Here is a 57,671-nt window from a genome sequence, read left to right as displayed (position 1 = left end):
AATAAATTTATGGCTGAAATTAATTACGAAGGCATTGAGCAAATGCCACTGCAAAACTTCACGGAAAGTGCTTATTTAAACTATTCGATGTACGTCATTATGGATCGGGCGTTGCCCTTTATTGGCGACGGGCTGAAACCCGTGCAACGCCGTATTGTGTATGCGATGTCTGAGCTGGGCTTAAACGCCACGGCGAAATATAAAAAATCTGCACGTACTGTGGGGGACGTGCTGGGGAAATTCCATCCGCACGGCAACACCGCTTGCTATGAAGCGATGGTTTTAATGGCTCAGCCCTTTTCTTACCGCTATCCGCTCATTGATGGACAAGGAAACTGGGGTGCACCTGATGATCCGAAATCCTTTGCCGCAATGCGTTACACCGAATCCCGTTTGGCTAAAATTTCTGAAATTTTGCTCAGCGAATTAGGGCAAGGCACGGTAGAATTTCAGCCGAATTTTGACGGCACATTAGAAGAACCCGAATACCTCCCCGCACGCCTCCCGCATATTTTGCTCAACGGCACAACGGGGATCGCCGTAGGTATGGCAACAGATATTCCTCCGCACAATCTCAATGAAGTGGCGGACGCTGCGGTGATGTTGCTGGATAATCCGAAAGCCAATTTAGACGACTTAATGGGCGTGCTACAAGGGCCTGATTATCCAACGGAAGCAGAAATTATTTCGAGCAAAGAGGATATTCGTAAAATTTACGAGCAAGGACGCGGCTCAATTAAAATGCGTGCGGTGTGGAAAAAAGAGGACGGTGAAATTATCATCAGTGCGTTGCCTCATCAAGCCTCGCCGTCAAAAATCATCAGCCAAATTGCCGATCAAATGACCGCGAAAAAACTGCCAATGGTGGAAGACATTCGTGATGAGGCGGATCACAATAACCCAATCCGTATCGTGATTGTGCCACGTTCCAACCGTGTGGACACGGACGCATTAATGGCTCATTTATTCGCCACCACAGATTTGGAAAAAAGCTATCGTGTCAATATGAATATGATTGGCTTGGATAATAAACCTGCGGTGAAAAATCTGTTGCAAATTCTCACCGAATGGCTTAGCTTCCGCCGTACCACTGTAACCAGACGGCTACAACATCGTTTAGATAAGGTGCTAAATCGCCTGCATATTTTGCAAGGGTTGATGATCGCATTCCTGAATATTGATGAAGTCATCGCCATTATTCGTAACGAAGACAAGCCAAAACAAGAACTTATGGCACGCTTTCATTTAAGCGATGAACAAGCCGAAGCCATTTTAAACTTGCGTTTACGCCAATTAGCCAAATTGGAAGAACACGAACTGCAAGCGGAACAAGATAAATTAGAAGAAGAGCGGTCAAATTTAGAGCAGATTTTAGGCTCTGAACGCCGTTTAAATTCGTTAATTAAAAAAGAAATTCAGCAAGATGCGAAAACCTTTGCTAATCCTCGCCTTTCCCCGATTGTGGAACGTGCGGAAGCAAAAGCGATGTCTGAAAATGAAATGACCCCAGCCGAACCCGTAACCGTGATTTTATCGCAAATGGGTTGGGTGCGTTGTGCCAAAGGCCACGATATTGATGCACAGGGATTAAGCTATAAAGCGGGCGATGGCTATCTCTCCCACGCCTGCGGAAAAAGCAATCAACCTGCCGTATTCCTTGATAGCACAGGGCGGAGCTATGCTGTTGAACCGCTTTCCTTGCCATCAGCTCGATCACAAGGCGAACCACTCACGGGCAAACTTTCCTTGCCAGCAGGCGCAACGGTTTCTCAAGTGTTAATGGACAGCGATGAACAAAAATTACTAATGGCATCAGACGCGGGCTATGGCTTTATTTGCCAATTTAGCGATTTAGTAGCACGCAATAAAGCAGGTAAGGCTTTGATTTCCTTACCAGAAAATGCACAAGTCTTGCCACCATTGAAATTACAAGACAACAAAACATTACTCGTTGCTCTCACTTCTGCGGGTAGAATGCTGATTTTCCCAGTGCAAGATTTGCCTGAATTATCCAAAGGAAAAGGCAACAAGATTATTTCCATTCCAGCAGCCAACGCCAAAGATCGCAGTGAATTACTGGTTCGTTTGTTGCTGATTTCCGAACAAGCCAGCCTCGTATTCCACTCGGGTAAACGTAAAATCACCTTAAAAACGGAAGATTTGCAAAAATTCCGTGCAGAACGAGGGCGTAAAGGCAGTGCATTGCCTAGAGGTTTACACAGTGGTGCTGAAATTGAAGTGATTGAACCAAATCAATAAGTGATATTAGAGCTGAACAGATTTTTTGTTCAGCTCTTTATTTTATCACGCCCTGTTATTCCTTTAGTCTGTGATCTAAATCACGGTAATTCTTTCTTTCCTTAGGTAAAATCCCTTTCCATTCAGCGTGATTTTATATAAGGAGCAAACAATGCAAGCCTCACTACAAGATATTCTCGATGTGGTTAAAGCGAAAAATCTAACCTATCATCAAAAATTAATGAGCTTAGGCAATATTGCTGAGCGGTTATTTAACCCCATTGATTTATTAGGCTACACCGAAGAAGAATGGGAATATCTGCAAAATCAGATGATTTGTGATTTATGTGAAGGCTATGCTATTTATCGTCCACGCTATATCTTGCCTGATTATAGTGTATATATTGAGAAAGGCTGCCAATTTCTTGAATTACCGCCGCCCAAAGATCTTGATGACGTGCTAGATGGTTTGCTCATTCTCTATTCCCACGTTCCATCTATTACTACTTATCCCGTTTATATTGGACGCTTAGACGAGCTACTCGATCCTTTCATTACTGACGAAAAGCAAGATTACATCAAGATTAAACGCTTCTTAAATCACATTGATAAAACTATTGCGGATTCTTTCTGCCACGCCAATATTGGTCCTTATGACACTAAGGCTGGGAGTTTAATTTTACAGGCAGTCATTGAGCTAGAAAACACCACGCCGAATATGAGTATTCGCTACGATAAACAAAAAACCTCGCGTGAATTTGCAGAACTTGCTGCTAAAGCTTGTTTATTGGTGTCAAAACCCTCTTTTGCCAATGATCCTTATTACATTAAAGATTTGGGGGAACAATATGGTATCGCCAGTTGTTACAATGCCCTGCCTGAATGTGGAGGTGCTTATACCCTTACCAGATTGCGATTAGGCACAATCGGACGTGCTTGCTCAAGCGTTGATGAAATGGTCAATCAATTACTCCCTAAAGTGGCAAAACTCGCCCTTTCCACTATGGATAAACGACATAAATTCTTGATTGAAGAAAGCCATTTTTTTGAAAGCAATTTCTTAGTGCAAGAAGGTTTTATTAAGCGTGAAAACTTCACCAGTATGATCGCTATTGTAGGATTAGCCGATGCGGTCAATCATCTTTTACAGCAAGAAGGCATTAATGAAACCTTCGGGCAAAGTCAACGTGGTGATGAGATCGCCACACTCATTATGGATAAATTGGAAGAAGTCAATAACGCGCATAAAGGGCTTTATGTGGAGCGTACCAATAACCGTTATTTACTACACGCGCAAGTGGGGGCGAGCAACCACGAAGAAGATAAAATGAATACGCCAGCACACCGTATTCGTGTAGGTGAAGAGCCAACATTATTAGCGCATCTAAAACAATCGGCCCCATTCCATAAATACTTCCCTTCTGGTACAGGAGATCTCTTTGCTTTCGATCAAACCTATACTGATCATTTAGATGCGCTGGTGGATATTATTGATGGCGCTTTCGCACAAGGCTATCGCTACATTACAACTTACCTGAAAAATACCGATCTCATTCGTGTAACAGGCTATTTAGTGAAGAAAAGCGAAGTGGAACGCTATCGTAAAGGTGAAGCCGTATTACGGGATACCACTTGGTATGGCTCAGGTACAGACGATTGTGCCAAGGTTTTCGATCGCCAATTACGCGATAAAGAAGATGTAACCGCTCATTCATAATGAAAAGCTCAGCTTCCCTCTCAGAGATCTATGTTCCTCTACATCGGATAATCCCCTTTTCCAATGTAGAGGGACAAGGCAATCGTACCAGCATTTTCTTGCAAGGTTGCAAGCTAAACTGTCTTTATTGCCATAATCCTGAAACCATTGCACGGCATAATCCCGAAGCCAAACTTGTTAGCCTACAATATTTATATGATCAGGTAATGAATGCCGTGCCTTTCATTCGAGGCGTCACCATTTCTGGTGGTGAACCCACCATTCATCATAAAAAATTAGTCCCACTTTTTCACGCCTTACGCCAACAAGGCTTAACTTGCTATCTCGATAGTAGTGGCTTTTTTGATTATGACAGCACACAAGAACTTATTTCTGTAACAGATAAATTTCTCTTTGATCTCAAAGGCGATGGCTTAGGCTTACAAACGCTCTGTTTTGAACGCCGAAATCAGCAAGGCAAAGTGCCAAATCAAATTATTCCAACCAAACAACATATCAAAACAGAAAACCTTACCCGAAATTGGCAAAACCTCGCCAAATTATTACCGCACTCTAAAATTGAAGAAGTGCGGTTGGTTTTTATCAAAGATTTTTTTGATGCCTACCACTTAGTAGAAAAAGTCGCACAACTACTACGAGATTATCCCGATGTGTTATTCAAAATTATTCGCGTACATCGCAAAGGGGCAAGAGATGAAACGGGTTTAACCCCATTTATTCCCACAGTGGAAGAAACTCAGGCACTGGCAGAATTTGCTAAACAATGCGGTATGCAAAAAGTGATTACGATTATCTAATTTTATGGAGCGATATTAGATTAATAAATATGTTAGTCTAATACAGTCCATCAACTTGAGCTATAAAATAGCTTCTATTACAATATATAGGTATCACTCATTCATATTTTTAAACGATATCACTTACTTAGGAGAATCCATATGATTAATTCAAAAATTATAGTTATCAGTACAATTAGCCTCGCTCTTCTTTCTGGCTGTGCAGTAGAATCATCTCGAAGCTTAGATGTTGCTAAAGTGAATTCCTATAACACACAATATCATGGCATAAGAACGCCTATTTCCGTTGGAGCGTTTGAAAACCGCTCTGACTTTCAAAGAGGTATATTCTCTGATTCTGAAGATCGTTTAGGAAGTCAAGCCCAAACAATTCTTGTTACACACTTACAACAAACAAATCGATTTAATGTATTAAATAGAACCAATCTAAGCCAGTTAAAACAAGAAGCAAATATTTCACGTAAAGCCCAAAATCTAAAAGGAGCTAAATATGTTATTACTGGTGATGTAACTGAATTTGGCCGGAAAGATGTAGGCGATCATCAATTATTTGGCATATTAGGGAGAGGAAAATCACAGGTTGCCTATGCAAAAGTAGCATTAAATGTCGTTGATGTCTCAACATCTGAGGTCGTTTATTCCGTACAAGGAGCTGGTGAGTACTCTCTCTCTAATAGAGAAATTATTGGATTTGGTGGAACTTCAGGTTATGACTCCACATTAAATGGCAAAGTGTTAGATTTAGCTATTCGTGAAGCTGTCAATAATTTGACTCAGTCTATTGATAGCGGAGCTTGGAAACCGAATTGATATAAGGGAAGAATAAAATGATTAAAGATTTGTTTAAACTACCGTTATTGTTGATTTTTTCTATATTCCTATCTGCATGCGGAACTTCTACAAATAATATGTATTATTGGAAAGGGTATAATAATACAGTATATGATTATCTCAAAAATGACAGCACGTCTATTAGTAATCAAATCGAAGCAATGGAAAAGTACTTTAGTGATGCTAAAGATAAACAACTAGCTGTTGCTCCGGGGGCTCATGCTCATATGGGATTGTTATTGGTTCAATCTGGTCAGTTAGATGCTGCACGTCAACAATTCTTAGAAGAGAAAAAACTCTTCCCAGAATCTTCTTCATATATTAATTTTTTAATGAAAAATAAAGTCAATGGAGAACAAAAATGAGACTAATAAAGTTTTTATTTCCCTTTTTGACTGTATTCGTTTTAGCAGGATGCCAAACTTATACAGAAAAACCTATAGATTATACTGAATTTAAAAAAAGCCGCCCTAGCTCTATTTTGGTTCTTCCACCATTGAATGAATCACCAGAAGTGAATGCTAGTTGGGGAATGTTGACAGCAACAACCTATCCATTATCAGAAGCAGGTTATTATGTATTTCCTGTTGCTGTTGTTAATGAAACATTTAGACAGAACGGATTAACTAATGCTGCCGATATCCATAATCTTAAACTTGATAAATTACGTGCAATCTTTAATAATGATGCCGTTCTATATATTACAGTGAAAGATTATGGAACCCGATATCAATTAATTCAAAGCATAACTATTGTTCAAGCTGAGGCAAAATTAGTTGATGCTAAAACAGGTAAAGCATTATGGCAAGGCTCTGTTACGGCTAGTGATTCTGCAGAAAAAAGCAATAATAGTACAATATTAGGAGCATTGATTGGTGCGATTATTGACCAAATTTCTGGGACATTACTTGATAAAGGATTCGATGTAGCCCAAATAGCGGGAAGTCAATTGCTTTCACCTCAAAGAACAAATGGGATTTTATATGGTCCTCGTTCGTCTGAATATAAGATAGAAAAAAACAAATAAGTTCATAATTTATTCTACTTAGCTGACTAATAAACCTACGATTTTCGTCGTAGGTTTCTTTTTTACTCATAGTTTATTGAAATAAAATATCACTAATAAAGAAAACTATTTCCCATTCTCTACCCATTTTCCATCAATATAGTCCGCACGCCATTTGGTGGCTTTTCCTGCTTTTTCAGAAGTAATATATTGACGTTTTTCTTTACGGCTGAAGCGGATAATGGCTTCATTGCCTTCTGGATCTTTTTGTGGAGCATCGGCTAAATACTGCAATTTTTCAGGCAGACGTTCACGATATTGTGCTAGTTCTGCCACTTTTGCGGGACGTGTTTCACGCGATTTCGGAAAGTTGTGAGCCGACATAAACACGCCACCTGCCCCATCGCGTAACACAAAATACGCATCAGATTTTTCACATTTTAGCTCCGGGAAATGTACAGGTTCTTCTTTTGGTGGTGCAACCTCGCCATTTTTGAGGATTTTTCGCGTATTGTCGCATTGAGTGCAAGCCATATATTTGCCAAAACGCCCCAATTTTAAGTGCATATCCGCACCGCACTTATCGCATTCCACCACCGGCCCCTCATAGCCTTTGATCTTAAACTCGCCCTGTTCCACCATATAACCATCGCAATTCGGATTATTCCCACATACATAAAGTTTACGTTGTGGATCAATAATATAACTATCCATTGCCGTGCCACATTTTGGACAGCGTTTACGCTCCATCAGGGCTTTGGTTTCGGAAGATTCATCTAACACATTCAGCAATTCGGCTTCAGGAATCAAATTTATCGTGGTTTTACACCGCTCTTTTGGTGGCAACGCATAGCCTGAACAGCCTAAGAAAACGCCTGTGCTTGCGGTGCGAATCGCCATTGGACGCCCACAAGTTGGACATTTAATATCAGTCATCACAAGGCTATTTGGCTTCATTCCGCCCTCAAGCTCATCTAATTCAGCTTGGCTTAATTGTTGAGAAAAATCTTTAAAGAATTGATTTAACTCGGTTTTCCAATTTTTTTCACCATCAGCAATTTGGTCAAGCACATTTTCCATATTGGCAGTGAAATCATAATTCATTAAATCAATGAAAGATTGATTGAGCCGATCGGTAACAATTTCACCCATTTTCTCCGCATAGAAACGACGGTTTTCCACACGCACATAGCCGCGTTCTTGAATGGTCGAAATAATCGACGCATAAGTGGAAGGGCGACCGATCCCCCGTTTTTCTAACTCTTTCACTAACGCCGCTTCGGTAAAGCGAGCAGGCGGTTTGGTGAAATGTTGTTGCGGGATCACTTCATTTAGGGCTAATTGTTCATTAACTGCCACAGCGGGAAGAACCTGATCTTCGGCACTTTTCCCCATTGGCGGTAGCACTTTTGTCCAACCGTCAAAACGTAAAATCCGCCCTTTCGCTTTTAAGCCATAATCTCCCGCACTCACTGTCAGCGTTGTGCTGTCATATTGTGCTGCGGGCATTTGGCAAGCGACAAATTGTCGCCAGATGAGATCGTACAAACGCACGGCATCTTTTTCCATTCCTTGCAAATCCGCTGCCAATACGCGAACATCAGAAGGACGAATGGCTTCGTGTGCCTCTTGGGCGTTTTCTTTACTGGAATAAAAATTCGGCTTGCTCGGTAAATAACTGTCGCCATAATGCGAACCGATGTAATCACGCACCATTGCTAACGCGTCTTGGCTTAAATTCGTGCTATCGGTACGCATATAAGTGATGTAACCCGCTTCATAAAGACGCTGAGCGAGCATCATTGTTTTCTTCACGCCAAAATTTAAACGCGTACTGGCGGTCTGTTGCAAGGTTGAGGTAATAAAAGGTGCTTTCGGTTTTGAGCTGGTTGGCTTGGTTTCTAAATCGGAAACCACATAAGCAGATTCGCGTAAAAAATCCACCGCACTTTGTGCTTGCTGTGCGTTTTTCGGCTCAAATTTTTTGCCTTTAAAGGTCGCAACATTAAGATGAATCGCCATATTCTGTGCATTTTGCGTTAGCACAGACACTTCCCAGTATTCTTCAGGTTGGAAGGCTTTAATTTCACGCTCACGCTCAACCAGCAATTTCACTGCCACCGATTGCACACGCCCTGCAGACAGCCCGCGAGCCACTTTTTTCCATAATAAAGGGGAAACCATAAAGCCCACTACGCGATCTAAAAAACGCCGTGTTTGCTGAGCATTTACGCGATCAAGGTTAAGCTGTTCGGGGTGTTCAAAGGCTTGTTTGATGGCATTTTTGGTAATTTCATTGAACACCACGCGACTAAAACGCTCATCATCACCACCAATCACTTCTCGCAAATGCCACGCGATCGCCTCTCCCTCTCTATCCAAATCGGTCGCAAGATAAATGTGATCCGCTTTTTTCGCCAATGATTTCAGCTCAGCTACCACTTTTTCTTTACCGGGAAGAATTTGATAATTCGCTTTCCAGCCGTGATAAGGATCGATCCCCATACGCTTCACCAACGCATTTCGCTCTTTTTCCTGCTTCACTTTTTGCTTTTCTTCGGGGCTTAATCCTTTGGTGGAAATCGGCTTGGCCTTTTCACCGCTACTACTGCCAACCGTTGGCAAATCACGAATATGCCCAACGCTGGATTTCACAATATAATCATTACCTAAATACTTATTGATGGTCTTCGCCTTGGCTGGCGACTCCACAATCACTAAAGATTTACTCATCTTTTTATTTACCTAATTCTTGCTAACTTGTGTAAAATTGCCGATATATTGCGGACTATCGACGCATAGGTCAATCATTTTTTAAAAAAAGGAAGATAAATGGACAAACTCAATGCAATTTCAGTTTTTTGTAAAGTGGTGGAAACCAAAAGTTTCACCCAAACTGCGATGCAACAAAATATCTCTGTCGCAATGGCAAGCAAACTGGTTTCGCAACTTGAAGAACAGCTCAAAACCTGCCTTTTGCAACGCACTACCCGCACCATCGTACCAACAGAAGCGGGATTAATTTATTATCAACACTGTCAACCTATTTTATCAGAATTACAAGAAGCTGAAGCTAATATTAGTAATTTAGCTACAGCATTACAAGGAAAATTAAATATCTCTGTACCACGTGATTTTGGTTTACTTTATATCGCTCCTAACCTAGAGAAATTTCTAAAATCCAACCCTAATTTACAAGTTGAAGTAGAATTCAGTGATCGAACCGTTGATTTAATTTCTGAAGGATTTGATTTGGCATTACGAATAGGAAATTTACAAGATAGCTCTTTAATAGCACAAAAAATCGCCACCTTTTCAATGCATATAGTTGGGTCTCCTACTTATTTTGCTCAAAACGGTACCCCAAAAACTCTTGAAGACTTATATCAACACAAAGTTTTACTTTATAAATCAAATAGTAACCAAAACTTTGGGGAGTTTACTAATGGAAAACGAATTACTCGCTTAAAGCTTCAAACTAATATGATTTGTAACAGTGGTCTCGCCCTTACTGAATTCGCAAAATCTGGGTTAGGAATCATAAATTCACCAAAATTTTTAATAGAAAATGAACTAAAATCAGGAGAGTTAATAGAAATATTGACTGAATATCCACAAAAAAATATTGATTTAAATATTGTCTATCCATACAGACGACACTTATCCGCGAAAATAAAGGCATTTATTAATTTTATTCGTCAATTACACTTAGAATGATTTTTCAATAAAAAGCCTATTCACAAAAATCCCCTTAAAAATAAAGGGGATTTTTATATTAATTCAAAATGCCACAATTAATACAATACAAATACTGTCCTTTAGGATCATTCAATAGTGAAAGTTGATTTAATTTCTTCTTTATTTCAAAAAATGAATTCGGCACACCTATTCCTTGTAATAGTTGGTACTGAACATCTTTTTTAAACCCTTTAAAGAATCCTCCTAAAATGGAATCATCTTCTTCTACAATCCATTCAACCCCTAACTTTATCTGTTTTTCTTGAGGTGATTTTGCATATACTAATTCTCTTGCTTTATCAACTGCTCGGTCAAAATCACCTAGTTCATCCACAAGTTTATGCTCTAAAGCTTCTTTTCCTAGCCATACTTGCCCTTGTGCTATTTTATCTACATCATTCTTATCAAGATGACGCCCTTTACTCACTAAAGAAAGGAACTTATCATAGCCGTATTCAATTTCTAATTGATGAATATCTGAATTCACTTTTGACAACTCTGCAAAAATCGATTGATTTGCTAACTCAGAAGTCGAAATACCATCTGAATTTATCCCTATTTCGCCTATTGATTTCTCAAATGTTGGAAAAATTGAAAAAATACCAATTGAGCCTGTTATCGTATCCGCATCAGCGAAAATATAATCTGCTGTACTCGCAATCCAATATCCTCCAGAAGCTGCCATTGCCCCCATAGACACAATCACGGGTTTTCCAGCCTGTTGCAAATGTACGATTTCTTGGCGAATTATTTCAGAAGCAAATGCACTACCGCCTGGACTATTTATTCGCACAATTACCGCTTTTACTTTATCATTATCATAAGCTCGGCGTAATAATTTTGCGATACTATCTCCACCAACACCATTTTCATCACTATTCCCATCAATAATTGTCCCTTCAATATTAACAACTGCAATATTATTAAGCCCCCCTGCCATACGATCTGGAAGGGATGATAAATAATCATCAAATGGCAATAATTTAGGTTGTTCCTTATGATTTTGACCAAAAAGCTCTATTAATGCTTTATTCAGTGTGAAACGATCGGCTATTTGACTAACAAATTTTCTTTGTTTAGCGTATATAGCTTGATCTCCATCTAATGCTCTTAACTGCTCAAAATATTTATCTACACTTGGTAGAACATCCTGTCTTGGAATTTGACGATTTTCAGCAATCATCATTTCATAATCTGCCCACATTAGACTTAACCAACGTTGTAGATTCCTTTTCGCCTCAAGCGACATATCATTACGTAAAAAAGGTTCTACTGCTGACTTATAAGTTCCTACGCGAAAAATATGTGGTGTTACTTTCAACTTATCGAGTAGGTCTTTGTAGTATAGATTTTGTACAGATAACCCTTTAATGTCCACACGCCCAATAGGGTTAAGATAAATTTCATCCGCATAACTTGCTAAAAGATATTGCTTTTGTGTATAGCTATCTGCATAAGCGATTACAGGCTTTCCACTTGCCTTAAACTCTGAAATAGCAGAACCAACATATTTTATTGCTGGCAGATCTGCCCCATCAAAATGATTTAAATCAAAAACTAACCCTTGAATACGCTCATCATTAGCCGCTTTTCTTATGGCATATACAATATCAAATGTCGAAATCTGACGTGGTATATCATATTTAGCATCAATTTCTTTTAATATATCACGTAAAGAATACTCCCCTCTATCATCAGCAAGATAACCGTCTAATTTGAAGAACAATGCCCCCTGTTCACCAAAAAGTTGAACCTTACTATCTTTATTGGGGTTCATTATTAAACCAGCAATAACAAATACAGCCATAAGAAAGAGCAAAAAGATAGCATTCATCACTAAATTACGAAGAAAATTTAGTCCCGACCAAAAAAATTTAAGTAACTTAAACAAAAATTTCATAACGCCCCTAAAAATAAATCATAAAGCAATATAATAACAGATTACACATTAAATGCGAATGATTATTTAATCATTTACCGTTAATTTTACTCTAACTGCGCTATAATTCCATCTAATTACTATAGATGACAGGATACCTTATTTATGGATGCCTTAACACTTCTTACATCTCGACGTTCTAATAAAAAACTCTATGCACCAGCCCCTAATAAAGTACAGCTAAAACAAATATTTCAAGCTGCAATGCATGTCCCCGATCACGGGAAATTACAACCCTATCACTTTGTGGTTATTGAAAATGAGGGACTTACAACACTCAGCTCATTACTAAAATGTGCAGTAACAGAACTGAATTTAGGTGAAGATCGCTTGAAAAAAGCTGAAGAATTTGCCACACGAGCACCAATGATAATTGCCGTTGTCGCGAAAATCCAAAAAGATATTGCGAAAGTCCCAGTTTGGGAGCAAATGTTAACCGCAGGTGCAGCTTGTTATGCCATACAGTTAGCGGCAAACGCACAAGAGTTTGATAATATTTGGGTAACAGGCCCTTGGCTTGAAGGCAGTGCATTACGCGAAGCTTTAGGCTGTAAACAGGATGATAAAATTATCGCTTTTATTTTATTAGGAACAGCTAAAAATAAACTACTGAGAGAAACAAAAACTATCGATATAAATAAATTCATCAATTACTTAGAATAGAAAAATCAACAATTAACTAGGTTGTGCATACAAATATGGCTAGTTCTTTCGAACTAGCCATATTTCCTTTGACAGATTTGATAAACTTTTGAGCTTATAAAAAAAAGACCAATCGGCCATAGATTATAGCCATTTAAATTCAAAATAAATGAGGCTAGCTCTAAGATAAAAATGACTATAAATAAAACCGCTCTTTACTTTATCGCAATTAATGAATATCTCCAAACTCACCTTTATTAAACGCGTTGAATTTTTCGATTAATTCTTCGCGGGTGTTCATTACGAACGGGCCATAGGCTGCAATTGGCTCATCAATTGGCACACCACTGAGTAGCACCATTTTCACGTTTTCATCACCTGCGGTGATTTTAACTTCGCCGCTTTCGTGGTTGAAAATCACCAATTCTGTTGGGTTCGCACGGTCGCTGTCGTTGATCACGGCAGATCCGCGTAATGCTACCAACATTAAATGGTGGGTTTCTGGCACGTTAATGGTTACGCTATGGTTGGCTTTAATATCCATTTCCCACATATTTAACTCAGTAAAGGTGTGAGCTGGGCCTTTTACGCCGTCCAGTTCACCTGCAATAATGCGTGCTGTTCCTGCATTATCCGCAAAGTGATAAGTTGGAATATCTACCGCTTTAATGCTTTGATAACCCGCTGGGGCGTTTTTGTCTTTCGCAGGCAAATTTACCCAAAGTTGTAGCATTTCAAACATTCCGCCTGTGCGGCTGAAGTTTTCGCTATGGAACTCTTGGTGAACGATCCCATTTCCTGCGGTCATCCATTGTACATCGCCTGCACCGATTACGCCGCCGTTGCCATCGCTATCACGGTGTTCTACTTCACCTTGCAATGCAATTGTGACGGTTTCAAATCCTGCGTGTGGATGTGCCCCTACACCGCGTGGTGCACCGTTATGAGGTTTAAACTCCATTGGCATTGCGTAATCTAGCATTAAAAACGGGCTAGTTACTTTATCCTGTTGGCTATGTGAAAATAAAGGTGATACATAAAAGCCACCGCCCACCCAATGTTTTTGTGGTGCTTGATATACTCGATTTACTGTACGCATAATTTTTTCTCCTAAATTTGATCAATTCTGTTTTTTGTGATGCCCTGAATATTCAGGGCGGTTAGTTCATTAACAAGTGGCAACTTGCATTCCACTACGTTGTGCTTCACACAATTTCGTTGGGGTAACATCATTGCCATCTGGATCAACCACGCTTACGGTGGATAAATATTGGTTAATTGTCCATGGATTGCTGCTAAATAACGCTGACGTAACGCACTACGCTCATTTAATTCAGCTTCAGAAAGTGCGGTAACTTTTGCTTTACGTGCTAATTCGTTAATTCTATCTAATTCCAAAATACGCATTTTCTTTCTCCTAAACTGTTTGCTTATTTCTTGTGGCGTAGTTTATACTTGTTCCATATAGTGAACAATAGTCAAATTTGAAACAAAAGGTTCTATTTATGCAACAAATCGATCTCAATGATATGCGTTTTTTTGTTACCGTGATCCAATCTGGTAGCCTAACCCACGCGGCTGAACAGCTAAACGTGCCGAAATCTCGCTTAAGCCGCCGTTTGACAGAATTAGAAAACCAACTAGGCAGCAAACTGCTCGATCGCAATCGTAATGGGGTACGTTTAAATGATCTGGGTGAACATTTTTATCAACACGCTTTAATTGCGGTGGAAGCGGCAGAAAGTGCGGTGAATTCTGTGGCAGATTGCTTAGCCACGCCCCGAGGGTTACTGCGTATTTCCGTTTCCAGTGAAATTTTGCGTTATTGGCTCACGCCCCATTTATCGCACTATTTACAGCAACACCCTGACGTTGAGCTGAATATTACAATGGAAAACCGCCGCGCGAATTTATTGCAAGAAGGCGTGGATATTGCCTTACGCATTGGTGAGCTTGATCTTGATGATGTGGTTGCCAAACATTTATTAGATATTGATTCTGGGGTTTACGCTTCACCTCATTATTTAAAGGCAAATGGCACGCCACTCACCCCACAAGAACTGAAAAACCACCGCTTGCTGCATAAAAGTGATGGCAAAAATTGGCTTTTCAAGCAGGGCAATCAACGGGAATTAATTCAAGGGAAAAAAGCCTTACAAGCCAATGATGCTTCAGTGTTGGCGCAACTTGTTGAAGATAGCTACGGGATTGCCCTGTTGCCTGAGCTTTCAGGCTTAATTCAACCTCATTGGCAAAAATTATTACCCGATTGGCAAATGGAAAGCGTGCCTTTATATGCCATTTATTATAAAAATCGCGGGCTTGCGCCAACGGTGCGAACATTTGTTAATTTTTTGAGCGAAGTAGCAAAAAATTCGCCAAAATAACACCGCACTTTCTATTCAGGCGTTGAGCAAGGGAAACAGATAAAGTAAGATTAACGCCCTTTTGAAAACAACTTAACTTATAACAAATACAGGAAAACACAATGAAAGTATCCATTATCGGTGCAGGTGCTGTGGGCGTGGGCATTTGTAATTATCTTCTGACAATGGGCGAATGCCAAGAAGTAGTCTTGGTGGATCTCAACAAAGAACGCACTCGTGGCGAACAGTTAGATTTCAGCCATACTAGCGCATTAACCTTCGCCAAAAACACCAAAATTATTTCCGGTGAATATGAAGATACCCGTGATAGCGATGTGGTGGTGATCACCGCTGGCGCACAAATTAAAGTGGGACAAGATCGCTTAGAAATTGGTCATATCAATGCGAAAATCACCGTGGAGATTGCCCGTCAATTAGAACGTTATACACCCAATGCGATTATCATTGTGGTTACCAATCCTTGTGATATTCTCACCCACTTCATTATTCGTAATACGAACTTCCCAGCACACCGTGTAATTAGCGCAGGTTGTGTGGTGGATACGGCACGAATGATGAAAATTATTGCCGATAAAGTAAAAATCGATCCGAAAAACGTGTTCGGTTATGTGATGGGCGAACACGGCACCAATAGTTTTATTCCTTGGAGTATCGTAAATATCGCAGGGCAAAAAATCGATGATTTTTGCCAGCAAAACGATGTGCCGATGCTCGATCCACAAGAGCTACTCAAAGCCACCAAAGCCATTGGTTTGGAAGTATTCAGCTTAAAACTCAACACCAACCACGCCATTGCGGCGAGCGTGTTCCGCATTATTCGCGCCATTAGCATTAATGAATATTCTGTCTTGCCCGTTGGCACAATGCTCAACGGCGAATACGGCTTAAACGATGTGGTGGTGAACGTGCCAATGATCATCAGTAGCAAAGGCGTAGAACGCATTTTGAAATACAAACTACCCGCTGATGAGTTAGAGCAACTTCACCAATGTGCCAAAGCCTTACGCCAAGTAGTTGAGCAAGTGGCTGAAAGCACAGGGTTGAAGTGTTAATAATGGATCAATAATATTGATTAAAAAAGTGCGGAAAAACCACCGCACTTTATTTTTTACTGCTTTGCTACTCTATTCCTACAAACAATTTTTCTCGCCACGCGAAAGGCTGATTAAGCCTGAACGAACAATTTCAATCAGCGAACTTTCTTCTTTTAATGCTTTCACAAAAGCATCAAGTTTATCTTTCGTTCCCACTAATTGAATGGTGTAGGATTTGGTGGTAACGTCCACGATTTGTCCACGGAAAATTTCCGCCAAGCGTTTTAGCTCATCACGGGAGCTGCCTTGCGCACGCACTTTCACCAACATCACTTCACGCTCAACGTGTTCACAATCGCTTAGGCTGATCACTTTAAACACATCTACCAATTTATGCAGTTGCTTTTCAATTTGCTCTAGCACTTGCTCATCGCCGTAAGCTTCGATAGTCATACGCGAAAGCGTAGGATCATCAGTGGGAGCAACTGTTAGGCTTTCAATATTAAAGGCACGTTGAGAGAATAAGCCCACCACGCGGGATAATGCCCCCGATTCATTTTCTAATAACACTGATAAAATTCTACGCATTAGGCTTTCTCCGGTTTAGTTAAAATCATTTCATTCATCGCACCGCCACGCACTTGCATTGGATAAACGTGTTCGGTTTCATCCACTTTAATATCAACAAACACTAATTTATCTTTAATAGCAAAAGCCTGTGCCAGCTTTTTTTCCAATTCTTCAGGGTGATCAATTTGAATGCCGACGTGTCCATAAGATTCGGCTAATTTCACAAAATCAGGCAGTGAATCCATATACGAGTGCGAATGACGCCCTGAATAAATTAAATCCTGCCATTGTTTCACCATTCCTAAGAAACGGTTATTAAGGCTGATGATCACTACAGGAATGCCGTATTGTTGTGCAGTGGAAAGTTCTTGAATATTCATTTGAATACTGCCGTCCCCCGTTACACACACCACCGTTGCCTCTGGGTGAGCCAGTTTCACGCCTAACGCAGCCGGCAAGCCAAAGCCCATTGTGCCAAGCCCGCCTGAGTTAATCCAATGGCGAGGCTGATCAAAAGGATAATGCAACGCTGCAAACATTTGATGCTGTCCCACATCAGATGCCACATAAGCCTGACCTTTGGTTAAACGGTAAACTGTTTCGATTACTTGCTGGGGTTTAATCACACCACTATTGCGATCAAAATCCAAGCATTTCACCGCTTTCCATTCATCAATTTGTTTCCACCAATCACTCAGATCCGCTTGGGATTTAGCTAAGTTATCTTCTTCTAATAAAGCTAACATTTCGTTTAACACATTTTCTGCACTGCCCACAATCGGAATTGCCGCTGGTACATTTTTAGAAATGGACGTTGGGTCAATATCAATATGCACCACCTTGGCATTCGGGCAATATTTTTCCAAATTATTGGTAGTACGATCATCAAAACGCACACCAATGGCGAAAATTAAATCACTGTGGTGCATTGCGTTATTCGCTTCATATGTGCCGTGCATTCCTAACATTCCTAAGAACTGTTTATCCGTACTTGGAAATGCACCTAGTCCCATTAAGGAAGAGGTAACAGGTAGATTTAATTGTTTCGCAAATTGGTGAATTTGTTCACTACAATTTGCCGTGATCGCCCCACCACCAATGAAAAGCACGGGCTTTTTCGCCACCAATAAGGCTTTCAACGCTTTTTTGATCTGCCCTTTATGCCCTTGCACTGTCGGATTATAAGAACGCAAGCTGATTTCTTGCGGATAGGTATAAGTATATTTATTAGCTGGATTTACCACATCTTTCGGTAAATCAATCACCACAGGCCCCGGACGACCTGTTGAGGCAATATAAAAGGCTTTTTTGATAATTTCAGGCAAATCTTCCGCTCGCTTTACTAAAAAGCTGTGTTTCACCACAGGACGAGAGATCCCCACCATATCGCATTCTTGGAACGCATCGCTACCGATTAAACCAGACATTACCTGCCCTGAAATTACAACCAGAGGGACAGAATCCATATACGCAGTGGCAATACCAGTAATCGCATTGGTTGCCCCCGGCCCTGATGTGACTAACACGCAGCCTACTTCCCCAGTGGCACGAGCATAGCCGTCTGCCATATGCACTGCCGCTTGTTCGTGGCGTACCAAAATATGCTCAATGCCGCCTAATGTGTGGATAGCATCATAAATATCCAATACCGAGCCACCGGGGTAGCCAAAGACAAATTTTACGCCCTGATCACGCAAGGATTGCACAACCATTTCCGCACCTGATAATTTTTTCATTGTTACCTCGTAAAAATTTGCGGAATTTGCACCGCACTTTTGTTTTTTAATTAACGATGATTATTTGTAACGGATTCAGAATGGCTTGTCTAGCAAGATTTGAGTGAAAATAGCGGAAACTTTTAGGATAAGATTTTTTAAAATCCTAAAACTGCAATATTTTGTAAAATAAAATTCAGCCTAAAATAAAAAAATGCGACAATCTGCCGCATTTTATAAAATAGACGAAATAAAATTTTATTTCCAATTTTGTGATCTAGATCACACTCTAACGTCTTTTAAATAAGAAAATGAGTGCAACCAAGGTGATTGCTGTGGCAATAAAGCCAAACACGCCTGATGCGGTGTAACCAACCACAAGATAGCCCACAATGGTTGCTGTAGCTAAGGTTAACGCATAAGGTAACTGGGTGGTAACGTGATCCATATGATTACATTTCGTGCCAGTGGAAGACAAAATGGTGGTATCGGAAACGGGTGAACAGTGGTCGCCACACACCGCCCCTGCCATTACCGCTGAAAGACAAGGCAACATTAATTCTGGCGCGGCATTGGCGGCAATGGCTGCAGCAATTGGCAACATAATTCCGAATGTTCCCCAGCTTGTTCCTGTTGAGAACGCCATTACTGCACCTAATACGAACAATAACGCAGGCAACACAGCCACTGGTAAATTACCAGACACAAGGCTAGATAAATAAGTCCCTGTTTTCATATCGCCCACAACATTGTTGATTGTCCAAGCAAAGAATAAAATCAAAATCGCACCAAGCATTGATTTCACGCCAACGATCCAAGATTTGGCGTATTCTGCAAAACTCACTTGACGATCAATTAAAATACAAAGGGTTGCCACAACAATTGAAGCACAGCCGCCCACGACTAAAGAAATGCCTACTGTAGTGTTTTCAAATGCGCCTAATACAGAGAACGGTTTACCGTCTGCGGCAAGGGCTTCATTACCTGTGTGCAACATCATAAATACGGTTGCGGCAATTAAGGTAACGATAGGTAAAATCAAGTTGCGAACGTGGCCTTTTACGCCGTTTTGCTCATCTTGATCTTCTTCTGTTCTTTCAAGCGCGAGTTTTTCGTGTCTTGCCATTGAACCAATGTCAAAAGAGAAATAGGCCACGAAGAACACCATTAAAATAGAGAAAATCGCATAGAAATTCATCGCACTCATTGCCATAAATGCCCCGATTGGGGTGTAATCTGTAATGGCGTAAGTAGCAAGTAAGCCTGAAATTAAGGTGATAATGTACGCGCCCCAGCTTGAAACAGGCATAATCACACACATTGGCGCAGCGGTGGAATCCAAAATATAGGCTAATTTTGCACGAGAAACTTTAAATTTATCCGTAACAGGACGGGCAATCGCCCCCACTGCAAGGCTGTGGAAATAGTCATCAATAAAGGTAACAAAGACCAAAGAAGCCGCCATTAATTTCGCGCCACGGCGATTTTTAATACGCTTTTGCGCCCATTCCGCAAAGGCACGATTGCTGCCAGATACGGTTAAAAGTGCGGTCAAAATTCCTAATAACAATAAGAATAAAATGATGTTGATGGTATCAAAGTTCCAACCGTCATCACCATATACCAAAGATTGCACGGTATTCTTTAAATAAATCGCTGTGTTGGCAATGTTGAAATCTGCCAACATTAATGAGCCAATTAAAATACCAATGCTTAAGGATAAAATCACTTTACGCGTGAAAATCGCCAATAATAAGGCTAACAGGGGCGGGACAACCGACCAAATTGATGTGGAATAATCTAAGAGTTCCATTATTGTTCTACCTAAGAATAAGGGAGAACCACTGAGGTTTACTATTTTAAAGAAAAAATAATTTAAAATAAAAGCTAAGTATAATTATACCCAACCTAACCAGTAGCGCTCCATAGTTGTTAAAAAGACTATGACAGTAACGTTTCTTTCGAAAACGCTCCCAACCAATTAAAACGACTTTTAATTGATTTCGGCAACTATTCCTTTCCTTTTTCCTCATCGTTATCCACTCAGAAAAAATACTTATAATAGCCGCTCCTCTACATATGTAGGATACATAAAGGTTACAATAATATCCGAAAAATTCCAAGTACTATCTAAGAAGATAGCTTTTTAACCCATCTTATAGACTAGAAAAACAAATAAAAGTAGCTAGCTCTAACTATTAAAATTAAATATTTAATGGTTCTAGTATTTACCTTAAATAATATTTTCGCTATTATTAAATCAACTTATTTAGTACCATTCAATTTAGGAGATGAAAATGACTGATGCATTAAAAATCTTAAAAAATATTCGTAGCTTGCGTGCAATAGCTAAAGATGTGGAATTAGAACAATTAGAAGAAATCTTAGAAAAGATAAAAATTGTTATTGAAGAAAAACGAGAAACATTAGCTAAAATTGCTCAACAAAAGGCAGAAAAATTAAAAGCACTAGAAGAAGTGCATAATTTATTAAGAGAAAAAGGTATTTCTACCGAAGAACTCCTTTCTTCAAGTATAAATAATGTAGGAAAAACAAAACAGCCTGCTCGTCCAGCTAAATATCAGTATACAGATAATGGACGCGTAAGAACTTGGACGGGCAAAGGAAGAACTCCTTTAGCTATTCAACGTGAATTAGAAGCTGGTAAATCTCTATCTGATTTCGAGATTTAAACTATTTTACTATACAGCGATTCAGTGTAAATGATCTATAAGTTGTTACAGTTCATTTACACTTTTTTATCCATCTTTATCCTAAAAAATAAAAACGTGAAGCTAGTTTATACAGTATAAATTTAAAGATAAAACAAACATTAGCCCTAAAATAAATACATTCATTTTGAGTCTAATGTTGTTTTAAATTTAAAATCAAGTGAAACAATAATCCTATTTCAAAATGACTATTATTCAATAATATTGCCAATAATACTACGTGTCTCCTCCTTTATTTCCATCAATCCAACCTTTACCCTATCGCCAAGTTTATAAACTCTTTCGCCTTTGATATAAAGGGCGATTTCGTCAGGATTAACTTGCATTTCTTCTTTGTTATTGTGCAAGGTGGAAGCAGGAATAAACATTGAAGCACCGTTTTCCAATAATTGAACGCGTAATCCACCTCGCATTACATCTTGGATTTCGGCACTGAATTGGGGGCGGCTTTCCATTTTTTCTGCGAGATAGCGGCAATAAAGCCAGTCGGCAATGTCGCGTTCGATTAAGCGGTTTTGGCGGCGAGCTTCTTGCAAACGTTGTAACACCTCATCGGCGGGCTTTTGGTATTGCTGGGTGGTGAGGCTCGCTTTGATGAGGCGATGATTCACCATATCGGAATATTTCCGAATTGGTGATGTCCAAGTGGCATAACCCGCCAAGCCTAAACCAAAGTGCGGTGCTAATTCAGCCTTAAATTCGGCAAAGGTGAGATAGCGGCGTAGGCGTAGCTCCAAATAATCCCCCTCAATAGGTTCAATATCCTGTCGCATACGGCAATACCCCTCGAGCGTTGCCAAGTTTTCGCTCGAATAGCGTTCTTTTAGATCCGCTTCATTTTCTTCATTTGCTAATTGAGAAAGCAAAAATTGTTGGGCAGGGACGAGATTTTTTTGATCAAAACCACTGTGGGTGTTGAAGATCCCCCATTTTGCCGTTTCATTGAGATATTGCGCTGCACAAATATTGGCTAAAATCATTGCTTCTTCTACGATTTGATTGGCAATACGGCGGTATTCCGCCACAATGGCTTCTACTTTGCCATTTTCAGCTAGTTTAAAGCTGTAATCAGGCTTCTCGTTAAACAGTAGCGAGTGGGTTTTACGCCATTGAATGCGGGCAAGGGTGAATTGATGGAGCAAATCAATTTGGGTTTTGCTCGCAGCATTTTCAGGCTGCCACGCACCCTCTTTTTGTTCTAAATAGTCCGAAACCTTGTCATAAGCCAATTTGGCTTTTGACTTCACATAAGCCGAAACAAATGTCGGCTTGTTGCGAAGGCTGCCGTCTAAATTCACGTCAATAAAGCACACCAACGCAGGGCGAGTTTCATTTTCCATTAATGAACAAAGCTCATCAGAAAGCTTACGCGGCAACATTGGAATGTTGAAACCAGGTAGATAGTTAGTAAAGCAACGCTGTTTAGCTTCTTGCTCGATAATGGAGTTTTCATCAATGTAGGCTGTTGGATCGGCAATGGCGACCACTAATTTCCAGCCCGCGGGTTGCCCGTCTTCTTCAAGGGCTTCAATGTAAAGGGCATCGTCCATATCTTGCGTGCTTTCACTGTCAATAGTCACGAAATGAAGTGCGGTCAAATCTTCGCGAGTTTGTTGATCCAACATCTCGTAACTTTCTTGCCCTTGTACAGGATAACGGGATTGCTGATGACGTGCCAGCGTTACCCACCAAGGGGCAAATTCATCGTCTTTCTGACAAATAAATTGGGTGATTTGGGCGAAGAGAAAACGATCATCGCGTAAGGGGTGGGTTTTAAGCTCTGCCACCACCCAATCGCCCTCTTGCAAGTCTTCTGTTACCGTTTTGGCTTTATTCGCACCGATAGGCTGGTTAATTTGTGGGTGATCCACCAGCACTTGTAATTTCTTGTCTTTATTGTACCGCACTTTGGCGATGAAGCGGGTGAGCATTGGCTCAATCAATTCTTCTGGCTCAGCCTGCTCTTTATCACCAACGGTTTCAATGCGGGCTTTGATTTTATCGCCGTGCATTACTTTTTTCATCGCTTGCGGTGGAATGAAATAGCTTTTTTTATCGCATTCTAAAAAGCCAAAGGCCTTGTCAGAGCCACGCACCACGCCTTCCACGACGGGCTTGCTATCACGAATTTGTTGTTTTAATTGGGAAAGTAAAGGGTTGTTTTGAAACATAATGATCTTTTCTTAATAAACGACAAAAGGCAGACGCCATAGGTCTGCCTTATTTTGTGTTGGGTTAAACTTATTCTGCACCTAATTCGCTCATTGCGGTAATGCTAAAGCCTGCATCAACGTGCAATACTTCGCCTGTTACCCCTGAAGCAAGGTCAGAACATAAGAATGCCGCTGAATTACCTACATCTTCAATGGTAACGGTACGGCGTAATGGGGCGGTGTTTTCAAAAGTCGCAAGCATTTTCTTGAAGTTTTTAATGCCTGAAGCCGCGAGTGTGCGGATTGGGCCTGCAGAAATGGCATTAACACGAATGCCGTCTTTGCCTAAATCTGCAGCCATTACACGGGTGCTGGCTTCAAGAGAGGCTTTCGCTAAACACATTACGTTATAGTTTGGAATGGCACGCTCCGCACCTAAATAGGTGAGAGTAACAAGCCCTGAATTTGGATTTAACATTGGACGTGCCGCTTGTGCCATTGCTACGAAGCTGTATGCACTGATGTCGTGAGCAATGCGGAAGCCCTCACGCGTTGCGGCGTTTACATAGTCGCCATCTAACTGATCACCCGGTGCGAACGCAATGGCGTGTACGAAGCCATCAAATTTTTCCCAATGTTTGCTTAATTCCGCAAAACAGTGAGTGATATTTTCATCGCTCGCCACATCAAGAGGAAGAATGATATCTGAACCAAATTCTTTGGCAAATTCTTCTACGCGTGGTTTTAATTTATCGTTTAAATAAGTGAAAGCTAATTCTGCGCCCTCACGTTTCATTGCAGCCGCAATCCCATAAGCAATAGAACGATTGCTTGCTAAACCTGTGATTAAAATACGTTTACCAGTTAAGAAACCCATTTTTAATTCCTATTTGTGATGAAAAAATTGTGCATAGTATAAGGGAAAACTCACCGTTACACAAAGCTGACCTGAAAATGTGCCAAAAATCTGACCGCACTTTGCTAGCCTTATGTCTTACTATGCGGGATTATAAATCTCTTTAAATTCCACTTCAAAACCGTGTTGTTCCGCCAACCATTCGCCCAAGGCTTTCACCCCATACCGCTCCGTGCAGTGATGCCCTGCGGCAAAAAAGTTAATGCCTTGTTCGGTGGCAGAATGAATGGTTTGTTCGGACACCTCGCCCGTAATAAAGGCATCAAGTGCCTGCTGTGCGGCAAGATCAATATAACCCTGACCGCCGCCCGTGCAAATCCCCACTGTGCGGATAAAGTGCGGTGCATTTTCAGCACAAAAAAGCGGTTTACGTTGTAATTGTTGCTCAATACGCTGAGCAAATGCTTCCCCGCTGATAGGTGTGGCGAGCGTGCCATAAACAGGAATGCTGAATTTACCTTGCTCTAAGGGTTGCAGATTTTCAATACCCAATAACGCCGCAAGTTGGGCGTTGTTGCCTAGCTCTGGGTGAACATCAAGGGGCAGGTGGTAAGCGTATAAATTAATATTATTTTGCAATAAGGCTTTGATTCGTTTGCCTTTCATTCCTCGAATGCAAGGGTTTTCGCTTTTCCAAAAATAACCGTGATGAACTAAAATTGCATCGGCGTTTTGGCTGATGGCATAGTCAATCAACGCAAGGCTTGCAGTTACACCTGTGATGATTTTTTTCACCTGCTCTCTGCCTTCCACTTGCAAACCATTCGGCGCATAGTCAGAAATCGCCGCTGCGTTAAGTTTTTCGTTAAGAAGTTGTTCTAATACTATGTTGTTCATAATAAAAATGTAATAAAAGCCTTTTCTTATATTGTGTTGATTATATTTTCTTTCTACCAAGAATTATTTACTTACGTCTATAGATTTATTCTATCAAAATAGAAACTTTTTTAATACAAATAAAAATGCTTTGGTTATCCCTACATTGCTACCTGCCGTTAAAGATTTGTTTAAAATGCTCTATTTAAACAGTTACCATTCATAATAAATTCCTATTAATGAAAAAGAATTTCATTATTTAAGTTGGCTCATCAATAACTTGTGATTCAGTGACAAATTTTTCATTGATAGCCCTTAACAATTCCATTCTGATCTTTATAATATTGCCAAATTTTTTGGAGGAACTATGGCAACAATTAAAGATGTCGCGAAAATGGCGGGCGTTTCTACAACAACAGTATCCCATGTAATAAATAAAACACGTTTTGTTGCTGAAGAAACAGAAAAGCAAGTTAGAGAAGCCATTCGAGTACTAAATTACTCTCCGAGTGCAGTAGCACGAAGTTTAAAAGTAAATACTACAAGATCTATAGGAATGGTTGTCACAACAAGTGAAGCACCTTATTTTGCTGAAATTATTCATTCTGTAGAAGAACATTGTTATCGACAAGGTTACTCATTATTTTTATGCAATACACAAAACAATCCTGAAAAAATCAAAAATCATTTAGAAATGCTTGCTAAAAAGCGTGTTGATGGAATTTTAGTAATGTGTGCTGAATATATTCAGGATTCATTGGATCTACTCGAAAATTTTACTGATATACCTATGGTAGTAATGGATTGGGGGCCGCATAGTAAAAATACAGACCTTATCCAAGATAATAGCTTTATTGGTGGATACCTTGCCACCAAATACTTAATTGATAATGGTCATAAAAAAATTGGCATTATTTCTGGAGAGCTTATCAAAACAACAGCCAGAACACGCTATGAGGGGTTTGTTACAGCAATGAAAGAAGCAAACCTTGAAATAAATCCTCTCTGGGTTATGGAAGGTTTTTTTGAACCTGAAGATGGCTACGAATGTATGAATAGAATTTTGACACAAGATAATCTACCTACTGCTGTTTTCTGCTGTAATGATGTAATGGCACTAGGTGCGATTTCAGCTATTGGAGAGAAAGGATTAAAAGTCCCCGATGATATTTCTATTATTGGTTATGATAATATTCATTCATCACGTTTTTACTCCCCGCCTTTAACGACTATACATCAATCAAAATCACGTTTGGGAGCTCAAGCAGTTAACTTATTATTTCAACGAATTAGTGATAAATCCGGAAAATATGAAGTTATTGAAATTCATCCTGAATTAGTGATTAGAAAATCAGTGAAATCTTTAGATAAAAAATAAAAATCCTTGAACATACTAAGAAAATGTTCTCTAAAAATAACAATTTTATAACCTTATTAAAGGTTGTATAAAAGATGTTAAAAAAAATATAAAAAAGTACCGCACTTTTCATCTGTACTGTTTTTTATATTTGACCTTTTTCTTATTTTTGCTTATATCTAGCCAATAAATTTATTTAATTGAGGTCATTATGATTCAACACTATGCAACACTTCGCCACAATATCAATATGCTCGGCCACTTTCTTGGGGAAACGATCTGCGATGCCCAAGGAAAAGAGATTCTTGAACTGATTGAAAACATTCGTATTTTATCAAAAAAATCTCGAGCTGGAGATGACGAATCTAGACAACAGCTCTTAACAATACTTGCAACAATTTCTGATGAAAAAATTATTCCTGTAGCCAAAGCATTCAGCCATTTTCTTAACCTCACAAATATTGCAGAGCAATATCAAACTATTTCCCGCAACCATATTGATCAAGAATCATCCAACAGAAGTTTAGAGTCCCTGTTTAAACGATTAAAAGAACAAGGCGTTCCTCAAGACAAAGTTCTCGAGTCAATACACAAATTACTCATTGAGTTAGTCTTAACTGCTCATCCTACAGAAGTTACCCGACGCTCTTTAGGACAAAAATATATTGAAATTAATCGCTGTTTAAGTCTTCTTGAACACGATGATTTAACTAAAGCTGAAACAACAAAATTGAAGCGTCGGCTAATGCAATTAATCGCATTGGTTTGGCATACTAACGAAATTCGTACACAACGCCCTACGCCAGTTGATGAAGCTAAAGCAGGAATGGCAGTAATTGAGAATAGCTTATGGCAAGCCGTCCCAGATTTCTGCCGTATTGTTAATTTCCATCTAGAAAAATATTACAATATACAATTTCCTATTGATCTTACCCCTATACGTTTTTCTTCTTGGATGGGAGGAGATCGAGATGGAAATCCATTTGTTACAGCTCAAACTACACGCCAAGTTTTATTAATGAATCGCTGTAAAGCAGCTGAACTTTTTTTAGAGGATATCAAATTATTAGCTGATGAACTTTCAGTCATTGAATGTACATCTGAATTTCGTGAAAAATATGGCTCTCATTTAGAACCCTATCGTTTCGTCATAAAAGAATTACGCACAAAATTAATTAAAACTGTTTCTTATTACAATGACCTTTTAGAAAATAAAGTATCTATCATTGATCAAAATGATTTAATTTCTCGAGATGAGCAATTATGGGAACCTCTCTATGATTGTTATCAATCTTTGCTCCAATGTGGAATGCGTATTATTGCTAATGGTGCATTATTAGATTGCTTACGTAGAATTCGTTGCTTCGGGTTATCATTATCTAGACTAGATATTCGCCAAGAAAGTACTAAACATAGCGATGCCATTGCAGAAATTACACGTTATATTGGCTTAGGTGATTATTCACAATGGACAGAAGATGATAAACAAGCCTTTCTCATTCGTGAATTAAGTTCTCGTCGTCCTCTATTACCTCAAAATTGGACGCCTTCTAAAGAAACACAAGAAATATTAGATACTTGTAAAGTTATTTCAGAGCAAAAAGAAGGTATTATTTCTTGTTATATTATTTCAATGGCTCGCACCGCATCCGATGTACTTGCTGTACATTTATTATTGAAAGAATGTGGTCTGCCTTATCATTTGCCTGTCGTTCCATTATTCGAAACACTTGATGATCTAGAGGCCTCAGAAACAGTGATGCGTCAATTATTTAATATTGGGTGGTATCGTGGTGTTATTAATAATAAACAAATGGTAATGATAGGATACTCTGACAGTGCGAAAGATGCCGGTATGATGGCCGCTTCTTGGGCGCAATATCGTGCTCAAGAGCAATTAGTTAATTTATGTGATGAACTCGGCATTGAACTTACATTATTCCATGGTAGAGGAGGAACAATAGGTAGAGGTGGAGCACCAGCCCACGCGGCATTGCTTTCTCAGCCCCCTCGTTCTTTAAAAAATGGTCTTAGAGCAACAGAACAAGGGGAAATGATACGATTTAAATTAGGCTTGCCTGCTATAGCAGTAGGAAGTTTAGAACTTTATGCCAGTGCAATTTTAGAAGCTAACTTACTCCCACCACCCGAACCTAAATCAAGCTGGCGTGAGGTTATGGATGAATTAGCCGTTATTTCTTGCAAAATTTACCGTGGTATCGTTAGAGAAAATAAAGATTTTGTTCCTTATTTCCGCTCTGCGACACCAGAACAAGAACTCTCTAAATTACCTCTTGGTTCTCGCCCAGCCAAACGCAACCCAAATGGTGGTGTAGAAAGCCTACGTGCAATCCCTTGGATTTTCGCTTGGATGCAAAATCGACTAATGTTGCCTGCCTGGCTTGGAGCTGGTGCATCTATACGTCTTGTCATTGAGCAGAAAAAGGGACATATAATTGAAGAAATGTGTAAACAATGGCCATTTTTTTCTACTCGTATCGGAATGTTAGAAATGGTATTCAGTAAAACTGATAGTTGGCTATCTGAATACTACGATAGACACTTAGTAAAACCTGAATTTTGGGTCTTAGGAGAGGAACTACGAGAGCAATTAAAAGCAGATATAAAAACTGTTTTATCATTATCTCACGAAGATCAACTTATGTCTGATTTACCTTGGATAGCTGACTCTATTGCCTTACGTAATATTTACACTGATCCACTTAATTTACTACAAGTAGAATTACTACGTAGATTAAGAGAATTTCCACAACACCAAAATTTTGACGTAGAACAAGCCCTAATGATAACAATCACAGGCATTGCAGCTGGTATGCGAAATACAGGATAATTGATCTATTATTCAGCCACAATGACAACATTGTGGCTGATCTTTATATTAAATTCTAATTTATCCCTGATAATGCCCCACACCCAATTCATCTTCTTTACGGGTGCGGTTGATTACGGCTTGCGGGGATTGCACAACACGAAGTCCCATTTGATCTTCAGTGCGAACCACATCACCACGCAGGGAGTTGGTGAACACATCGGTGATTTTAATATCAACAAACTTGCCGATCATATCTGGCGTACCCACAAAGTTCACGATACGGTTGGTTTCCGTGCGTCCTGTGAGTTCCATTAAATCTTTTTTCGATGGGCCTTCCACCAACACGCGTTGCTCGGTGCCTAACATCGCTCGGCTATATTGTGCCGCTTGGTTGTTAATGCGTTGTTGTAGCACATAAAGGCGTTGTTTTTTCTCTTCTTCACTTACATCATCAGGAATGTCTGCCGCGGGTGTACCAGGGCGTGCAGAGTAGATAAAGCTGAAGCTCATATCAAAATTCACCTGAGCGATGAGGTTCATTGTGTCTTCAAAATCCTGTGCGGTTTCACCAGGGAAGCCGACAATAAAATCTGAGCTGATTTGAATTTCAGGACGCACTTTTCTGAGTTTGCGAATGATCGATTTATATTCCAACGCTGTATGGCCGCGCTTCATTAAATTCAAAATGCGATCTGAACCGCTTTGCACAGGGAGATGCAAAAAGCTGACTAGCTCAGGCGTATCTGCATACACCTCAATAATATCATCGGTAAATTCAATCGGGTGGCTGGTGGTAAAACGAACGCGGTCGATACCATCAATCGCTGCCACTAAACGCAGTAATTCGGCAAAAGAGCAAATCCCTCCGTCGTGGGTTGGTCCACGATAGGCATTCACGTTTTGCCCCAATAAATTCACTTCACGCACGCCTTGCTCGGCAAGTTGAGCAATTTCAAACAACACGTCATCAAGAGGACGGCTCACTTCTTCGCCACGGGTATAAGGCACAACGCAGAAGGTGCAATATTTGTTACAGCCTTCCATAATTGACACAAACGCCGTAGGGCCCTCTGCTCGCGGTTCTGGCAGGCGGTCGAATTTCTCAATCTCAGGGAAACTCACGTCCACCACTGAGCTTTTTCCGCCACGAATTTTGTTAATCATTTCTGGCAAGCGGTGTAAGGTTTGCGGCCCGAAAACAATATCCACATAAGGGGCTCGGCTACGAATATGCTCGCCCTCTTGCGAAGCCACGCAACCACCCACGCCGATCACAAGTGCGGGGTTATTTTTCTTTAATTCCTTCCAACGCCCCAACTGGTGGAACACTTTTTCTTGTGCTTTTTCACGAATGGAGCAAGTGTTGAGCAATAGCACATCGGCTTCTTCGGGAATGTCGGTGAGCTCTAAACCGTGCGTGCTGTTTAATAAATCTGCCATTTTCGAGCTGTCATACTCGTTCATTTGGCAGCCCCACGTTTTAATATGTAATTTTTGCGTCATAATTTATTTAAACTGTTTAACCTGTAAAAAATCAACTGGCTATTTTACCGACTTGTGCGGGTGGTGGCTAGTTAAAATAATCTTTTCTTTTGAATTTTAAACATTAGGGGTAAACTAGCGAAGCATAAATGCGATGGAAAAATTATCACAAAAAAGCACCGCACTTTTAATTTGGCTCAAATCGTACAAAGAGATAAAAGAGGGAAAAATGGAAAATCAGAAAGACATTATCATCGTTGGCGGCGGAATGGTGGGAGCGGCTTGTGCCGTAGGATTGGGGCAACTTGGGCTGAATGTTCATCTGATCGAAGCCTCACCGTTGCCGCAATTTCACGCCCATTCCCCTTATGATCTACGAATTTCTGCCATTAGCCTTGCTTCAGTACAATTATTGCAACAGCTACAAAGCTGGCAATTCATCGAACAAATGCGAGTCTGCCCTTATCGCGGTTTAGAAACTTGGGAAATTGAGGGCTTTGCAACGCGTTTTCGTTGCGAAGAGTTGGGTTACGATAAATTAGGCTATATGGTGGAAAATAATGTGATTCAGCTTGGCTTGTGGCAAGCACTATCCCAGTTAGACAAGGTGCAAAGTAGCATCGGCGTGAAAGTGCAACGTGCAGAAAAGTGCGGTCAAAATTGGCAACTGTTTTTGGATAACGGTGAACAATATTCCGCTCCATTAGTCATCGCCGCAGACGGGGCAAATTCTCAATTCCGTCAGCTTGCGGGCATTGGGATTACGGGGTGGCAATATCGTCAAGATTGCTTATTAATGTTAGTGGATACCGAACTCCCTCAGCAAGACACCACTTGGCAACAATTTTTTCCCTCAGGCCCCAGAGCCTTGTTGCCATTAACAGGGCAACAAGCCTGTTTGGTATGGTACGACAGCCCTGAAAAAATCAAGCAACTCAAACAGTTATCCAAAGAAAAATTAACGCAAGCGATAGAGCAAGCCTTTCCCGCTCGATTAGGCAAAATCAACGTGCAACAAGCGGGCAGCTTCGCCCTCACCCGCCGCCACGCACAGCAATATTTTAAGCAAGGCATTGTGCTTGTCGGCGATGCCGCTCACACCATCAACCCACTAGCAGGGCAAGGGGTCAATCTTGGGTTTAAAGATGTGAAAGCCTTATTATCGGTAATACAAAGTGCGGTGCAAAATCAGCAAGATTTTTCTGCTGATGACGTGCTGAAGAAATATCAAGATTTACGCCTGAAAGATAATTTAATGATGCAATCGGCAATGGATTTATTTTACAAAGGCTTTAAAACGGAATTATTGCCCGTCAAAGCCTTGCGAAACCTAGCCTTACTAATGGCAGAAAAAGCCATACCATTGAAAAAACACGCGTTGAAGTATGCGTTGGGGCTAATTAAATGATTGATTATTAGCCACATTTTGTTTATAAGCGTACGACTTATCTCATTACAATTTATCAATGAGTTTTTCTAATGCTTTAATTTGTGAAGTTTGTAGCTCTATGATTTGGTCTTTCTGTCGTAATAATTCTAACTGATGATCTATCGTTTGTTTTAACTGTGCCACTTCATTAACTAGCTCTTGAGATGTAGGATTAATTATATTTAAGCTGTGATTATTTCCACTCTCTTTAAACATAACCACATTTTTTTCTCCTAAAGACATCACTTCAAGAATATCAGTATCAAAAACTTCAACAATTTTTTCTAATTTAGGAATAGTCAAGTTACTTTCTCCTCTTTCAATTTTTGAATATCCTCGCGTTGACATACCTAATTTACTAGCCATTTCTTCTTGAGACCAATTTTTTGATTCTCTCAAAAAACGAATTTTTTCGTTTACTTTCATAAATATTTCTATTCCAACAACAAACTCGGTAAAAATCATAACTTCTGGTTCATTGTAGTATAATAAATTTTACAATACAATTTTTATCAGATTTTATAGAAATAGTGTTTGTATAGGAGCTATATTATGACATCCAAATCTGATGATATCGAAAATAAAAAAGAACATCTAAAACCAATCGAGGATTCTGAAGAGTACGCAAAAAATTTTTCAGATGAGAGTTTTTGGGATAAAGTAACTGGTTATGCAAAAAAAGCAGGTAAAAAAGTTATTGAACCATCACTGAAAATGTATTATGCAGCTCAAGATCCAGAAACCCCAACCTGGGCAAAAGGCGTTATATATGGAGCTTTAGGATACTTTATTTTTCCTGTAGATGTGATTCCTGATGTAGCTCCAATAGTTGGCTATACTGATGACTTTAGTGTTATCGCTGCTGCCTTAACCACAATAGCGACTCATATTAAAGATGAGCATGTTAAACAAGCAAAAGAGAAAATGAAAACTTGGTTTAAATAACTTCTATGTTAAAAAAGATACTAAGTTTCAATATTATTTATAACTTAGCTGAGTCAATTATTGATAATATTTTTAGACATAAAGTTTTACCAGAATTTGGCTCTATTTTATATTGTGATTTAGCATTAGGATTTATTGAGCACTCAGGTATATATGTTGGAAATAATTCTGTTGTCCACTTAAATAAGCATGGTGAAATAAAAAAAGTTTCTCTATCTGATTTTATTAAAGGAACTTCTGCAATTACAATATATGTGTCCTGTTGTAATGGCAAAGCTATCGGAAACAAAAAAGTTGGTAATTTTGCTCTATCTCAAATAGGGAAAAGAACAAAATATAATGTACTCCTGAGAAACTGCCATCAATTTTCTAGTAGTTGTATAACTGGAAATCTTGACAATAATGATCGATTGCTATCTTTACTAAAAATAACAGCACGCAAAAAATTAGGAGTAAATGAATGGCGAGCATTGGAACAATAGCAGCAATTATAGTAATAATCATTGCAATATCCTATATTAATAAAAGATAGAGATATAGATATGAATAAGAAATATGAATTTGCGATAAAAGCTCAAATGACTATGAAAAATAACTCCAGTTATTCAAGCATTACAACATATAAAGTTGTTGCAAATAATGTTAGAGAAGCAAAAAATATTTTCAAAGCAGAAAGAGAAACCGCACACACTTCATATAAGATAATTTCTTGCGTAAAAAGCAATGAAGTAACCTCTTTAAATCTAGGGAAATATCTACAAAATGGAATAGCAAGTGCTGGCATATTAGCTGCTGGTGGAGTAATCTTATCTAAGCTTTTATCAAAAAAATAAATATATTTTATAACCTATTTATAAAAAATCTGCACCTAAACAGTGCAGATTTTTTTACCGCTTTAATACCCCTCACTTAGCATATTCGGCAAAAATTGTGCGTGTTGAATGCGTTTTACGCGGCTTTCAATACGCCCATCAGAATAAAGTTCAATTTCACGCCAGCCGGGTTGTAAGGTATCTAGAGCAAAGGTGTTGCTATCTGGCTTGAATTGAATACAGGTTGATGGGGTTGCCATTACTTTATAGCCTCGCCATTCGCTGTCCACCGCTTGGTGGATATGTCCGTATAAAATGCCTTTCACGTTACTAAAAGGTGATAGGGTGTAAGCGAGATCAAGAGCGTTGCGTAAATTATGTTGATCCAACCAAGCTGAATTAGTGGATAAAATATGATGATGTAACACGACGAGGGAATAGCGTTCGGGGTAATCGCGTAATTTGGAAAGTAGCCAATCGATTTGGTATTGTCCAAGCTGTCCGTGTGGTACGCCAGATACTTGACTATCCAGCATTAAAATTTGCCAATGTTTACCAATAAGTAAATGTTTTAGCGGGTTAATATTGCCATTGTTTTGATTAAGAATATCAAACATTTTTGGCTGAAAATCGTGATTTCCCGGTATCCAAAAAACCGTTTTCTCTAAACATTGCACGCTTTCACAAAAACGTTGATACCCCTCGTTACTGCTGTCTTGCACTAAATCGCCTGTAGCTAGTACCAGTTCATAATCAAATGGGCTTTGCGTGATTTCACGCAAAACTTGGTTGAAACTCGCTTGGGTGTTAATGCCGAGCAACTCACCGTTTTCGTCCTTAAACAGATGAGGATCGGTAATCTGAACCAAACGAACAACATCTTTCTCCGTTGGGTATGTATAAGTATTCACCAAAGTACGTTCTCCTCTGTTATGATTGTCGTTTGTTCAAAATAATCGCCTGTTATTCCGCCTAGCATGATTTACTCACTTGGCTCAACAGGTTGCTGTTTTCAACTTAAACGACGGTAATGCGTTTCAAATTATTTATTGATTCCATTCATTTTGTAACGATTGATAATTCAACTGCAACCATAATAGCCCTGTTACAGCTAAGCCATTATCAATATTGCCATTGCATACCCAATCATAGGCAGTTTGGCGTGGGATAACGTGAACGCGAATGTCTTCGTTTTCATCAGCAAGCCCGTGAATGCCTTGTGCTTTGCGGCTGTCCACTTTGCCAACAAACAGATGAATACGTTCCACAATTCCGCCGGGGCTATCCCAAAAGCTCATTACTTCGCGTAAGTGTTCCACTTGCACACCCGCTTCTTCTTGGCTTTCTCGCTGTGCCACTTCGTTAGGCAGTTCGCCTTCTTCCACCATTCCCGCGATAAGTTCCAATAACCAAGGGGATTGCGTGGATTGAGGATCATAAGCCCCAATTCGCACTTGTTCCACCATAACAACGCTATCCTCTACAGGATCATAAGCCACCACGACAGAAGCCGCACCTTTGACTAATAACTCACGGGTAACGGTGCCACTTTCCCCACCCGCAAACAGTTTATGTCTAAAATAAACTTTCTTTAAATGAAAAAAACCGTTATAAAGCGGTTCTTCCTTGATAATTTGAATATCCTGTTGAGAAAACTGCTTCAACTTCCCCATAAAACTCTCCCTATAAAATTATCTTATTAAGGATACGCCAGTTTTTTATAAAAAAAATACTACTCATCTTACTTTTATTAAGAAATTTGAACTAGCTCACAAAAATTTTTATTTATTGCTTAACTTTTTTTCAATCGTTCTGTACTAACTAAAAACAATGCAATAACCATCAAAAGAATTGCCCCAGAAAACAATAATGTATTTATCGAACTGGAATGATCTACAATAATGAGCCTTACCATCGCTGTAATACCGATATACAAAAAATAACGTAGCGGAAAATGGTAATCCGTTTTGAAATATTTCACGATTAACGCGAGGAACTCGAAATACAAAAAGTACACCACGATTTTTTCAATCAACACATAAGAGGCTTCTTCGGATTGCTCAAACAACACCATTATTAAGCCATAGGTTTCTTTGGCTAAAAAGACCACCAAAATGAAGGCTAACACCAATAAGGAAATATTCAGCACCCATTGCAAAAATGCGGAAATGGCTTGTGGGAAATAATTTTTATCACTCATTTTTCGTCCTATTCACATTTCAAATAAAAAAATGATTAAAAATTTGCGTTAATTGTGCCGTTAGCACGGGCTTTCCTGCAATATCTTCATCTTGCCAAGATTGCAATAAAATTTCTGGCGTAAAGGCTTGCTGGGTCAGTTCTGCCACAGGAAAATAGCTCAAATGCCAAGGCTCGATACCGATTTTTAATCGCTCAGGCATTTGAGAAAAAGGGAAGTAAAAATCAAACTTTTGCACATTTTCTTTTAGCCATTCACTCAGCTCAAAAAAATAACCTTTCTCACCATATTCCCAAGGCTCAAGTTGTAATTTTTGATCTGCTGGCAATAAATCAGGATCAAAAATATCCACTTCCGTTCCCCAGTGATGACGGCTTCCCCCCGGCAAGGCTGACCAACGCAAAATCGCTTGGCATTTTTCCCAATCAGAACAACAAGATAAGTCAAGTGCTTGTCCTTCATCATTATGTACTTTACGCTTGCCCGCAAATTTCTCATTCCAAATCATTTGCTGACGCTGGAAATCTCGAAAGCTACTCGCAGGCTGTAAATTGAAGCCATTTTTGACCGCACTTTGCTGTAAGCCTTGAAAGGCTTTTAAGGCATCTGGCTGAAGAAAATGTTGTGTTGAGAACGGGCAAGGCAAAGGGGATAAATGCTCACGCGATTTTCCCGTGAGCATTGCAGGTGTAAAACTCGCTTTCATTATGCGTCCTTATTCAGCAAATTCACTAACATTTGCTGATAAACGTCGCCCAAAGTGGCGAGATCTTGACAACTTACGCATTCATTCACTTTATGAATGGTGGCATTTAACGGCCCAAGTTCCACCACTTCTGCGCCCATTAAGGCAATAAAGCGTCCGTCTGACGTGCCACCACCCGTTTCAAGTGCGGGGGTAATTTTGACAATTTTTTCTAAACTATCCATCACGGCATTCACCATTTTACCCGGTTTTGTTAAAAATGGCTTACCCGATAAATTCCACTCAATGCGATAATCAAGCTGATATTTTTTCAATATTTGTTCCACAGTTTGCTTGATTACTTCGTCCGTAACTTCCGTGCAATAACGCAAATTAAACTGCACATAAAGCTCACCAGGGATCACATTATTACTGCCCGTTCCCGCTTGAATATTGGCAATTTGCAAGCTCGTCGGTGGGAAAAATTCATTGCCTTGATCCCATTGATAAGTGGTTAATTCTTTTAGAAAATCAACGGATTTATGCACAGGATTATCTGCCAAATGGGGATAGGCAACGTGTCCTTGCACGCCTTCAATATACAGATTTCCCGTAATCGAACCGCGACGACCATTTTTCACCACATCGCCCAAAATTTTCGCGCTCGAAGGCTCGCCCACAAGGCAATAATCAATGGCTTCACCGCGAGCCATTAAGGTTTCCACCACGCGAACCGTGCCATCTTTTGCGACAGCTTCTTCATCGGAAGTAATCAACAATGCAATCGTCCCTGCGTGGTCGGGGTGAGCTTTTACATAGTTTTCTGCCGCCACAATCATTGCGGCAAGCGAACCTTTCATATCCGCTGCACCACGTCCGTAAAGCATATCGTCCACAATTTTTGCGGAAAACGGCGGATATTGCCATTGGCTTTCATCACCCACTGGCACAACGTCCGTATGCCCCGCAAATGCCACCACAGGACGAGCTGAACCGTGCGTTGCCCACAAATTTAGTGTGTCGTTAAAAGGAAGCCATTCGATATGAAAACCTAATTTTTCTAACCGTTCTGCGATCAACTGCTGACAACCTTGATCATCAGGACTAATAGAGGGACGCTGGATCAACTGTTGAGCTAAGTTGAGGATCGAATTTTTCATTTTATTTTGCCTCAGCTATTTTCCAAATGCCTGACTGTACGCTGTTGCGTCAAATCCGATTAACGCCAGCTTATCTTGCAAAATAATCGGGCGTTTGATTAAGGTCGGCTGTTCAAATAAAACCTCAAGTGCGGTGCTTTTTGACAAATTTTTTTTCACTTCATCAGGCAAATTACGCCACGTTGTGCTACGTTTATTCACCAAATTTTCCCAGCCAAACTGAGCTTCTGCCTGCGCTAACCAAGCCTTATCCAGCCCGTCCACACGGTAATCGTGCAAACGATGTTCAATGCCATTATCCGCCAACCATTTCAACGCTTTTTTCACCGTATCGCAATTTTTAATGCCGTAAAGAGTAATCATTTTTTGTCCTTTTAAAATTTCTCACATAAATGTAAATATTCAATTGTAGAATCAGAACTATAAGATCGATTTTTAGAAGCATCAGAACGAAAACGTTGATAATCAATAGAAAAACAATCATACCTTCCATATCGACTCATAATTTCTCTTATTCTATCTAAACTCATTAAACCTTCATTATTATAGCTTAAAAAGATATATTTAAATTTTGCCGATTTAATTAAAAATTCAAACTCACTTTCAACCTTAGCCCTACTACAATATTTAGATTTCACATATTCTCTTAATCCTGTTTTTCCTTTAGGTTCAAATCTTTTGTACTCTGAAATAGTATTTAGCAAATGATAATTTGCACCATATTGGCGAGCATTATAGGGAGGATCTAAATAGAGAATATCACCTTCAATATCATTAATTAATTGATTTGCATCTTTATTATAAACTTTATGTGAATTATTGTTTATTTCAAATAGTGCAGGTTCTATGATCAGCTGTTTTTGTGCAGAACGCTTTATTTTTTTTAAAAACGCACCATAAACGGAAGCCGTATTTGCTATCTTATCAGCACTTTCAAGTAAAGAACAGAGTAGAAAATAATATTGACTATCTGATAAATAATTTGTTTCTCGCCAGTTCTCTATCTTAAGTCTAATTGCATCAATCTTTTTCCCATTTTCCTCTGAGAAATAAAGCCTGTTTCCTCTTCCATTCTCTGAATACTCTTCAAAAATAAATCCTGATACTCCATCTAAAGAGTTTAATTCATCTAATAATTCTTCATAGAGGATTAAAGAATGATTTTCTATATAATTTTTATTTAAAATATAACTATATAATTCTATATCATTACTAATTACTTGTTTAACTAAAGGCTTAAACTTCCTTCCGATAGCACCTGTTCCTGCAAAAAGATCACAAAATATAATATCAGATAGATCTTCTCTTATTACTGAAGTAATGCTATCAAAAATAAATTTTGATAGTTTATTCTTTGATCCTATATAGTTCATTCTTTTTCATCATCTTCGTATAAAGTTTTGAATACAACATCAACTGCACGATGTGCTGCTAATTCACTTACCTTCTTAATCACAGTTTTTCTATATTGTACTGGGTCATATTGATAACAACCAACACAGCCAAGTTCATCATTGTAATTTTCATTTCCCTCATAAAAATCATAAGGGTTACCTTTAATATTTTTTGCACTCCAACGGATATTAGTTTCTTTACAGCGTTTACATATTTGCCTTTTTACATCATTTGCCGCTTTACATAAAGGCTGAAAATCATTTAAAGATTGAGAGTTCATATCTGAGACTCTTAAATCATTCTTTCTACCATCTTTATGATCAATCTCAATTTTAGTATTTTCTGAAAATCCTTTTACTCCAAGCATTACACAAGGTTTATCTTTATAATAATTCTTAATATCTTGTCTAATTGCTTGATTAAAATAATTTTTTCGATTAAATCCATTTAATCTAATCGCATCAATCCCATTACCAGAAGAATGCGTCTTATCAGTTTCTACTATATATTCTTTTGCAAGGCTAGAACTTCCACGCCCCCAGCTAAATCCATTTCCTAACTGAAGCTCAAGATAATCACCAATAAATTCACTCACTAAAACCCAACGGCTAATACCTTGTTCATTGGGCTTAGCTAGCTCAAGAAATAATTCTTTTTTAGACTTCTTTTTCATTTTAATTTTTTAAATACCATTATATATTCATGTTTAAATAAAAAATAATCACTCTTTAATGCTCTGTATTTCCAAATATCTTGCTTACCAAGTTTCCCCCGATTTCCTTCAATATTTTTTACTACTATACCTTTTAGTTTTACTTTAAAATGCTTTCTTATCGAGTACATTAAATAAAATCCTAACGGAACAACCTCACTATTCTTATAAACATCACCTATAACAATAGCAAAATATTTGTTATCCTCAAGAAAAGAGAAGGCGTTAGATATTACTTGAGTAAACTTGTCAATAAAAAGATTAATATTGGATATCTGAGATAAATCTTCTATCTTATCAGTGAATTTAATAATATCCATATAAGGAGGATGAGCAATAAAGAAGTCTATTTTATTCCTATTTAGTATTTTTAAGTTATTTGATAGACATTTTGAGAAAAGATCAGGATTTGAGACATCACAATGATTAATAAAATATTTGATTGAATTTGATTCTTTCATTTGAGATCTCACATAATCAATAATAGAATCATTTATATCAAATCCTATAAAACTCCTATTTAGGTTTTCGCATTCATATAGAGTAGTTCCACTCCCCATAAATAAATCTAAAACCGTATCCTCTTCTTTCGTATAGCGTTTTATTAACTGATATGGAATCTGAGGGATAAAATTTCCATGATAAACATTTTTATGCTTACCCCTTTTATCCCTCTCACCAAATAGCCAAAGGCTATCTACATTAAGATCTGTTGATTTCCAATCTTCTTGCATATTTATTTCAACAAATACGCCTTTAACGTTGCAAAATCATTATCCATTTCATCGGAAAGCAATAGCAATTTGTTGTGCTTATCCAAGGCTTCTGGTAGTGGTAATTCGGTGGATAAAATTCGCTCGACGCTTTCTTTGAATTTTGCAGGGTGAGCAGTGCAAAGGAATAATCCTGTTTCACCAGCTTGTAAATCTTGTTTTAACACGCCGTAGGCGATCGCACCGTGCGGTTCGCATAGATAGCCTTGCTCGTTCATTGCTTGCAAGGTGTGTTCAGTTTGCTCATCACTCATTGCGGCGGAATGAAGCTCTGACAATGCCCAGCCGTTGCGTTTGAAGAGTTCTTCTACACGAGGCCAGTTATTTGGGCGGCTAACGTCCATTGCGTTTGATAGGGTTGCCACGGTGTCATTTGGCGACCATTCGCCCGTACTTAAATAGCGTGGTACGGTGTCATTGGCGTTGGTAGCTGCGATGAAACGTTTGATCGGTAAGCCCATTGTTTTCGCGATAAGCCCCGCTGTGAGGTTGCCGAAGTTACCACTTGGCACAGAAACCACGATGTTTTCACGCTCGGCTTTAGGGAGTTGTGCCACCGCTTCAAAATAATAGCAAACTTGGGCTAATAAACGGCTAATATTAATGGAGTTGGCCGAATTTAAGCCGATAGCTTGGCGAAGTTCTGCATCATCAAAGGCTTGTTTAACGAGGGCTTGGCAGTCGTCAAAATCACCGTTAATAGCAATCGTGCGGATATTTCCGCCTAGGGTGCAGAATAATTTTTCTTGCAATGGGCTGATTTTGCCTTTTGGATATAAAATCACCACGTCAATATTTTCCAATCCATAAAAGGCGTGAGCCACTGCTGCCCCGGTGTCGCCTGAGGTCGCGGTTAAAATAGTGATTTTGCCATCGCCACGAACGGTTGCTAAGGCTTGTGCCATAAAGCGTCCACCAAAATCTTTAAAGGCAAGAGTTGGCCCGTGGAATAATTCTAAAGCGTAAATATGCTCTGCCACTTTTTCTACTGGTGCTGGGAAGGTAAAGGCATTTTTTACCAGTTGAGCCAGTTTATCCGTAGGGATTTCATCTCCAATGAGTGCCGCTAAAATTTTTTGGCTACGTTCGACTAATGGCAAATCAAGCAAAGCGTCAATGTTATCTAAGTGCGGTATGATTTCAGGGAAAAATAGTCCTTGATCTTTGCCTAGCCCTTGGCGTACCGCTTGGGCGAAATTTACTTGTTCTTCGGGGTGTTTAATGTTGTATAAATTCATAGTTGTTCCGTTTTGGGGTTGGTTAATATTCTTTGTTTAAAGTTCTTTGTTTAAAATCTTTTATCTTTAGGGTTGATAACGGGTTTCGCTCGTTGAGCGACTTACTTTCTTTTGCTTTCCCAAAAGAAAGTAAGCAAAGAAAAAGGAACCCGATCAAATTACTCTTCCTCATTCCAATAAAATTTTTTTAACGAAAAGTAAGCCTGATGTTCGCTTCGCTCTCGCTCGGCGTTACTTTTCTAAAAATTTTATCTCCATTCGGGTAATTTGTACGGGGATTTTAATCCTTTTACCTATAACGAATTTTGCTCGTTAGCAACTTATTTTCTTTTGTGTTCCCAAAAGAAAGTAAAGAAAAGGGAATGCCGTTCAAATTACTATTCCTCATTTCGACAAAATTTTCTTAACAAAAAGTAAGCCTGATGTTCACTTCGCTCTCGCTCGGCGTTACTTTTCTAAAAATTTTATTTTCATTCGGGCGGTTTGCACGGGGATTTCAACCCAGTTCTTTTACACTGTAATTATCCACTTCACAAAAATGAAGTGAGATTTTATTGTTTTGTTGGAGATGATGTAATTTTTCACCATTCCAACAAAAATTTTATTTCCATTCAGGCAATTTATATGAGATTCAATGTTCTCACTAACCCAATTCTCTTGCCCCTTGATTATCCACTTTACAAACGTGAACGAAGCCTTCGTTGTTTTGGAGATAATGGTTTTCCAAATAGGTGGCCACTTTACTGGCGGTATTTAAATCTGGGGCGATGGCGAACATTGTTGGGCCTGAGCCTGAGATGCCTGAGGCAATCGCACCAAGATCGCGTACCGCTTGTTTTACTTCCGCGAAGTTTGGTAATAGGGCTTCGCGGTAAGGTTCTGCGATCACATCTTTCATCATATAGGCGGCTAAGGCTTCTTGTTGCGTATGGCACGCGTGAACAAAGCTCCCTAAATGGCGACCGTGGGTAATTACATCTTGTCTGGTGTAGCTTTTCGGCAAAATCGCCCGAGCTTCTGAGGTAGAAACCTCAATTCCTGGGTAAGCTAGCACCCAATACCAGTTATCAAAAAATGGCAACTGTTGGCAAATATTACCAAGGGATTGTACCATTAATTGCACGCCACCTAAATAACAAGGGGCGACGTTGTCATAATGGATTGAGCCAGAAATCCGCCCCTCCAATTCGCCCATCATTTCTAATAATTCCATTTTGGAAAACGGTTCATCGTGGAATTTGTTTAATGCAACTAATGCTGCCACAATGGAGCAAGCACTTGAGCCAAGCCCTGAGCCAATCGGCATATTTTTTTCGAGCGTGAGGCGGAGAGGCTTCACGTTCACGCCACGCAATTTTAAGCGTTCACTGAACAGAACGTAGGCTTGATAGACGATATTTTTTTGTGGTTCTTTGGGTAATTTACGCACAAAATAACCCGCACTTTCTAATTCAAAGCCTTGCGAAATGGCTTCAATTTGCACCACATCGCCCAGTAACGAGCCATCGATCGGGGATACAGCCGTCCCCAAGGTATCAAAACCGACGCTAATATTCGCACTGGAAGCGGGGGCATAAATTCGTAACATAGTTGCTCCTTAATGATGTAATGTTCTTAAAATATCAGCGAAAATTCCTGCCGCTGTAACGGCATTGCCCGCCCCGTAGCCACGCAATAATAATGGGATTGGCTGATAGTAGCGAGTATAAAATGCTAAGGCATTTTCGCCGTTTTTCACTTTGTAAAGCGGATCATCTTGTCCCACTTCGACAATCGACACTTTGCATTTGCCATTATCAATTTGTCCAACATAACGCAGCACTTTGCCTTCCGCTTTGGCTTTTTCTACCCGCACTTTGAACGCTTCATCAAGCGCTGGCAACATCGCCATAAACTCACTGACCGATTTACCCTCTGCGAAACCTTTTGGCAGCACGCCCTCTACTTCTACATCACTTAATTCGAGTTGTAATCCCACCTCACGGGCTAAAATTAATAACTTACGTGCCACATCTTGCCCTGATAAATCATCGCGAGGATCAGGTTCAGTAAAGCCTTTTTCCCGTGCCAGTGTGGTAACTTCTGAAAGCGATAAACCCTCTTCCAATTTACCAAAAATAAAGGAAAGTGAGCCTGATAAGATCCCGCTGAAGCAGATTAACTCGTCCCCTGCGGCAAGCAAATTTTGCAAGTTCTCAATCACAGGCAAGCCAGCACCCACATTGGTTTCATATAAGAATTTGTGTTGGCTTTGGCGGGCATTTTCACGCAATAAATTATAGTAAGTGAGTTCACGCGTGTTGGCTTTTTTATTTGGCGTAACCACGTGGAAGCCCTCACTTAACGCACGGGCATATAAGCCTGCAACACTTTCCGCCGAGGTGCAATCCACAAACACAGGATTAACAACGTGGTGCAATTTAATGAAAGAAAGTAGCACATCAAAATCCGATGGCTGAGTGGCGTTTTCTAAATCCTCCTGCCAGTGATCGAGATTTAACCCGTTCTCATCTAACAGCATTTTATTCGAATTTGCTATCGCACAAACTCGAATTTCAATGTCCTTCTTTGCGAGGTAATCTCGCTGATTTTTCACTTGCTCAATTAACTCACCACCAACGCCGCCGACCCCAACGAGAAAAATATCCACCACTTTTTTGTTATTAAATAGGGCTTGATGTGTGGCTTTCACCGCTTCAATGGCTTTATTTTGTGGCACTACAGCAGAAATAGAACGTTCGGAAGAACCTTGTGCAATCGCCACAATGCTGATATTCGCCTGTGCTAATGCGGAGAAGAAATGTGCCGCAATCCCTTTTGCTTGACGCATTCCCTCCCCCACTACAGAAATAATAGAAAGATCTTTGATAACTTCGATAGCTTCTAAATCTTGATTTTTCAACTCCTGAGCAAATTCAGCTTCTAATGCATTTTTTGCCACTTCTGCCGCTTTCACTGGCACACAGAAGCTAATGCTATATTCTGATGAGGATTGGGTAATCAAAATCACGGAAACGCCCGCTTTCGACATTGTTGAAAACACACGCGCCGCCATTCCCACCATACCTTGCATTCCCGGCCCCGAAACGTTAAACATCGCCAAATTATCTAAATTGGTAATGCCTTTTACTTGGAGCTGTTCAGATTGAGAATGGCTATCAATAATCGTGCCTTTCGCCTCAGGGTTACCCGTATTTTTAATTAAACAAGGAATATTCGCTTGCACCAATGGCCCGATAGTACGCGGGTGAATCACTTTCGCCCCGAAATAAGACAGCTCCATCGCTTCACGATAAGACAGGCTTGGCAATAAACGGGCATCAGGCACAAGACGAGGATCACAAGTGAACACACCGTCCACATCTGTCCAAATTTCACACACAGAAGCATTTAAACAGGCAGCAAGGCACGCGGCGGAATAATCTGAACCATTACGACCGAGTAAAACAAGTTCCCCTTTCTCATTGCCCGCAGTAAAGCCCGCCATTAACACTACATTTTTCGGCGGAATGCTTGCTGCATCAATGCGTTTGGTGGATTCTTCAATATCCACCGAAGATTCTAAATACCCGCCCTGAGCCAATAATTTTTCTACAGGATCAATCAGGGTAACTTGGTAGCCACGGGCTTCAAACCAGGCTTTCATCATTGCGATAGACAACTTTTCCCCGCGACAATCAATGGTCGCTTTCACCGCGTCATCTAACACGCCTTTAGCACGAATTTCTGCTAATAATTCTGCAATTTGGGCAAATTCTGCGTCAATCACGGCTTTACAGCCTGCGAGATCAAAATTTTCATTTTCGGCATATAAGCCATTAATAATGGTATAGAAAATTTCAAGTGCTTGATTAAAATCTGTATCAGTTGGTAGGTTTTGGCTTGCTTTTTCAGAAAGGGCGACAAGATAATTGGTGATCTTAGCGGGGGCCGATAACACGCCAGCGGCTTGCTCTTCCAAATGGGCTTTTTCGATCAGCCGTGCCGCTTGTGAAAAACGTTCTGGATTTGCCAGCGAAGTGCCACCAAATTTTAATACTCGCATAGAAATTCTCCTCAGTATGAATGTTGTGAATGCAAAAAATGCTTATAAAAAAACCCGCACTTTGTAATGCGGGTTTTCTGTGATCCTGTTTTTAACGCACTAACCCGCCCCATTCATCGTAATGGTAATAATGGTGGTGGTAATAATTGCCATTGTGCGTTGCATTGTTGTGATTTTCCTAACAAAAAAATAATGGTGTTAGAAATACCGAAATTTTCACGCCTTGTCAAACAGAAAATGAATAATATAGAATGATTTTGTTAAAATAATACGAAACTTCATAGGATATAGGTAAGCCAACAATGACCATTCAACAAAATTTACAACAGGTGCAAACACAAATCCAACAAGCGTGCGAGCAAGCTCAACGAGCCAGCACGGATATCACTCTATTAGCAGTGAGCAAAACCAAGCCCGTAGAAGCTATTTTGGCAGCCTACCAAGCGGGACAACATCAATTTGGCGAAAACTATGTGCAAGAGGGGGTAGAAAAAATTCAGCATTTTGAGGGGCAAGGTTTCGATCTCGAATGGCATTTTATCGGGCCGTTGCAATCAAACAAAACCCGTTTAGTGGCGGAGCATTTTGATTGGATGCAAACCCTCGATCGAGCCAAGATTGCCGATCGTCTTAATGATCATCGTCCCCACTACAAAAAACCGTTGAATGTGCTGATTCAAATTAATATTAGCGATGAAAGTAGTAAATCAGGCATTCAACCTGCGGAAATGCTCGATTTGGCAAAACACATCAAAAATCTACCGCACTTATGTTTACGTGGCTTAATGACGATCCCCGCCCCAACGCAAAATATCGCTAAGCAAAAGCACGCCTTTAGCCAAATGCAACAGCTTTTCCAACAATTGAAAACCGCGTTGCCCGACTGCCAAATTGACACCCTTTCAATGGGAATGTCTGATGATCTCACCAGTGCCATTGAATGCGGTGCGACAATGGTACGCGTTGGCACGGCGATTTTCGGTGCAAGGGACTATAACAAATAAGTGAAATTTACGACAAAACTCTGTAATGCTTTTTCCCCCTAATTATGGCATAATGCCTACAATTTTTTGCTGATTGGAGATGATTATGCGAATTTTACATACAATGTTACGCGTGGGTGATTTAGATCGCTCGATTAAATTCTATCAAGATGTGTTAGGAATGCGTTTATTGCGTACCAGCGAAAATCCAGAATATAAATATACCCTTGCCTTTTTAGGTTATGATGATGAAGACAAAGCTTCGGTGCTTGAATTAACCTACAACTGGGGCGTACACGAATACGATCTAGGCAATGCTTACGGACATATCGCTATTGGGGTGGATGATATTTATGCCACTTGCGAAGCCGTTCGCCAAGCAGGCGGAAAAATCACTCGTGAGCCGGGCCCAGTAAAAGGTGGCAAAACAGTGATTGCCTTCGTGGAAGATCCTGATGGTTACAAAATCGAGTTTATCGAAAATAAAAATGCGCAAGCTGGATTAGGCAACTAAGTTAAAATAAACGGTTAAAAAGTGCGGTGGAAATTTTCGCAAATTTTACACCGCACTTTTTATCTCACCTTTGATCTGATAGTCCATAATGTTATGACAACAAGCGAACCAATTAATTATAATTTGCTGAAAAACCGCTTTCGTGGCTACTTGCCCGTGATTATTGATGTAGAAACCGCAGGCTTTAACGCAAAAACTGATGCCTTGCTCGAAATCGCTGCTATTACGGTAAAAATGGACGAAAATGGGTTCTTATTGCCCGATCAAAAGTGCCATTTTCATATTCAACCTTTTGAAGGGGCGAATATTAATCCTGATTCACTCAAATTTAACGGCATTGATATTGATAACCCCTTGCGTGGTGCGATTTCGGAAAATATCGCCATTAGTGAATTATTCAAAATGGTGCGTCAAGCACAAAAACAAGCGGAATGCCAACGTTCCATTATCGTGGCACATAATGCCACTTTCGACCAAAGTTTTTTAATGGCGGCGGCTGAACGCGTGCAAGCCAAGCGTAATCCATTCCACCCCTTTGGAATGTTTGACACCGCCACATTAAGCGGATTTATGTTCGGTCAAACGGTATTGGTGAAAGCCTGCCAAGCGGCGAACATTCCTTTTGATCATAAACAAGCGCATTCCGCTTTATATGATACAGAACGCACCGCCGAATTATTCTGTTATATGGTGAACCATCTCAAACAATTAGGTGGTTTTCCGCACCATATCGCGGAATAAAGTGCGGTCTTTTTTTCATTATTTTTATAAGGACTATGCAATGTTACTCTCAAACCCTGTTGTGATTTCGATCATTGTCTTGTTAGCCTTAAGCCTGTTGCGGATCAACGTGGTGATCGCCTTGATTATCTCCGCCTTAACCGCCGGCTTATGCAGCAGCCTGACAATGAGCGAAACCATTCAAACTTTCACGGGTGGCTTAGGCGGTGGTGCTGAAGTGGCGATGAACTACGCCATTTTAGGGGCTTTCGCCGTTGCCATTTCTAAATCAGGTATTACCGATCTCTTGGCATTCAAAGTGATTCAAAAGCTCGGACGCACTCCAAGCGGGCTTTCAATGGCGAGTTTCAAATATGTGATGTTCGCCGTGTTATTAATTTTTGCGATGTCATCACAAAATGTCATTCCTGTGCATATCGCGTTTATTCCTATCGTAATCCCACCGTTACTTGCCATTTTCAATAAACTCAACATTGACCGCCGTGCGGTGGCTTGTGTGCTAACCTTTGGTTTAACTGCCACCTATATGCTCTTGCCTGTTGGCTTCGGGAAAATCTTTATCGAAAGCATTTTAGTGAAAAACATCAACCAAGTGGGCGAACCACTGGGTTTACACACCAGCGTAGGCGAAGTATCGCTCGCGATGGGCTTGCCTGTGATTGGAATGATTTTAGGGCTATTAACCGCCGTGTTCATCACCTATCGCAAACCGAGAGAATACGCCGTTGATGATAGCCACCTCACAACCGAAGAGATTGAGCAACATATCGCCAATATCAAGCCTTTCCACGTTATCGCAAGCCTTGTTGCGATTGTGGTAACTTTTGGGCTACAACTTTTCACCGATTCCACCATTATCGGCGGCTTAGCGGGCTTAATCATTTTCGCCGTCTGTGGCATTTTCAAATTGAAAGAAAGTAACGACATTTTCCAACAAGGCTTACGCTTAATGGCGATGATCGGCTTTGTAATGATCGCCGCCTCAGGCTTTGCCGCAGTGATTAACGCTACTGGCGGCGTTACCCAATTAGTGGAAACCTTTAGCCACGGACTGGGGGCGGATAACAAAGGCTTAGCCGCCTTGTTAATGCTTATTGTAGGGCTATTTATCACAATGGGTATTGGCTCATCATTCTCCACCGTGCCGATTATCACCTCCATTTATGTGCCACTTTGCTTGAGCCTAGGCTTCAGCCCTTTAGCCACCGTTTCTATTGTGGGCGTGGCAGCGGCGTTGGGTGATGCGGGTTCGCCTGCTTCCGACTCCACACTCGGGCCAACTTCAGGGCTAAATATGGACGGCAAACACGATCACATTTGGGATTCCGTCGTACCGACTTTTATTCACTACAATATCCCATTGATTATCTTCGGCTGGCTTGCTGCGATGTATTTATAATATATCAAAATAAGTCAGGCATCCTACCGGCAGTATAAATAACACAAACAAAGCGAAATAATGCTGTATTATTTATACTGTCCATTAACTAAAATAAACATTTGCCATTTCTTTTAACTCAATATCAAATCAAGAATAAAACAAATTATTTTTTGAACTCTGTCACATTTCTTAATATTCGATATGTATTCCTTGCTAATTTTTCATACAATCATTTACATAATATTAACAACTAGACAACATAAATAAGTCGAACCTTAAATATAGGAAGGAGTTTAAAATGTACTATCAATATTCCCCTTTACCGACAATAGAACCTGAACTTCGTAAAATTATTAGTAAACACTATACTTGCCCTGAACAACCCGCTATCACAAACTTGCTCCACACCTTAAACTTTACTCCTCAACAAGAAACGGAAATTGAACAAGTCACAAGTCAATTAATCACAAAAATCCGCAGTAAAAAACAAAAACGCTATGGCGTTGATGCCTTAATGCACGAGTTTTCTTTAGGCTGTGATGAGGGCATTGCGTTGATGTGTTTAGCTGAGGCGTTGTTGCGTATTCCTGACGCACAAACTCGCTATGCGTTGATTAATGACAAACTTCAGCTCGGCAACTGGCAGGCACACTTGAAAAAATCAGGTTCACTGTTCACCAATCTCGCCAGTCTAGGCTTGATGTTGGGCAATAAAATCAGCGTCAATCTAGATGAAGAAAACCTTGCTTCCGCCCTGAGTCGAAGTTTTTCTCGCCTTTCTGCCCCTGTAATGAAAACTGCCATTGAAAAAGCGATGGGTATTTTAGGCGAGCAATTCGTTACGGGTGAAACAATGGAAAAAGCGTTAAAAAATATTCAATCGCGAGAAAAAATGGGCTATTGCTTTTCCTTTGATATGCTGGGCGAAGCGGCAATGACGATGGAAGACGCAGATCGCTATCTGCAAGATTATGTTGATGCCATTCACGCAGTGGGAAAACAATCGGCAGGGCGATCCTTGTATGAAGCAAACGGGATTTCGGTGAAACTTTCCGCCATTCACCCACGTTATTCCCGTTCACAACAAGATCGTTTAATGAGCGAAATCTATCCGCGTTTAAAACAGCTTTTCGTCCTTGCCAAACAATACAACATTGGGCTAAATATTGACGCAGAAGAAATGGCACGCCTTGAAATTTCCTTAGATTTGCTTGAGCGTTTATTGCAAGATCCTGATTTAGCGGGCTTTGACGGCATTGGTTTTGTGGTGCAAGCCTATTCAAAACGTTGCCCTTATGTGTTGGATTACATTATTGCATTAAATCGCCGTTTCCAACGTAAAATGATGATTCGCTTGGTGAAAGGGGCATATTGGGATAGCGAAATCAAATGGGCACAGACCGAAGGCGTTGCCGATTTCCCCGTTTATACGCGTAAAGTGCATACGGATATTTCCTATTTAAGCTGTGCAAAAAAATTATTCGCCGTCCAAGATGTCATTTACCCACAATTTGCCACCCATAATGTGCAAACCCTCGCCACCATTATGCAACTTGGCAAGGGAAAAACCTTTGAATTTCAATGCTTACACGGAATGGGCGAAACCCTTTATGATCATATTGTCGGAGCGGATCAATTCAACCACCGCGTACGGGTGTACGCCCCAGTGGGAACTTATCAAACCCTGCTCGCCTATTTGGTTCGTCGCTTATTGGAAAACGGGGCAAATTCCTCTTTCGTTCATCAATTAGTGGATAATCAAATTTCTGTTGAAGCTCTCGTAGAAGCCCCGTGGAAAAAATTTGTTCGCTTCAAGGGTGAACCCAATAAAGCGATCAAATTGCCTACGGAGATTTTCCCACACCGTCGCAATTCCGCTGGCTTTAATTTAAGTAATGAAGTGGATCTCGCCACCTTACAACATCAACTAAATCAAGCGGAATATGGCGAAGTGCATTCGCTCTGTGGCATAGAGGTGTCAGCAGCCCTCAGCGAACAAGGCAGAAAACCCGCAGAAATAAGCCAGCCTTTACCGCCGGTGCAATTTATCTCGCCAACGGAAGCGGAGGCGGTGTTTAAAGTCACGCAAACCCGCGATTGGCAAGAAAAGAGCGTGGAAGAACGTGCGGCGATTTTAGAAAGTGCGGCAGTTTTATACGAAGAAAATACGGGCTTGTTACTCAAACTGGCTATTGAAGAAGCGGGTAAAACCTTACCGAATGCCATTGGTGAGTTACGGGAAGCGGTGGATTTTTTACGCTATTATGCTGAACAAATCCGTTTATTAGCGAGCAAAAATGCCCTCGCACCACCGCTAGGCAATGTGCTATGTATTTCCCCTTGGAATTTCCCTCTAGCCATTTTCACGGGGCAAATTGCAGCGGCATTGGCAGCGGGTAATAATGTCATCGCCAAACCTGCGGAGCAAACCTCACGCATCGCTTATTATGCAGTGAAACTCTTGCACCAAGCAGGCGTGCCGCAATCCGCTTTGCAACTCACCCTTGGAGCAGGTGAGGTTGGGGCGGCATTGGTGGCTCAGCCGTTTAATGCGGTGATGTTTACTGGCTCAACAGAAGTAGCTCATTTAATTCATCAACAGCTCATTCAACGTGAAGATCAACCTGTTTTCATCGCTGAAACAGGGGGATTAAACACAATGGTAGTGGATTCTTCCGCCTTGTTGGAACAAGTGATCGCTGACGTGCTAAGCTCCGCCTTTGATTCCGCAGGGCAACGCTGTTCGGCATTGCGAATTTTATTGGTGCAAGAAGATATTGCAGATCGGCTCTATCAAATGCTTACGGAAGCAATGAAAGAATTGGTGATCGGCAATCCCGAGTTGATCAATACCGATATTGGACCAGTCATTGATGAAGAAGCGAAAGCCAATCTTCAAGCCTATCAAGAAAAAGTGCGGTCATTTTCTCGTCGATATTTTGAACTAAACGCACCTGAAACAGGTCATTTTGTCGCCCCTGCCATTTATGAAGTGGATTCCCTCGCCCAAATTAACCGCGAGGTGTTCGGGCCTATTCTCCATTTTGTTCGCTATAAAAAAGCCGAGTTGGGGGATTATTTACAAGCCATCAATGCCAAAGGCTACGCATTAACTGGGGGCTGCCATAGTCGTATTAGCAAAAATGTCGAGTTTGTTGAACAACACCTTGAATGTGGCAATTTTTACATTAACCGCAATATCGTCGGTGCGGTGGTTGGCGTGCAACCTTTCGGCGGACACGGGCTATCAGGCACGGGGCCAAAGGCGGGCGGAGAGCTTTATGTTCAACGTTTAACCAAAACATCACAATATTATGCTTCTTTACTTGCAAAAAACACGGTATTGCCTAGTATTACAGGGGAATTAAATCGCATCAGTTACAAAACCACGACGATTTTATTGCTCGGTCAGCATCAGGCACGCTTAATCGCCGCTTATCAACGGCTACAACAAGCGGGGTTCAAGGTGGTGGTAGAAGAAGATAATCCGCTGTTAAACAACGAGTTACCCGATCTACAATGTCTGCAAGCAGGGCAACATTTACAAAAAGCCGTGTTTGTTTCACCGCTCAGCTTAGCGACACGCCAACGATTTGCAGAGAATAATCCCGCCATTTTCTGTCTATATGATTGGACAAACAGCCAAGATTTAACGCTGTTATATAATGAGTTTTCCCGCAGTGAAAATATTTCCGCTGCAGGAGGCAACGCCAGCTTAATGGCGATTGAAGAACAATAATTTGAGAAGGAGAAAGTATGCAGAATTATCAAATCTACACAGCTTTTGGGTTATATCTTTTGGTGATTTTAGGCATTGGTATCTATGCTTATCGCTCAACCAAAAATTTTAACGACTACATTTTAGGCGGTCGCAAAATGGGTAGCTTCGTTACCGCGATGTCCGCAGGAGCTTCCGATATGTCAGGCTGGTTGCTACTTGGCTTGCCTGGTGCGATCTTCCTAACGGGCTTATCTGAAGCTTGGATTGCCGTGGGGCTAACCATCGGGGCATATCTGAACTATCGCATTGTGGCAGGACGCTTACGGGTATTCACTGAACAATACGGCAACGCCCTCACCTTACCCGAATTTTTCGCGGTTCGCTTCCCCAAACGGGCGAAATCCTTAAAAATTATTTCTTCTTCCGTGATTTTATTCTTCTTCACTATTTATTGTGCTTCAGGCGTTGTCGCGGGAGCGAAATTATTCCAAAGTTTACTCGGCATTGATTATAGCACCGCCCTTATTTTCGGGGCGATTGCCACCATTGCTTACACCTTCATCGGCGGTTATCTCGCAATTTCTTGGAGCGATACGATCCAAGCCTCATTAATGATCTTCGCCTTATTGCTCGCCCCTGTGATTGTGCTGCTCAATATTAGCTGGGAAGAAATCAATCTCGCTTTAAGTGTGAAATCACAACAAACGGGCATTCCTTATTCTAACTGGCTATATAACGTGTCTGGCATTGGCGTGATCTCCGCCCTTTCTTGGGGATTAGGCTATTTCGGGCAACCACACATTTTGGCACGCTTTATGGCAGCTAATTCCGTGCAAGCCTTAGAAAAAGCCCGCTTTATCGGGATCACTTGGATGATTTTATGCCTTGGCGGTGCTTGTGCGGTGGGCTATTTTGGCTTAGCTTATTTTGAAGTGAAAGGCATCGCATTAGACTCTGCAGAATCCGTCTTTATTGAAATTTCCAAAGCCATTTTCAATCCTTGGATTGTCGGCATTGTGCTCTCTGCCATTTTGGCTGCGATTATGAGTACCCTCTCCGCACAATTCCTAATGTGTTCTGCCGCGATCACCGAAGATTTCTATCACGGCTTCTTACGCAAAAACGCCTCCAGCACCGAGCTTGTTTGGGTGGGGCGTGTAATGGTGCTGCTCATCGCCCTTGTTGCCATCGCCATCGCACAAGATCCTAATTCCAAAGTAATGGGCTTGGTTTCCTACGCGTGGGCGGGCTTTGGTGCAGCCTTTGGACCATTAGTCATCTTATCCCTATTCAACCGCAACATCACCTCCAACGCCGCCCTTTGGGGAATGATCGCGGGTGCATTAACTGTGGTGGCGTGGAAACCGCTAATGCAAACCTTAAACTGGAAAGATCTCGCCAACCTCTACGAAATCATTCCCGGCTTCTTGGCTTGCTCGTGCGTAACTCTCACTTCTTCGATTTTCTCGCCTGTATCAAAAGAAGTGGCAGATACATTTGATAAAGCGGTAGAAAGTTATAATAACCAAAAATAGATAACGCTAAAAACGGGTGATAAATCTCACCCGTTTTTCTTTTTTATCCTTTTCCTCTATGGCTTTATTGAATTTTAAAACCTGACAAACTATGGTCGATTACCCCAAGATTTTGCTCTATTTTGAAATCACAATAACGATATTTTTCTTGTACTCTCAATGAAATCCCAATAGACTACGCCATTATTTTTTACGATGACAAAAACAATGCGTGTTTCCGATTTTTATTTTGATTTGCCCGATGAATTAATTGCCCGTTATCCCAAAGCAGATCGCACTGCCAGCCGTTTGTTGCAGCTTAACGGTGAAAACGGTGAAATTTCGCACCGCACTTTTGCTGATGTGGTGGAGCTCATCAACGAGGGGGATTTGTTAATTTTTAATAATACCCGCGTGATCCCAGCGAGAATGTACGGTCGCAAAGCCAGCGGTGGCAAGATTGAAGTGCTGGTGGAGCGAATTTTATCCGAAGACAGTTTTCTTGCACATATCCGTTCATCAAAAGCACCAAAAGAAGGAGCTGAACTCTTTTTAGGGGAAGATAAATTGGGCGACGGCAAGGGCATTAAAATGATAATGACCGCCCGCCACGAGAGTTTATTTGAAGTAAAAATCGCGGAAAAAAACACCGCACTTTTAGACGTATTGCAGCAAATCGGGCATATGCCACTGCCACCTTATATCGATCGTCCTGATGAAGAAGCGGATCAAGAACGCTATCAAACGGTGTATAACAAAGTGCCGGGGGCGGTGGCAGCCCCCACTGCGGGTTTGCATTTTGATGATGCCTTATTGGAAAAATTAAAAGCCAAAGGCGTGAACTTTGCTTTTGTTACCTTGCACGTTGGGGCGGGAACCTTCCAACCTGTGCGAGTTGAAAACATTGAAGATCATAAAATGCACGCGGAATATGTGGAAGTGCCACAAGAAACCGTGGACGCGATTTTACACACCAAAGCACAAGGCAAGCGAGTCATTGCGGTCGGCACAACCTCCGTGCGTTCAATCGAAAGTGCGGCATTATTTGCCCAAGAACATCATCATTCGCAACTGCTTGAACCTTATTTTTCCGACACCTCCATTTTTCTTTACCCAGGGAAAAAATTCCTTGTGGTGGACGCGTTGATCACCAATTTCCATTTACCTGAAAGCACGCTGATTATGCTGGTTTCTGCCTTTGCGGGCTATTCGCACACGATGAATGCCTATAAAAGTGCGGTGCAAAATCACTACCGTTTTTTCAGCTATGGCGATGCGATGTTTATTAGCAAAAATTCTAATGTAACGGGCTTAGATTAATCGCTAATGCCTATTAATTAACCCTCGAACTGTTTATTCGAAAAGGAAAATCTATGACAATGAAATTTAAATTACACAAAACCGATGGCACGGCACGCCGTGGCACAATGACCTTTCAACGTCCGCAAGGGGAATTTGAGGTGCAAACCCCTGCCTTTATGCCTGTGGGAACTTACGGCACGGTGAAAGGAATGACCCCTGAAGAAGTGCGTGAAACGGGGGCGGAAATTTTGCTCGGCAATACCTTTCATTTATGGCTACGTCCAGGGCAAGAAATTATGCGTAAGCACGGCGATTTGCACGATTTTATGCAATGGCATCGCCCGATTTTAACCGATAGCGGCGGCTTCCAAGTGTTCAGCCTCGGCAAATTACGTAAAATCACCGAAGAGGGCGTGAAATTCCAAAATCCGATCAATGGCGAACGCATTTTTTTATCCCCTGAGAAATCAATGGAAATCCAATATGATTTAGGCTCTGATATTGTGATGATTTTTGATGAATGCACGCCTTATCCCGCCACCTTTGATTATGCGAAAAAATCAATGGAAATGTCGCTCCGCTGGGCGAAACGTAGCCGTAACCGTTTCGATGAGTTAGGCAATCAAAACGCCTTATTCGGTATCGTGCAAGGTGGCGTGTATGAAGAATTACGCAAAGTTTCCGTTGAAGGCTTGGTAGAGATCGGCTTTGACGGTTATGCGGTGGGCGGTTTGGCAGTGGGCGAGCCGAAAGAAGATATGCACCGCATTTTAGAATATGTTTGCCCGCAATTGCCTGCGGATAAGCCTCGCTACTTAATGGGAGTGGGAAAACCTGAAGATTTGGTGGAGGGCGTTCGCCGTGGGATTGATATGTTCGACTGCGTAATGCCAACGCGTAACGCACGCAACGGACATTTATTTGTTACAGACGGGATTGTGAAAATTCGTAATGCGAAATACCGTGATGACACAAGCCCGCTCGATCCTGAATGTGATTGCTACACCTGTAAACATTACACCAAATCTTATCTTTATCATTTGGATAAGTGCGGTGAGATTTTAGGGGCAAGATTAAACACCATTCATAATTTACGCTATTATCAACGTTTAATGGCACAAATTCGCCAAGCTATTGATGAAGACCGTTTCGATCAATTCGTGGTGGATTTCTACGCTCGCATTGGTAAACCTGTGCCACCATTGCAAAGCGAAGTGG

Annotated in this window: 48 protein-coding genes, 1 pseudogene and 1 riboswitch (1 of these 50 running past the window's edge); of the genes and pseudogenes, 25 read left to right on the top strand and 24 right to left on the bottom strand. The window is 40.5% G+C overall.

The features are described 5' to 3' along the window. Positions 1-9 precede the first annotated feature (9 nt). The 6 genes from parC (at position 10) to HBL79_RS04140 (ending at position 6,610) form a co-directional block, all read left to right on the top strand. Positions 10-2,259: a DNA topoisomerase IV subunit A gene (gene parC, locus HBL79_RS04165; protein WP_035685073.1), complete on the top strand. Its 2,250-nt coding sequence runs from the start codon at positions 10-12 to the stop codon at positions 2,257-2,259. Between the two features lie 151 nt (positions 2,260-2,410). Continuing rightward, on the top strand, positions 2,411-3,955 hold the full coding sequence (locus HBL79_RS04160; protein ID WP_035685076.1) for a YjjI family glycine radical enzyme: 1,545 nt from the start codon (positions 2,411-2,413) through the stop codon (positions 3,953-3,955). Continuing rightward, positions 3,955-4,752: a 4Fe-4S cluster-binding domain-containing protein gene (locus tag HBL79_RS04155; protein ID WP_035685079.1), complete on the top strand. Its 798-nt coding sequence runs from the start codon at positions 3,955-3,957 to the stop codon at positions 4,750-4,752. Before HBL79_RS04160 ends, HBL79_RS04155 begins: the two co-directional genes overlap by 1 nt. Positions 4,753-4,893: 141 nt before the next feature. Beyond that, entirely contained in the window at positions 4,894-5,562 is a 669-nt protein-coding gene (locus HBL79_RS04150; protein WP_035685081.1) for a CsgG/HfaB family protein, read from the top strand. 17 nt (positions 5,563-5,579) lie between these two features. Next, positions 5,580-5,948, top strand: a complete 369-nt coding sequence (locus HBL79_RS04145; RefSeq protein ID WP_035685084.1) for a DUF4810 domain-containing protein — start codon at positions 5,580-5,582, stop codon at positions 5,946-5,948. Then, positions 5,945-6,610, top strand: a complete 666-nt coding sequence (locus HBL79_RS04140; protein WP_035685086.1) for a DUF799 domain-containing protein — start codon at positions 5,945-5,947, stop codon at positions 6,608-6,610. The genes HBL79_RS04145 and HBL79_RS04140 overlap by 4 nt, the downstream gene beginning before the upstream one ends. Before the next feature lie 105 nt (positions 6,611-6,715). Here HBL79_RS04140 and topA read toward each other — a convergent pair whose 3' ends face one another. Then, entirely contained in the window at positions 6,716-9,322 is a 2,607-nt protein-coding gene (gene topA / locus HBL79_RS04135; RefSeq protein ID WP_035685089.1) for a type I DNA topoisomerase, read from the bottom strand. A 99-nt stretch (positions 9,323-9,421) separates the two neighbouring features. On the opposite strand from topA, the gene HBL79_RS04130 reads away from it, so the two are divergent. Next, on the top strand, positions 9,422-10,306 hold the full coding sequence (locus tag HBL79_RS04130; protein WP_035685091.1) for a LysR family transcriptional regulator: 885 nt from the start codon (positions 9,422-9,424) through the stop codon (positions 10,304-10,306). Positions 10,307-10,364: 58 nt separating this feature from the next. Here HBL79_RS04130 and sppA read toward each other — a convergent pair whose 3' ends face one another. After that, positions 10,365-12,227 carry a signal peptide peptidase SppA gene (gene sppA / locus HBL79_RS04125; protein ID WP_035685093.1) on the bottom strand — a complete coding sequence of 621 codons (1,863 nt, stop codon included), beginning with the start codon at positions 12,225-12,227 and terminating at the stop codon, positions 10,365-10,367. 144 nt (positions 12,228-12,371) lie between these two features. Between sppA and HBL79_RS04120 the strand changes: the two genes are divergently transcribed. Beyond that, positions 12,372-12,929 (top strand): NAD(P)H nitroreductase, encoded by a 558-nt coding sequence (locus HBL79_RS04120; protein ID WP_035685096.1) that lies wholly within the window; start codon positions 12,372-12,374, stop codon positions 12,927-12,929. Positions 12,930-13,137: 208 nt separating this feature from the next. Here the strand turns inward: HBL79_RS04120 and HBL79_RS04115 are convergent, their stop codons facing one another. Together HBL79_RS04115 and HBL79_RS04110 are read right to left on the bottom strand one after the other, a co-directional pair. Then, positions 13,138-14,007, bottom strand: a complete 870-nt coding sequence (locus tag HBL79_RS04115; RefSeq protein WP_017805696.1) for a pirin family protein — start codon at positions 14,005-14,007, stop codon at positions 13,138-13,140. A 69-nt stretch (positions 14,008-14,076) separates the two neighbouring features. Next, positions 14,077-14,315: pseudogene (locus tag HBL79_RS04110) on the bottom strand (DUF896 domain-containing protein). Between the two features lie 98 nt (positions 14,316-14,413). On the opposite strand from HBL79_RS04110, the gene HBL79_RS04105 reads away from it, so the two are divergent. After that, positions 14,414-15,295, top strand: coding sequence for a LysR family transcriptional regulator (locus HBL79_RS04105; protein ID WP_035685099.1), 882 nt, complete (start codon positions 14,414-14,416; stop codon positions 15,293-15,295). Positions 15,296-15,396: 101 nt separating this feature from the next. Beyond that, complete coding sequence (locus HBL79_RS04100; RefSeq protein WP_035685102.1) at positions 15,397-16,347, top strand: lactate/malate family dehydrogenase; 951 nt, start codon at positions 15,397-15,399, stop codon at positions 16,345-16,347. Positions 16,348-16,425: 78 nt separating this feature from the next. Here HBL79_RS04100 and ilvN read toward each other — a convergent pair whose 3' ends face one another. The 3 genes from ilvN to HBL79_RS04085 form a co-directional block, all read right to left on the bottom strand. Then, positions 16,426-16,917, bottom strand: coding sequence for an acetolactate synthase small subunit (ilvN, locus tag HBL79_RS04095; protein WP_017805703.1), 492 nt, complete (start codon positions 16,915-16,917; stop codon positions 16,426-16,428). Continuing rightward, positions 16,917-18,635 (bottom strand): acetolactate synthase 3 large subunit, encoded by a 1,719-nt coding sequence (locus HBL79_RS04090; protein ID WP_035685105.1) that lies wholly within the window; start codon positions 18,633-18,635, stop codon positions 16,917-16,919. The genes ilvN and HBL79_RS04090 overlap by 1 nt, the downstream gene beginning before the upstream one ends. Positions 18,636-18,903: 268 nt before the next feature. After that, positions 18,904-20,427 (bottom strand): Na+/H+ antiporter NhaC family protein, encoded by a 1,524-nt coding sequence (locus HBL79_RS04085; protein ID WP_046097376.1) that lies wholly within the window; start codon positions 20,425-20,427, stop codon positions 18,904-18,906. A 95-nt stretch (positions 20,428-20,522) separates the two neighbouring features. Then, a riboswitch (Lysine riboswitch) is annotated at positions 20,523-20,698 on the bottom strand. Between the two features lie 213 nt (positions 20,699-20,911). Here HBL79_RS04085 and HBL79_RS04080 point away from each other — a divergent pair. Beyond that, a complete protein-coding gene (locus tag HBL79_RS04080) occupies positions 20,912-21,307 on the top strand; it encodes an H-NS family histone-like protein (RefSeq protein ID WP_017807231.1) in 396 nt (131 codons plus the stop codon). A 230-nt stretch (positions 21,308-21,537) separates the two neighbouring features. Here the strand turns inward: HBL79_RS04080 and rnb are convergent, their stop codons facing one another. The 3 genes from rnb to HBL79_RS04065 all read right to left on the bottom strand — a co-directional run bounded on the left by rnb (position 21,538) and on the right by HBL79_RS04065 (position 25,252). After that, positions 21,538-23,517, bottom strand: a complete 1,980-nt coding sequence (rnb, locus tag HBL79_RS04075; RefSeq protein ID WP_035685110.1) for an exoribonuclease II — start codon at positions 23,515-23,517, stop codon at positions 21,538-21,540. A 70-nt stretch (positions 23,518-23,587) separates the two neighbouring features. Further along, positions 23,588-24,376 carry an SDR family oxidoreductase gene (locus HBL79_RS04070; protein WP_035685113.1) on the bottom strand — a complete coding sequence of 263 codons (789 nt, stop codon included), beginning with the start codon at positions 24,374-24,376 and terminating at the stop codon, positions 23,588-23,590. 120 nt (positions 24,377-24,496) lie between these two features. Further along, complete coding sequence (locus HBL79_RS04065) at positions 24,497-25,252, bottom strand: Nif3-like dinuclear metal center hexameric protein (protein ID WP_035685115.1); 756 nt, start codon at positions 25,250-25,252, stop codon at positions 24,497-24,499. A gap of 346 nt (positions 25,253-25,598) precedes the next feature. On the opposite strand from HBL79_RS04065, the gene purR reads away from it, so the two are divergent. After that, positions 25,599-26,609, top strand: coding sequence for an HTH-type transcriptional repressor PurR (gene purR, locus HBL79_RS04060; protein ID WP_035685118.1), 1,011 nt, complete (start codon positions 25,599-25,601; stop codon positions 26,607-26,609). 190 nt (positions 26,610-26,799) lie between these two features. Continuing rightward, complete coding sequence (gene ppc / locus HBL79_RS04055; protein WP_035685120.1) at positions 26,800-29,439, top strand: phosphoenolpyruvate carboxylase; 2,640 nt, start codon at positions 26,800-26,802, stop codon at positions 29,437-29,439. A gap of 60 nt (positions 29,440-29,499) precedes the next feature. Here the strand turns inward: ppc and miaB are convergent, their stop codons facing one another. After that, the gene (miaB, locus tag HBL79_RS04050; protein ID WP_035685123.1) at positions 29,500-30,924 is read right to left on the bottom strand and encodes a tRNA (N6-isopentenyl adenosine(37)-C2)-methylthiotransferase MiaB; all 1,425 of its coding nucleotides are present in this window, start codon (positions 30,922-30,924) and stop codon (positions 29,500-29,502) included. A 208-nt stretch (positions 30,925-31,132) separates the two neighbouring features. Here miaB and HBL79_RS04045 point away from each other — a divergent pair, with 208 nt between their 5' ends. Then, a complete protein-coding gene (locus HBL79_RS04045) occupies positions 31,133-32,311 on the top strand; it encodes an FAD-dependent oxidoreductase (protein WP_035685285.1) in 1,179 nt (392 codons plus the stop codon). A 45-nt stretch (positions 32,312-32,356) separates the two neighbouring features. Here HBL79_RS04045 and HBL79_RS04040 read toward each other — a convergent pair whose 3' ends face one another. Next, positions 32,357-32,758: a helix-turn-helix domain-containing protein gene (locus HBL79_RS04040; protein ID WP_035685126.1), complete on the bottom strand. Its 402-nt coding sequence runs from the start codon at positions 32,756-32,758 to the stop codon at positions 32,357-32,359. 126 nt (positions 32,759-32,884) lie between these two features. Between HBL79_RS04040 and HBL79_RS04035 the strand changes: the two genes are divergently transcribed. The 3 genes from HBL79_RS04035 to HBL79_RS04025 are packed head-to-tail and all read left to right on the top strand — an operon-like array spanning position 32,885 to position 34,110. Further along, positions 32,885-33,277: a YkvA family protein gene (locus HBL79_RS04035; protein WP_081637505.1), complete on the top strand. Its 393-nt coding sequence runs from the start codon at positions 32,885-32,887 to the stop codon at positions 33,275-33,277. A 5-nt stretch (positions 33,278-33,282) separates the two neighbouring features. Further along, positions 33,283-33,759, top strand: coding sequence for a lecithin retinol acyltransferase family protein (locus HBL79_RS04030; protein ID WP_035685128.1), 477 nt, complete (start codon positions 33,283-33,285; stop codon positions 33,757-33,759). A 60-nt stretch (positions 33,760-33,819) separates the two neighbouring features. Further along, positions 33,820-34,110, top strand: a complete 291-nt coding sequence (locus HBL79_RS04025; RefSeq protein WP_035685130.1) for a hypothetical protein — start codon at positions 33,820-33,822, stop codon at positions 34,108-34,110. 62 nt (positions 34,111-34,172) lie between these two features. Here the strand turns inward: HBL79_RS04025 and cpdA are convergent, their stop codons facing one another. The 12 genes from cpdA to thrA all read right to left on the bottom strand — a co-directional run bounded on the left by cpdA (position 34,173) and on the right by thrA (position 46,297). Further along, positions 34,173-35,003: a 3',5'-cyclic-AMP phosphodiesterase gene (gene cpdA / locus HBL79_RS04020; protein ID WP_017807223.1), complete on the bottom strand. Its 831-nt coding sequence runs from the start codon at positions 35,001-35,003 to the stop codon at positions 34,173-34,175. A 132-nt stretch (positions 35,004-35,135) separates the two neighbouring features. Then, positions 35,136-35,762, bottom strand: a complete 627-nt coding sequence (gene nudF, locus HBL79_RS04015; protein WP_017807222.1) for an ADP-ribose diphosphatase — start codon at positions 35,760-35,762, stop codon at positions 35,136-35,138. 119 nt (positions 35,763-35,881) lie between these two features. Continuing rightward, entirely contained in the window at positions 35,882-36,289 is a 408-nt protein-coding gene (psiE, locus tag HBL79_RS04010; protein WP_017807221.1) for a phosphate-starvation-inducible protein PsiE, read from the bottom strand. A 19-nt stretch (positions 36,290-36,308) separates the two neighbouring features. Further along, positions 36,309-36,995 carry a M15 family metallopeptidase gene (locus HBL79_RS04005; RefSeq protein WP_035685133.1) on the bottom strand — a complete coding sequence of 229 codons (687 nt, stop codon included), beginning with the start codon at positions 36,993-36,995 and terminating at the stop codon, positions 36,309-36,311. After that, positions 36,995-38,134 (bottom strand): succinyl-diaminopimelate desuccinylase, encoded by a 1,140-nt coding sequence (gene dapE, locus HBL79_RS04000; protein ID WP_035685136.1) that lies wholly within the window; start codon positions 38,132-38,134, stop codon positions 36,995-36,997. Before dapE ends, HBL79_RS04005 begins: the two co-directional genes overlap by 1 nt. 15 nt (positions 38,135-38,149) lie before the next feature. Then, entirely contained in the window at positions 38,150-38,497 is a 348-nt protein-coding gene (locus HBL79_RS03995) for an ArsC family reductase (RefSeq protein WP_035685139.1), read from the bottom strand. A gap of 11 nt (positions 38,498-38,508) precedes the next feature. Then, the gene (locus HBL79_RS03990; RefSeq protein ID WP_035685142.1) at positions 38,509-39,507 is read right to left on the bottom strand and encodes a DNA adenine methylase; all 999 of its coding nucleotides are present in this window, start codon (positions 39,505-39,507) and stop codon (positions 38,509-38,511) included. Continuing rightward, positions 39,504-40,202 (bottom strand): restriction endonuclease NlaIII, encoded by a 699-nt coding sequence (locus tag HBL79_RS03985; RefSeq protein ID WP_035685145.1) that lies wholly within the window; start codon positions 40,200-40,202, stop codon positions 39,504-39,506. Before HBL79_RS03985 ends, HBL79_RS03990 begins: the two co-directional genes overlap by 4 nt. Continuing rightward, the gene (locus HBL79_RS03980) at positions 40,199-40,975 is read right to left on the bottom strand and encodes a DNA methyltransferase (protein ID WP_035685148.1); all 777 of its coding nucleotides are present in this window, start codon (positions 40,973-40,975) and stop codon (positions 40,199-40,201) included. The genes HBL79_RS03985 and HBL79_RS03980 overlap by 4 nt, the downstream gene beginning before the upstream one ends. A gap of 2 nt (positions 40,976-40,977) precedes the next feature. Further along, on the bottom strand, positions 40,978-42,252 hold the full coding sequence (gene thrC, locus HBL79_RS03975; RefSeq protein WP_035685151.1) for a threonine synthase: 1,275 nt from the start codon (positions 42,250-42,252) through the stop codon (positions 40,978-40,980). A 643-nt stretch (positions 42,253-42,895) separates the two neighbouring features. After that, a complete protein-coding gene (gene thrB, locus HBL79_RS03970; RefSeq protein ID WP_035685153.1) occupies positions 42,896-43,840 on the bottom strand; it encodes a homoserine kinase in 945 nt (314 codons plus the stop codon). 9 nt (positions 43,841-43,849) lie between these two features. Continuing rightward, positions 43,850-46,297: a bifunctional aspartate kinase/homoserine dehydrogenase I gene (gene thrA / locus HBL79_RS03965; protein WP_035685156.1), complete on the bottom strand. Its 2,448-nt coding sequence runs from the start codon at positions 46,295-46,297 to the stop codon at positions 43,850-43,852. 302 nt (positions 46,298-46,599) lie between these two features. Between thrA and HBL79_RS03960 the strand changes: the two genes are divergently transcribed. The 8 genes from HBL79_RS03960 to tgt all read left to right on the top strand — a co-directional run. Further along, positions 46,600-47,301, top strand: a complete 702-nt coding sequence (locus tag HBL79_RS03960; protein ID WP_035685158.1) for a YggS family pyridoxal phosphate-dependent enzyme — start codon at positions 46,600-46,602, stop codon at positions 47,299-47,301. An 85-nt stretch (positions 47,302-47,386) separates the two neighbouring features. After that, positions 47,387-47,794 carry a lactoylglutathione lyase gene (gene gloA / locus HBL79_RS03955; RefSeq protein WP_035685162.1) on the top strand — a complete coding sequence of 136 codons (408 nt, stop codon included), beginning with the start codon at positions 47,387-47,389 and terminating at the stop codon, positions 47,792-47,794. A gap of 93 nt (positions 47,795-47,887) precedes the next feature. After that, positions 47,888-48,535 carry a ribonuclease T gene (rnt, locus tag HBL79_RS03950; RefSeq protein ID WP_035685289.1) on the top strand — a complete coding sequence of 216 codons (648 nt, stop codon included), beginning with the start codon at positions 47,888-47,890 and terminating at the stop codon, positions 48,533-48,535. A 40-nt stretch (positions 48,536-48,575) separates the two neighbouring features. Next, positions 48,576-49,934: a Na+/H+ antiporter family protein gene (locus HBL79_RS03945; protein ID WP_035685164.1), complete on the top strand. Its 1,359-nt coding sequence runs from the start codon at positions 48,576-48,578 to the stop codon at positions 49,932-49,934. A gap of 280 nt (positions 49,935-50,214) precedes the next feature. Then, positions 50,215-53,655, top strand: a complete 3,441-nt coding sequence (putA, locus tag HBL79_RS03940; protein WP_035685166.1) for a bifunctional proline dehydrogenase/L-glutamate gamma-semialdehyde dehydrogenase PutA — start codon at positions 50,215-50,217, stop codon at positions 53,653-53,655. Between the two features lie 17 nt (positions 53,656-53,672). Continuing rightward, positions 53,673-55,172 (top strand): sodium/proline symporter PutP, encoded by a 1,500-nt coding sequence (putP, locus tag HBL79_RS03935; RefSeq protein ID WP_035685168.1) that lies wholly within the window; start codon positions 53,673-53,675, stop codon positions 55,170-55,172. Positions 55,173-55,379: 207 nt separating this feature from the next. Beyond that, positions 55,380-56,471, top strand: coding sequence for a tRNA preQ1(34) S-adenosylmethionine ribosyltransferase-isomerase QueA (queA, locus tag HBL79_RS03930; RefSeq protein WP_035685291.1), 1,092 nt, complete (start codon positions 55,380-55,382; stop codon positions 56,469-56,471). 59 nt (positions 56,472-56,530) lie between these two features. Beyond that, a protein-coding gene (gene tgt / locus HBL79_RS03925; RefSeq protein ID WP_035685293.1) for a tRNA guanosine(34) transglycosylase Tgt crosses the window boundary here: on the top strand, positions 56,531-57,671 show its 5' portion. 35 nt of this gene lie beyond the right edge of the window; 1,141 of the gene's 1,176 nt are visible here — the first part of the coding sequence; the start codon lies at positions 56,531-56,533; its stop codon lies beyond the right edge, outside the window.

It is taken from the genome of Avibacterium paragallinarum (genome assembly GCF_011765605.1).
GTDB lineage: Bacteria > Pseudomonadota > Gammaproteobacteria > Enterobacterales > Pasteurellaceae > Avibacterium > Avibacterium paragallinarum.
The sequence above is the reverse complement of the archived record's forward strand: the minus strand, read 5'-3'. Positions and strand labels throughout refer to the sequence as shown.

What these genes read in the sequence shown, in the direction of transcription:
- parC (WP_035685073.1), top strand. Translation starts at nt 10, where the DNA reads ATGGCTGAAATTAATTACGAAGGCATTGAGCAAATGCCACTGCAAAAC.
- HBL79_RS04160 (WP_035685076.1), top strand. Translation starts at nt 2,411, where the DNA reads ATGCAAGCCTCACTACAAGATATTCTCGATGTGGTTAAAGCGAAAAAT.
- HBL79_RS04155 (WP_035685079.1), top strand. Translation starts at nt 3,955, where the DNA reads ATGAAAAGCTCAGCTTCCCTCTCAGAGATCTATGTTCCTCTACATCGG.
- HBL79_RS04150 (WP_035685081.1), top strand. Translation starts at nt 4,894, where the DNA reads ATGATTAATTCAAAAATTATAGTTATCAGTACAATTAGCCTCGCTCTT.
- HBL79_RS04145 (WP_035685084.1), top strand. Translation starts at nt 5,580, where the DNA reads ATGATTAAAGATTTGTTTAAACTACCGTTATTGTTGATTTTTTCTATA.
- HBL79_RS04140 (WP_035685086.1), top strand. Translation starts at nt 5,945, where the DNA reads ATGAGACTAATAAAGTTTTTATTTCCCTTTTTGACTGTATTCGTTTTA.
- topA (WP_035685089.1), bottom strand. Translation starts at nt 9,322, where the DNA reads ATGAGTAAATCTTTAGTGATTGTGGAGTCGCCAGCCAAGGCGAAGACC.
- HBL79_RS04130 (WP_035685091.1), top strand. Translation starts at nt 9,422, where the DNA reads ATGGACAAACTCAATGCAATTTCAGTTTTTTGTAAAGTGGTGGAAACC.
- sppA (WP_035685093.1), bottom strand. Translation starts at nt 12,227, where the DNA reads ATGAAATTTTTGTTTAAGTTACTTAAATTTTTTTGGTCGGGACTAAAT.
- HBL79_RS04120 (WP_035685096.1), top strand. Translation starts at nt 12,372, where the DNA reads ATGGATGCCTTAACACTTCTTACATCTCGACGTTCTAATAAAAAACTC.
- HBL79_RS04115 (WP_017805696.1), bottom strand. Translation starts at nt 14,007, where the DNA reads ATGCGTACAGTAAATCGAGTATATCAAGCACCACAAAAACATTGGGTG.
- HBL79_RS04105 (WP_035685099.1), top strand. Translation starts at nt 14,414, where the DNA reads ATGCAACAAATCGATCTCAATGATATGCGTTTTTTTGTTACCGTGATC.
- HBL79_RS04100 (WP_035685102.1), top strand. Translation starts at nt 15,397, where the DNA reads ATGAAAGTATCCATTATCGGTGCAGGTGCTGTGGGCGTGGGCATTTGT.
- ilvN (WP_017805703.1), bottom strand. Translation starts at nt 16,917, where the DNA reads ATGCGTAGAATTTTATCAGTGTTATTAGAAAATGAATCGGGGGCATTA.
- HBL79_RS04090 (WP_035685105.1), bottom strand. Translation starts at nt 18,635, where the DNA reads ATGAAAAAATTATCAGGTGCGGAAATGGTTGTGCAATCCTTGCGTGAT.
- HBL79_RS04085 (WP_046097376.1), bottom strand. Translation starts at nt 20,427, where the DNA reads ATGGAACTCTTAGATTATTCCACATCAATTTGGTCGGTTGTCCCGCCC.
- HBL79_RS04080 (WP_017807231.1), top strand. Translation starts at nt 20,912, where the DNA reads ATGACTGATGCATTAAAAATCTTAAAAAATATTCGTAGCTTGCGTGCA.
- rnb (WP_035685110.1), bottom strand. Translation starts at nt 23,517, where the DNA reads ATGTTTCAAAACAACCCTTTACTTTCCCAATTAAAACAACAAATTCGT.
- HBL79_RS04070 (WP_035685113.1), bottom strand. Translation starts at nt 24,376, where the DNA reads ATGGGTTTCTTAACTGGTAAACGTATTTTAATCACAGGTTTAGCAAGC.
- HBL79_RS04065 (WP_035685115.1), bottom strand. Translation starts at nt 25,252, where the DNA reads ATGAACAACATAGTATTAGAACAACTTCTTAACGAAAAACTTAACGCA.
- purR (WP_035685118.1), top strand. Translation starts at nt 25,599, where the DNA reads ATGGCAACAATTAAAGATGTCGCGAAAATGGCGGGCGTTTCTACAACA.
- ppc (WP_035685120.1), top strand. Translation starts at nt 26,800, where the DNA reads ATGATTCAACACTATGCAACACTTCGCCACAATATCAATATGCTCGGC.
- miaB (WP_035685123.1), bottom strand. Translation starts at nt 30,924, where the DNA reads ATGACGCAAAAATTACATATTAAAACGTGGGGCTGCCAAATGAACGAG.
- HBL79_RS04045 (WP_035685285.1), top strand. Translation starts at nt 31,133, where the DNA reads ATGGAAAATCAGAAAGACATTATCATCGTTGGCGGCGGAATGGTGGGA.
- HBL79_RS04040 (WP_035685126.1), bottom strand. Translation starts at nt 32,758, where the DNA reads ATGAAAGTAAACGAAAAAATTCGTTTTTTGAGAGAATCAAAAAATTGG.
- HBL79_RS04035 (WP_081637505.1), top strand. Translation starts at nt 32,885, where the DNA reads ATGACATCCAAATCTGATGATATCGAAAATAAAAAAGAACATCTAAAA.
- HBL79_RS04030 (WP_035685128.1), top strand. Translation starts at nt 33,283, where the DNA reads ATGTTAAAAAAGATACTAAGTTTCAATATTATTTATAACTTAGCTGAG.
- HBL79_RS04025 (WP_035685130.1), top strand. Translation starts at nt 33,820, where the DNA reads ATGAATAAGAAATATGAATTTGCGATAAAAGCTCAAATGACTATGAAA.
- nudF (WP_017807222.1), bottom strand. Translation starts at nt 35,762, where the DNA reads ATGGGGAAGTTGAAGCAGTTTTCTCAACAGGATATTCAAATTATCAAG.
- psiE (WP_017807221.1), bottom strand. Translation starts at nt 36,289, where the DNA reads ATGAGTGATAAAAATTATTTCCCACAAGCCATTTCCGCATTTTTGCAA.
- HBL79_RS04005 (WP_035685133.1), bottom strand. Translation starts at nt 36,995, where the DNA reads ATGAAAGCGAGTTTTACACCTGCAATGCTCACGGGAAAATCGCGTGAG.
- dapE (WP_035685136.1), bottom strand. Translation starts at nt 38,134, where the DNA reads ATGAAAAATTCGATCCTCAACTTAGCTCAACAGTTGATCCAGCGTCCC.
- HBL79_RS03995 (WP_035685139.1), bottom strand. Translation starts at nt 38,497, where the DNA reads ATGATTACTCTTTACGGCATTAAAAATTGCGATACGGTGAAAAAAGCG.
- HBL79_RS03990 (WP_035685142.1), bottom strand. Translation starts at nt 39,507, where the DNA reads ATGAACTATATAGGATCAAAGAATAAACTATCAAAATTTATTTTTGAT.
- HBL79_RS03985 (WP_035685145.1), bottom strand. Translation starts at nt 40,202, where the DNA reads ATGAAAAAGAAGTCTAAAAAAGAATTATTTCTTGAGCTAGCTAAGCCC.
- HBL79_RS03980 (WP_035685148.1), bottom strand. Translation starts at nt 40,975, where the DNA reads ATGCAAGAAGATTGGAAATCAACAGATCTTAATGTAGATAGCCTTTGG.
- thrC (WP_035685151.1), bottom strand. Translation starts at nt 42,252, where the DNA reads ATGAATTTATACAACATTAAACACCCCGAAGAACAAGTAAATTTCGCC.
- thrB (WP_035685153.1), bottom strand. Translation starts at nt 43,840, where the DNA reads ATGTTACGAATTTATGCCCCCGCTTCCAGTGCGAATATTAGCGTCGGT.
- thrA (WP_035685156.1), bottom strand. Translation starts at nt 46,297, where the DNA reads ATGCGAGTATTAAAATTTGGTGGCACTTCGCTGGCAAATCCAGAACGT.
- HBL79_RS03960 (WP_035685158.1), top strand. Translation starts at nt 46,600, where the DNA reads ATGACCATTCAACAAAATTTACAACAGGTGCAAACACAAATCCAACAA.
- gloA (WP_035685162.1), top strand. Translation starts at nt 47,387, where the DNA reads ATGCGAATTTTACATACAATGTTACGCGTGGGTGATTTAGATCGCTCG.
- rnt (WP_035685289.1), top strand. Translation starts at nt 47,888, where the DNA reads ATGACAACAAGCGAACCAATTAATTATAATTTGCTGAAAAACCGCTTT.
- HBL79_RS03945 (WP_035685164.1), top strand. Translation starts at nt 48,576, where the DNA reads ATGTTACTCTCAAACCCTGTTGTGATTTCGATCATTGTCTTGTTAGCC.
- putA (WP_035685166.1), top strand. Translation starts at nt 50,215, where the DNA reads ATGTACTATCAATATTCCCCTTTACCGACAATAGAACCTGAACTTCGT.
- putP (WP_035685168.1), top strand. Translation starts at nt 53,673, where the DNA reads ATGCAGAATTATCAAATCTACACAGCTTTTGGGTTATATCTTTTGGTG.
- queA (WP_035685291.1), top strand. Translation starts at nt 55,380, where the DNA reads ATGCGTGTTTCCGATTTTTATTTTGATTTGCCCGATGAATTAATTGCC.